The following is a 56,000-nucleotide window of genomic DNA, read 5'->3' as shown; positions in this document are numbered from 1 at the left end:
CAGAAGCTGTACAAGCTGGCGCCGGTACTGGTGGTGGTCACCGTGCTGCTGAGCTTCGTGGTGGTGCCCATCGGCAAAGGCATCAGCTTTGCGGCTGATTTCAACGTCGGTCTGCTGTTTATCCTTGGCCTCAGCTCACTGCACGTTTACGGCATCTTCCTCGGTGGCTGGTCATCCAGCACCAAGTACACCGTGCTCGGCTCGATCCGAACCATCGCCCAGCTGATCAGCTATGAGCTGGCCATGGGCGTGGCGCTGCTGGGCGTGGTGTTGCTGTCCGGTTCGTTCAGCCTCGAAGACATCGTGCTCAAGCAGGATATTGCCTATATTTTCCTGCAGCCGTTTGGCTTCATCGTGTTCTTCATCGCAGGCATCGCCGAAACCAACCGCTTGCCGTTCGACCTGCCTGAGGCAGAGAACGAGCTAGCGGCGGGCTTCAACACCGAGTACGGCGGCATGCCGTTCGCCATGTTCTTCCTCGGTGAATACCTCGGCATCATCTTTATTTCCTGCCTGACCACCACCCTGTATCTGGGTGGCTGGCATGGCCCCTGGGCAGAAAGCTACCCGCTGGTGGGTGTGTTCTGGTTTGCCCTGAAGACCCTGGCGCTGCTGTTCTTCTTCATCTGGATGCGTGCCAGTGTGCCCCGCGTACGCTGGGACCAGCTGATGAGCTTCGGCTGGAAGTACCTGCTGCCGCTGGGTCTGGTCAACATCATCGCCACCGCCCTGATCAGTGCGCTGTGGATGTGATGAGTGGCGGATGTGATGTCAGCTAACGATTTTCAATTTACTGACCGGTCAGGTGTGGCGATGGCCCACCGCCCGCAGCCGCTCTGCCTTCGGGCAGGTGGCAGCGGGTCAGGCTGGTTGAGGAGTTCACGATGAAAAACCTGAAGAACTGGGTCGGTGAAATCACCGGTGCGTTCTCAGCGACGCTGAAACATGCGTTCGCCGAGCGCGACACCGTGTGTTACCCGGCGGAAAAACCCGATCTGCCAGAACGCTGGCGTGGCCGTATCATCCTGACTGTCACCCCGGAAGGTGAAGAGCGCTGTGTGGCCTGCTACCTGTGCTCCTCGGTCTGTCCTTCCAGCGCGATCACCATTCAGGGTGCCGAGCGTGAAGACGACGAGCGCCGCTACGCCGAGAAATTCGAGATCGACTTCACCCGCTGCATTTTCTGCGGTCTGTGTGAAGAAGCCTGTCCGACCCGGGCGATCCAGACCACCAATGACTTTGAGATGGGCGCCTCTTCCCGCGCCGAGCTGGTCTATGACAAGTCACGGTTGCTGGAAAACCACACCGGTAAGTACCCCGACTTTGATTATTTCAAGCGTGCCGGGGTTCCCATTCGTGGCAAGGACGTCGGTGAAGGGGCCAATGAAAAGCCGCCTGTCGACGTCTACACCCTGCTGCCCTGACGGAGGACCGATCCCATGATGCTTTGGCATTTTGTCTTCTGGCTGAGCTGCGCGGTTGCCGTGGTCTGCTCTGCCAGCCTGCTGTTCGTCAGGAAGCCCATGCACGGTGCGGTCTATCTGACCACTGCCATGTGTGCACTGGCACTGGCGTTCTATCTGCTGGGCGCGCCCTTTATCGCCATGATGCAGCTGATTCTCTACGTCGGCGCCATCATGGTGCTGTTCGTGTTCGTCATCATGCTCAGCCCGCTGCAGGAAACCTTTCCGCTGCAGTTGCAGGACCGCAGCCTGTGGCCCGGCCTGATCCTGCTGATCCTCATGCTGCTGGAGCTGGGTGCGCTGCTGTTCGGCGGCCTGCAGGTCGATCCGACCACGCCGCAGATCATCGATTCCAAGGCGGTGGGCGAACTGCTGTTCGGCCATTACAAACTGGCGGTGGAAGCCATTTCCACCCTACTGCTGGCAGCACTGGTGGGGGTCATGTACTTCGCCCGTCATCTGCAGCGTCATCAGGAGCGCAAGCTGCCTGAACAGCAGGAGGCCAAATAATGAACCTTCTCGCCGTACTGTTTGTGTCCTTCCTGCTGTTTGCCATTGGTCTGGCCGTCATTCTGGTGCGCCGTCAGCTGCTGTTCGTGCTGATGGGCATCGAAGTGATGACCAACGGCGCGGTGCTGGCTGCCGTAGCGGCTGGCCAGTACTGGCACAGTGCCGATGGTCAGGTGCTGAGCCTGTTCATGATGCTGGTGGCGGGCAGTGAGCTGGCCATCACCCTGTTGCTGGCGATGCTGAGCTATCGCTATCTGAAAGTCAGCCGGATTGACCAGATGAATCAATTGCAGGACAAGCTGGATAAAGAGGGGCAACTGCTATGACCGATGCCCTGGTAACCTTACCCATGATGCACCACCTGCTGTGGCTGATTCCCTGCGCGCCTCTGCTGGGCGCCCTGCTGATCATCGCGCTGGATGGCCTGCCCACCCGCGCCTATGGCGTGATTGCCAATCTGGCGGTACTGGTGTCCGCCCTTTGCGTCGCTCTGCTGTGGCTGAGTGGCAGCTGGGACATGCCGGTACAAACGGCCTATGAGTGGATGCACATCGATAACTGGCTGCTGGATGTCGGCTTCCGGGTGGATCGCTTCACGCTGGTGATGGCCAGTGTCAGCGCCTGGGTCGGTCTGCTGATTCACCTGTTCTCCACGCAGTACATGCGTCACGACTTCGGTGAGCGGCGCTACTTTGCCTACCTCAACCTGTTCGTTGGCGGCATGCTGCTGTTTATCACGGCCGATAACCTGATCCTGCTGTACGCCGGCTGGGAAATCATGGGCCTGTGCTCCTACGCGCTGGTGTCGCACTACTACACTAAGGACGAGAACGTCTACGCCGGTCGCAAGGCCTTCGTCACCACCCGTATCGGTGATACTGCTCTGGCCATCGGGATTTTCCTCTGCTTCATGCAGTTCCAGAGCCTGAATCTGGAGTCCATCTTCCAGGCTGCGCCGCAGGCGCCTACCGGCATGATCGCCGCGATCTGCATCCTGTTCATGCTGGGTGCCTTTGCCAAGTCAGCACAGTTCCCGCTGCATGTGTGGTTGCCGGACGCCATGGCCGGTCCGTCCACGGTCTCGGCCCTGATCCACGCCGCCACCATGATCACCGCCGGTGTCTACCTGATCGCCCGCACGCATGTGCTGTTTGATCTGGTGCCGGATGTGCGCTGGTGGGTCGCGCTGGTCGGTGCCTTCACCGCTCTGTACGCCTCGGTCAGTGCCATTGGTCAGAACGACATCAAACGTATTCTGGCCTACTCCACCATCAGTCAGATCGGCTATATGTTTGCCGCGCTGGGGGTTGGCGGTTATTCGCTGGCGCTGTTCCATCTGGCCGTGCATGCCTGCTTCAAGGCGCTGATGTTCATGAGCTCCGGGGTGATCATCGAGATCTATCACCACGATCATGACATCCGCAACATGGGCGGTCTGCACAAGCAGCAGAAGTTCCTCAGCTTCGCCTATCTGGCAGGCAGTCTGGCGCTGGCCGCCCTGCCGCTGGTGACCGCCAGCTTCTACAGTAAGGACGCCATCATCGCCGCGACCTACACCGCTGACCACGGCGCCTTCCTTGCCGGTCTCGGCCTGCTGGGTGCGCTGCTGACCGGTGTCTACTCCATGCGCATGTACTTCATGGTGTTTACCGGCAAGGCCCGCAGTGAGATCCATGATTACAAGATGACCTGGGCCATGAAGCTGCCACTGGGCATTCTGGCACTGGGCAGTCTCTGTCTGGGCTTTATCCAGCTGCCTGACAGCTGGTCATTCGGCCCGCACCTGCTGTTGCCCTGGCTGGAGCCGGTGCTGACCAGCGTGGCGCTGCCTGAAGGACATGCCGGTGAAATGCTGGAGCTGCTCGGCGCGGCGGCAGCGGTGATCGGTATCCTGATCGCCTGGCCGCTGACCAAGGCGGAAGTGCGCAGTGGTCGTGGTGTCGGCAATATCGGCTTCCTCAACAAGGCGCTGTATATCGATGACCTCGCCAAAGTGCTGGTGATCCGTCCCTTCCTCGCACTCTGTGCGGTACTGGGCAGTGTCATCGACGGTCTGCTGCTCAATGGCGTGCTGGTGGCCGGTGTGCGTCGCCTGATGCTTAACGCGGCAGAGGTGGTCAGCCGTGGTCAGGGTGCGCTGGTCAGCCGCTACGTGCTGCTGATGGTGCTCGGCCTGATGCTGATCATCGGCTATCTGACCGTGCAGCTGTAGGGAAGGAGTAGAGACAACTATGTTGAATTTAGTGATTTATTTCCCTCTGCTGGCTGCTGCGGCGATCTGGCTTGGCTGTCGCGAGCGCGGCACCCTCGCCCGTTCCCTGACGCTGGCGGTGATCTGTCTTGAGACACTGATCCTGTTCGGACTGGCCATGGGTGGCAACACCCTGAGTCTGGATGCCGAGTGGATTGCCGATTACGGCATCCACTATCACCTGCAGCTGGATGGCCTTGGTCTGGCGTTGTCGGTACTCAGCGGTGGTCTGGCCGTGGTGGCCATGCTGGTGGGCTGGGAGCGTATTGACCGCTGGCAGGCTTTTGGTCCGCTGCTGCTGGCGACCCTGAGTGGCATGGTGGGTCTGTTTGCCGCCTACGATCTGATTCTGTTCTACGTGTTCTGGGAACTGATGCTGATCCCCATGTACTTCATGCTGGCCATGTGGGGTGATCCTGATTCACGCCGCTCCGCCACCCAGTTCATGCTGGTGACCGTGACCGCGTCACTGCTGATGCTGGTCGCCATCATTCTGCTGTTTATCGCTCATGGCGTGCAGACCGGCATCTATACCTTCGATTACGGCATCCTCAAACAGACTCCACTGATCGGCAATACCCTGCTGAGCAAGCTTATTCTGGCAGGTCTGCTGCTGGGCTTTGGCGTCAAGGTACCGGTTTTCCCGCTGCACTTCTGGGCTCCACTGGCCTATCGCAAGGGCGACCCCAGCGTCATCATCATGCTGTCAGGGGCCATGGCTAATGCCGGTGTCTACGGTCTGCTGCGCTTTACCATGCCGCTGATGCCTGAAGTGACGGCGGCCTTCGCCCCCTGGGGCATGGCCATCGGCGCCATCGGCACCCTCTACGGTGCCGCTCAGGCCATTCGTCAGGAAGATCTGCGCGGTGTGATTGCCTGGTCCAGTATCAGCCACATGAACATTGCCATTCTGGCGCTGTTCGCCTGGCAGGCACAGGCTCTGCACGGCATGGCCCTGCAGCTGCTGGCGCACGGCCTGTCCGTTGCCGGTCTGTTCGCCATCGCCGCGCTGCTGCTGGATCGCAAACGTGATGGCGTCTATGCCAACGTTGGCGGTCTCTATGCACAGATGCCGAAGCTGGGCATGTGCTTCCTGTTCTTCGTGGTGGCGACCGTTGGTATGCCTGGTCTGGCCAACTTCGCGGGCGAAGCGCTGATTCTGGCCGGTGCCATCAGCCGCTCCATCCTGTGGGGCAGCGTCGGTGCGGTGACCATCCTGCTGAGCGTGATCTACGGGGTGAAAGTCTATGGCAAGGTCATGCTGGGGCCGGTCAATCCGCGCGTGCCGACCGAACTGTGGGATCTCAACAGCCGTGAAAAGGCCGCGCTGACCGTGCTGATCATCGCCATTCTGGTGATCGGTCTGATGCCACAGCTGATGATTGAAACCGTACACCTGCCCACCGCCGAACTGCTGGCGGTCAATATCGATTCGCTGTTTGGGGGTGTCCATGCCATCGACTGATTTTTACCCCGTCATAGCCCCGGCCCTGACCGGTATCGGTGGCTTGCTGGTACTGCTGATTGGCGTCTGGCCACGGCTGAAAGATGCGGCGCTGGTGGCGTTCTATGCCAGCATCGTGCTGCTGCTGGGAGCCATGGCCGTGTTGCTGGCTCCCCATGAAGCGGCTGGTTTCGAGCGTTTTATCAGCCTTGATCCGGTCAACCGCCACGGCTGGCTGCTGTTTACGGCCGGTGGTCTGGCCACCCTGCTGCTGGCCTGGCGTGACCGTCAGCTGCTGGGCGAAGTGGATGAACAGTTCTGTTCGCTGGTGCTGTTTGCCGTTACCGGAACCTATCTGCTGAGTGCGGCGACCAACCTGCTGGCCGCCTTTATCGGCATGGAACTGACCGCCCTGTCGGTGATGGCCATGATTGCCTGGCAGCCACAACGCAAGGGTGCCATCGAGGCGGCGATCAAATATGCCATTACTGCCACGGTCAGCGGCTCGATCATGCTGTTTGGTATCGTGCTGATGTATGCCGGTAGCGGCAGCCTGTATCTGGATGCCATCCCCGGCAATCTGGGCGGTGAGCGTACCAACGAGACGCTGGTGATCGTCGGTCTGGCCATGGTGCTGGTCGGTATCGCCTTCGAGCTGGCAGTCGCACCGTTCCATTGCTGGCTGGCCGATGTGTTCCAGGGTTCCAGCTCCCCGGTCACCGCCTTTATTGCTTCTGTGGGCAAGATCGCCATGCTGCTGTTCCTGCTCAATCTGGCGGATCAGCTGTCTGGCCTGTGGCCTGCCATCCATGGCGTGATCATCGGCATGGTGGTACTCAGCGTGGTCTGGGGTAACCTGGCGGCGCTGCGGCAGAGCAACCTCAAACGCATGCTGGCCTATTCCTCCGTCGCTCACTTTGGCTATGTGCTGCTGGCGCTGACGGCCATCAGTGGCGATGCCGATGGCAATGCCGATCTGCTGCAGGCCGCGGCTTACTACGGCCTGAGCTATGCGGTGATGAACATGGTCAGCTTCGCCGTGATCGGCTTGCTGTCAGGTATCAACCCCAGTGCTGATCTGGAAGGTTACCGTGGGATGGGTCGTCGTTACCCGCTGCTCGGTGTAGCACTGGCGATTGCTGTGCTGTCACTGGCCGGCATTCCGCCCACCGCCGGTTTCTTTGGCAAACTGTTTGTCTTCACTCAGGCGCTGAATCAGGGCCAGCTCGGTCTGGTGATCATCGCCAGTCTGGCCGCCGCCAGCTCACTGTTCTACTACCTGCGGATTCTGGTGGTGTTCTTCTCGGTGCCGAGCAATGAGGTCAGTGAAGAGGCCGATATCGCCCTGCAGGGCGATGCGGTGGTGATGGGTCCGACACTGGTGATCAGCCTCAGTACCGCAGCAGTGCTGCTGATTGGTCTGTGTGCCGGGACGGTGCTCACGTTTATCTGAGTGCTCTGAGGGTATGACAACAACCCCATCTGTCTCGCGGCAGATGGGGTTTTGTTTTACTGGGCGGCCAGTTCAGGCGGCGTTGGTAAGGATAGCGTGCTAGCGCTGCTGTCATCTGGCTGGGTCTGCTGTTGCGCCTGATGCTGGGCCTGCTGGCGGCGCTGAATGGTACGGATGAGGTACAGCAGTAACAGGGTCAGTGGCAGGCTGAGAAAGGCGTTGATGCCGTACAGCACCGCTAGTTCACGCAGGGCCAGCAGCTGCTCGACACGGTTGGTCAGTAATTCCTCGACCCGGCCAAGCAACAGCACGACCAGCCACAACCCCCACCACAGGCGCATCAGGCCGGGCACCCTGATACGGCTCCAGCCGGAGGCGGTGCTGAGGCTGGTCTGCCACAGCTCTTTCATGGCCTGAAAGGGTTTCCAGAGATTCAGACCGGGGATGAAGTAACTCGCCACGGCCCAGCCGGGTGAAAACTGCAGGCCTTTGCTACCGAGCTGGTGGGCGTTGTAAACGGCGCGATAGGTCCAGAGCAGCACCCCGGTCCCGGCTACGACAGCGGTCGCTAAGCTGAACAGCAGGGCGCCGATCAGACGCAGCTGACTGGACTGCACATCGCTGTCCACCGATTCGGCAGCCAGATACACGCCGTGTTGCAGGTCCGTCAACAGCCGGTAATCCAGTACGGAGCTGATCAGGACCAGCAGCGTGGCCAGCAGATACAGATAAAGCAGATAACTGACCCAGCGGGTCATGGTGTGATAATCACGATAGCCCTGAGGTCGGGTCACGGTGCGATTCCTTGAACCAGGATGTTTCCAATTGCAACACTATGCCTAACCCCCGTGCTTTCGGCCAGATCATCGATGCGTTTAACAAGGGATGAGTGATGAACAATCTTTTGCACTGGCGGCTGATGCTGGCCGTGGCGGAACTGGGGACGTTGTCCAGGGCTGCTGAGCAGTGTGGTATTACCCAGTCAGGTGCCAGTCAGGCCATCGCCCAGATGGAGGCGGGGCTGGGCGTGCCGCTGTTCGTCAGGGAAGTGCGGACGATGACGCTGACCGCTGTGGGTCAACAGGTGCTGGAGAAGGCTCGGCGTATGCTGGCGGAGTGGCAGGATATCCGGCTGCTGGCTCAGCAGGCGGCAGGTATTCAGCCGGCACAATTACTCCTTGCCAGCTTCCCGTCGGTATACAGCGAGAAGCTGCAACATTTTGTCCGTCACTTCCGGCACCAGTATCCGGCCATTGAGGTGGTTAACCTGACGGGCACCGATGTGGAGGCCCGGCAGTGGCTGGAGCAGGGGCAGGTGGACCTGGCGGTGCTGATGAACGCGCCCGTCACGGCGCCCGGCCTGCTGCTGGGAGCAGATCAGTGGGTCGCGGTGTTAGCCAGCCAGCATCCGCTGGCTAACCGCTCCTCGCAGTTGCCGCTGTCGCTGGCTGAGCTGGCGGCCATGCCTTTTATCGTCGCGACCGGCGGCTGTGATCTGCATAGCGAGGCGTTGTTTCAGGCGCTGGGACAGCCGTTGCAGCAGGTGGTCATGCGGGTGCAGGAGTGGCCAACGGCCTATGCATTGCTCAGACAGAACCGGGGTGTCTCCGTCGCACCGGCGTCGACGCTGCCTGCTGATCAGTCGGGCTTGCGGGTATTTCCACTGGCCACCGCCTGCCAGCGTACCTTTGTGCTGCAGTGCAGCCCACGTTCGTCCCAGACCATCGCCACACAGCGCTTTCTCGACAGTCTGCAGGCATGGCTGAGCAACGGCGTATAAGCGTGGGGTCAGACAGGAACGGCGTGGCGATAAGGTCAGCTAATAGCACGTAGCTGAAAACCCTGATGTTCATTCCTTGCGGTGATGGAGAGGATAGCAGAGCTGATCTGAATACCACTGCATCACTCAGGAATGACTGATATGAAGCTATATTTTGCCCCCGGTGCCTGCTCTCTGGCCGTACACATCGTGCTGCGTGAGCTGCAGCTGCCGTTTACCCTGGTCAGGGTCAACAACCAGACCAAACTGACCGAGCAGGGTGAGGACTTCCTGCAGATCAATCCCAAAGGCTATGTGGCTGCCCTGATGCTGGATGACGGTCAGGTACTCACCGAAGGGGTGGTCATTCTGCAGTATCTGGCAGATCTGTCCGCCGATGCCCGGCTGGCGCCCGTCAATGGCAGCTGGTTACGGGTGCGTTTGCAGGAATGGCTGAACTTCATCACCGCGGAGCTGCATGCGGCGTGCAGCCCATTGTTCAGCGAGGCCATGCCCGCAGTGGCGAAGCAGCTGCTGCGTGACAGGTTGGGCCATCGGCTGAGCTATCTGTCGCACACCCTGCAGCAGCAGGACTACCTGATGGAGCAGGGTTACAGTGTGGCGGATGCCTATCTGTTTACGGTGCTGGGCTGGCTGCCGCGTCTGGGGCTGGATCTGGACCGCTGGCCTGCACTGGTGGCCTTCATGGCCCGGCTGGCGGAGCGTCCGGCGGTAGCGGCGGCACTGGCTGCAGAAGCCTGAGGTGCCGGACGGGGAGGGCGCGCTCCTTGATCTGGGAAAAAACGCTGATGAGGATGCTTTTCCTTGATCGCGCAGCAGTGATCTCCGATCATCTACAGCCGTCCGGCCTTCGCCGGCGGCATCCGGGGCGCTGCCCGTTGCGTCCCGACGCTCATCCCGAGTCCAGCATGATTATCCACAATCAGAAACCCAACCTTGCCACCCTGTTGTTCGCCTACAAGGGCACCATCATTGCCATTATCTGGCCCAAGGTACTGTTTACCGTACTGCTCAGTTCGCTGGTGGTGATGACCCACGGCACGCTCTATGACTACAAGCTGGTGCTGACCGCGACGCCTTTTACCCTGTGGGGCCTGACCCTGGCGATCTTTCTGGGGTTCCGCAATACCGTCGCCTATCAGCGCTTCTGGGAGGCACGCACGCTGTGGGGGGAAGTGCTGGTAGTAGCGCGTAATCTGACCCGCCAGACCTTGACACTGTTGCCGGATTTGCCTGCTGCCCAGCAACGCGTACTGAGTTATCGCGTCGCAGCGTTTGCCTATGTGATGCGTGACTGTCAGCGTGGCCAGGCCATTGGTGAGGAAGCCGCAGCCCTGCTGCCAGCGCAGGAGCTGAAGGAGCTGCAGGACAGTGACAATGCGCCGAACATGCTGCTGTTACGGATGAGTCAGGCGTTTGTGGCGGCCTTTCGGCAACAGGGGGTAGACAGTATTCTGCTGGCCGGGGTGGAGCAGCAGGTGAACCGTCTGTCTTATGTGCACGGTGGCTGCGAGCGGATCAAGTCGACGCCGATCCCTTATCCCTACATTCTGATGCTGCACCGCTTCGTACATATCTACTGCTTCCTGCTGCCATTCTGTCTGGTGGACAGTATCGGCTGGCTGACACCGTTCGTGGTCTGCGTGCTGGCTTATACCTTCTTCGGACTGGATGCCCTGGGCGATCAGATTGCCGATCCGTTCGATACCCAGCCCAACGATCTGGCACTGGATGCCATGAGCCGTAATATCGAGATTAATGTGCGTATGCTGCTGGGTGAGCAGGCGCTGCCACAGGGTGTCGAAGCCCGGGACGGGGTATTGCTGTAACAGAAAGCACAATGCCGCCCGAGGGCGGCATTGTTTTTAGAACCAGTTCACCATTGGCATAAGTGCCATCTCAGCAGCAGGCGGATACCTGCTTGACTGCTGATACAGGCTGCGCCGCAGCGGGTTTGCTGGCTGGCGTGGTGGTGACCACCGTGCTGAGGCTGCTTTCGCCACTCAGACTGCGAATGCGTCCACCGTCACGGTAGACGCCGATATCCTTCAGCAGATGATCATCCAGATGCAGCATCTGCTGATAGGTCACTTCGTCATTGGCGGCACGGGTCAGGCGCCGGTGCAGCGCGCGTATCAGTCCTGCCAGAAACATGATGTATTCCTCCGACTTTATATGCAGCTCTGTCGCTTCCGCGTCTCGGGCGGATAACGGCTGGTCAGGCTGCAGGGGTAGCCACAAAGGCCGGTAGCTGTTCGGCATAGTCCGAATAGGCCTGCAGCGCAGGGTGGTCTGCACTGGCCAGCACATCGGGTAACAGCATCTGGTTGAACTGCCAGGCCACGGCGAGGGTAATACCCGCCTGATTCAGGCTGCCGTCGGCTGGCAGGGGATGGCGGCTGACTTCCTGCTCCAGTGCAGTAAAGGCCGCCCGTAGCTGACCTTCGACCCGTTCCAGCCAGGGCGCATGTTGCTTCTCCGCCGGACGCAGGTTGTGTTCGTAGACGATCTGGACGGTCTTTTCACAGCCCGCCAGTGCCAGCCCGATCAGGCGCAACGCCTGAGTGCGTGCCGCTGCTGCCGTGGGCATCAGACTGTGGCCCGGGTGGACGACGTTTTCCAGATAGTCGAGGATCAGCTGGGAATCCATCAGCACGGTGCCGTCGTCGGTGACCAGTGTGGGTGCCTTGACGACCGGATTGATGTGCTGGAACTGGTCAAAGGTGCTGAACACCGACACGGGCCGGTGTTCAAAGGGAATGTCGAGTACCCGCAGAGAGATGGCTACGCGGCGTACATAGGGTGAATCAAGCATGCCAATCAGTTGCATCCTGTCCTCCAGAGCGGTCAGGTTGATGTGGTTGCTGACTCAAACCCTAATCCGACGGGGGCTTGAGTCGCTTCGGCGCCTCAGGCATCGGTTCAGCTGAACGCGATAGCGGTGCGGTGCCATACCTGATCCAGCAGGTGACGCCAGCCGGAAACTTCCTTATAGGTGGCCTGGGCTTTCAGCGTCAGCACGCCTTCACCTTCAATGATCAGTTTGCCGGCAGGCAGGCTGTGCTGGGGTGCGTTGCTGTCCAGGGTGATGTCTTTGCCGTTCAGGCTCAGCCAGTGTTCGCCGGAGATCAGGCGTACTTCAGTGGCTTCGTGCAGTTCCAGTACCAGAGTTTCTTTGGCGTTGAGTTGCAGGTTCAGGGTGCTCATGGTGTTTTCCTCTTTGCTACACATGCTGTGCAGGGTGTTGAAAAAGGAATCGAGCAAAGGCCAAACCTGGCGTTATCTGCCGAAACAGCAAAGATATTCTCTTTACCGTACCCAATAAGCAGAGACCGTTAACGCTGAATGGCCTGGCTATGTGCTTTTCAACTGCCTGCCAGGGCATGAATTGATGGGTGCTACTATAGTCGTAAGCCGGAAAATAGAATATCGACATTAATTTGCGCTGGATGTTAGTTTTACTTACATGAGCACCTTACCCCCATTACCCGCCCTGCGCAGTTTCGAGGCCGTAGCCCGTTTGGGCAGCGTGACGCTGGCTGCAACGGAACTGTTTGTTACACATTCCGCTATCAGCCAGCAATTGCGGTTGCTTGAGGATTTGCTCGGAGTGCCGTTGTTTATTCGTGAGGGCCGCGGCCTGCGTCTGACCGAGGATGGCCGCATGTATGCGCTGCAAGTGCGGCAGGCGCTGCGTGAGATAAGCAACGCTACACAGTTGGTGCGGGCACGTCCGCGTGAGGGGGAACTGGTCATTGCCACCCTGCCATCGTTCTGCAGCCAGTGGCTGTTGCCGCGTTTTCCCCGCTTCCAGCAACGCTATCCGGACTACCGGGTCAGTATTCGCGCCAGTCTGGATATTCAGGACTTGCGTCAGGGTCTGGTGGACATCGGTATCCGTATGGGGCTGGGTGACTGGGAGGGGCTGGAGAAGAAACGGCTGTTTGAAGACAAGATCATCATGGTCGCCGCTCCGCACTACAATCAGGGCAAGTTGCCACGCACTCCGAAGGAAGTGATGGCGGCGCGCCTGATTCGCTCGACCGAGTCCTGGAGCCCCTGGTGCGAAGTGGCGGGGGGGAAGGAGCCGCCGATCAACCGCCCCGGCGGGCTGTGGATCAATGATTCCAACGTCATCATGGAAGCCGTGCGCATGGGGCAGGGTGTAGCGCTGGAACGCCTGAGTGTGGTCAGGCCGTTTCTGGAACGCGGCGAGATTGTGCGTCTTACCGATATTGTTGCGCCCTATCGTTTTCCCTACTGGCTGGTGTGGCCCGAACGCGAGTTGTCGGCAGGCAAGCAGCACGACTTCATCGAGTGGATGATGGAGGAAGCTCAGCGCTATCAGCAGGAGCTGGACAGCTACATGGCCGCCGTATAGCAGGGCGGAACCGGCCCCGGCGCGCAGGCCACCCACAAGGACGCCTGTCCCTGAGGAGCCTGCATCGTGACGTCATCCCTCACTGGCCCCGGTCTTGCCCGCCAACTTTCCCTGCCTGCTGAATCGTCTCCCGCTCATGCTTTGCCTGCTGCCAGTCAGGATGATGTGGCGGTGAGCGCGCATCGTCGTCAGCTCGATGGCCGTGTACACCATCTGCAACGTGCATTGCAGCAGGAGCTGCAACGGCACCGCCGTTATGACCATAGTGTGCGTCAGGACTGGGGAGCAGCGGGCAGCCATGCCGAGCAGCGGCGCTCAGATCTGCGCCAGCTCAGGGGCGCTGAGCATATCGCCGCCCAGTACGGGCTGAGTGCCGCGCGCAGGGAGCAGCCGCGGCGGGATGTCCTGCATCACCTGCGTATTGAGCATGATGTCAGCTCGGACTACCTACGTGATCAGCCTTCCATGGACTTTCGTGAACTGGGGCAGCGGCTGTATCGTCAGCAGTGCGGTGCCCGTGCCATGCCCGCGCTGATCATCAACAGCCGCCATGTCGCCAGCCAGCTGCTGGAGCATTTTCGCGGCACCAAGGATATTCAGGGCTCCCCGGAACAGCATCTCAGGGAACGATTGCAAACGCTGGCGCCGGGGGTACTGGCCCTGCAGTTCAGGGCGCGGGGGAGTGTCACTGCCTGTGAGCCCCTGCTCAATCTGTATGGTGGCCGCCCCTCTGCCCATGCACTGGTTGCCGCCGCAACCGGCGCGCAGTCCCGCATTGCTGACGATCCGCACATCAATAATGTGACCCTGTTAAATCACTTCTACAGCGATGACACCGATGTGTGTGAACGGCTGCGCAGCCTGCCTGCTGAGCGTGCACTGGCGCCGTTAAGCAATACGGCGGCAGCATTGCTGGAGCAGTGGCTGGACGTGGCGGATGACCGCCAGCTGGCCGCGCTGCAGCCGCATAACCCGGTGCTGGCCAACGGCCTGCAGGCACTGCACCGCATAGCCGACACCCTGCCCAGCCTGAGCCATGATAGTCAGCTGTTCGGCAATGGCTATCAGGTCTTGCTGGAGGAGTTGCAGGTCTGTCTCAGCGCCACACGGCCTTTCACTCAGGATGACTTCCGTCTGGCAGCGGCGCAGATGCTGTCCGTCAGTCAGCTGGCGGAGGCGGTGCCGAAACAGGATATCTATCTGGTCAGTTCAGGCATGGCGGCGCTGACGCTGGGCCATGAAGTGGCAGACATGCTGACCGGTGAGCGCAATGTGGCGATGGCCAGTACCGCCCGCCACGGCCAGACGCCGGTGTATTTCGAGGTAGAGACACTGCATCGGGAATGGCTGATCGGGCACGACCACAGTCACGCCCTGTATGCCACCCTTAACCACTCCATGCCGGGTGCGGCTGGCACCGAGCGCTGGGGTGTGGACGCAGTTATCGAGGCCACGGCGCAGCGCCTGCAGCAGGCCGGTGCCGCTGACCCGGCGCTGGTGCTGTTGCTTGATGCCACGCTGGAACACCGCGACGACATGCAGCGGCTGGTGGATCACTTTGCGACGCCGTTGCAGGCAGGCCAGCTGCGTATCGTGGTGTGCAAGAGTTATCAGAAATACGCCGGACTGGGCAGCGCCAAGGTGATGGCCGGGGCCATTGGCCTGATCGGTCGGGAAGACGCCGCCCATGTACGAGCCCGCAACCATCTGCAAAGGGTGGAGCAGGAGCTGGACTGGATGGGCCAGAGCGATGGCCAGCTGCTGGTGCACCTGCTCGGCTGTCGTGAGCAGGAGTTTGCCTTGCTGGAGCGCGCCTGCGACAGCGCCGCCTATGTGGCCCGGCATTTGCTGCCGCCTCCGCCCGGCAAGGAGCAGGAGTATCGCCATGATCCGCAGCTGCCCTTTGTTACGGTCGGCATTCAGGGATCATCGCCGCCACTGACCCTCAATCTGGCCGAAGGCAGCCGCACCCTGAACCTGTTCCGCGACAGCCAGTTCAGTGAATACCTGCTGCCGGTTCGTGACAGCTTTGCCTTTATCCACAGTAACCGTACCCAGATACCGACCAGTGATGGCGGTGCCATGCAGCGGCTGGCGCTGGGGCAGGAAAGCAAGGCCGAGCTGACGGAGCGGCTGTTTATGCCCGGCCTGCTGTTGCAGCAACCGCCAGGAGCGGGCTGGGATTGCGGCAAAGCCTGGCGGCTGGTGCAGCAGCTGGGCGATGAAGGTATACGCAGTGTGCAGGTGCCCGCCCATATCACGCCGAACCTGTATCAGAAGTTATATATCAGCGGCCGACTGGAGCAGGCGCCGGTCAGTGATCAGCAGCGGCTGCAGCGCACGCCGGAACAACTGCGCCAGCACCAGCAGGGCGAGCGTGAGCAACCCATGACACTGAACCGGATCGTTTCGGTGATCAGTCATCTGGGCGAGCAGATCATGCGCTACACCCGACCTGACAGCTGGTGCGCCGGGCCGGACCGGCAACAGCTTGATGCCATGCTGGAAGGGGTCATGCATTCCGGTATGCCGGGCGTCTCCCATTCCGGGCGGCAGCTGGTGATGGAGCTGCAGGCGTTTCTCTGCCGTGCCGATATGCACAGCGACGATACGCTACAACAGCAACGTGGGCTGCGGACGCTGACCGACGGCTGTGCGCGCTTGCCGGGGTTGCCGCGCCAGCCGGATTATCTGCTGGCCATCCCCGAACAGGTCTTCAGCGCAGCCAGTGACACGCAGCGTGACCGCACGCTGGTCGCCCTGTTTGAGCCGCTGGATGCCCGCCGTCGGCTGAGTCTGATCAGCCAGATGCTGGAACAGGGCGATCTTACCAAGGCGGAAGCCTGTATCCGTCGCTTTGAAGTCCTGCTGGACCGGCAGCTGCCGCCACCGGCGGAGTCTCTGCGTCCCGCGCACGGTACAGAACACTGGGAGCAGCACCTTTATGGGCAGCTGCAAAACCAGCGAGCCAGATTGACGCCGGGGCAACTGATCCTCAATGGCCAGACCGCGGAGCGGCAACCATGACTCTGCCTCCGTTGTTACAGCGGCAGACCTCACTGCCTTCTGCACCTGCTGAAACCGTGCGCCTCTCCGCGCCACAGGCGCAGGATGACAACGTCTCATCGCGGCTGCATCTGGATGGCCGGGTCGGGCGTCTGAAGCGGGCGCTGGAGCAGGAAGTGGAGCGTCATGGTCACTATGATCAGGCGCTCAGTCTGGAATGGAGCGAAGGGGCGAGCGTGGCCAAGCGTCGCCGCCTGAACCTCGGCCAGCTGCCGGGCGCGGAGCAGATTGCCGCTCAGTATGGCCTGAGCTTTGCCAGCAGGGAGCCTGCACCAGCGGGCAGCCTGCCACAGCTGACGCTGGATCATGGAGGCAATGCCCAGTATCTGCGCAGTCACCTGCCGGAAGAGTTGAAAGCCCAGTGTCAGCAGGCCTTTCACGCCCGCTATGGGCAACCGGCTCCCACTGCGGTCTATGTCAACGGCCCGCATACGGCCCTGGCGGTGTTGCAGGGCATCGGTGAGTCAAATCTCAAGCAGGCGCCTGTGGCCTATCTCAAACAGCATCTGCTGCCTGTTCATCCCGGCCTGTTTGCCCTGCGTCTGCGCCCCCGCGATGTGGCGGTGGCTGAGCAGCTGCTCGGCACCTACGGTGCTGTGCCCTCAGCCTATGCTGTGGTGGCTGCGGCCAGCGGACCTGCACGTAGCGTGGTGGCCAACCCTCACCTTGATAATCAGCAGCTGCTCAGCCAGCTGCGCGACAGCGGCGTATGCCAGCGGTTACAGCAACTCCCTGCTGGCCACAGTCTGGCGGCGCTGGGTAAGGCGGCCGCGGCACAGATTGAGGCGTTGTGTACGGTGGTCGATGAGCGTCAGTTAGCCGTCGCCCATCGTCACAATCCGGTACTGGCCAACGGGTTACAGCATCTGCAGCGCGCTGCCGACAGTCTGCCCAGCCTCAGCCATGACAGCCAGCTGTTTGGCAATGGTTATGAACTGCTACAGGAAGAGTTGCAGGTCTGCCTCAGTGCCCTGCAACCCTACACCCTGGATGACTTCAAGCAGGCGGCCCGGCCTATGCTTGGCGCCGCCGGGTTGCCCGCTGGCGTAGTGGCCGAAGTGCATCTGCTCAGCTCCGGTATGCAGGCCATCGCAACCAGTCTCCGGCTGGCAGAAAAAATGACCGGTATCAACGCGGTCGAGGAGGCCGTCTCCGAGCAGGCGGGCATCACGCCGGTGTATTTCGAGGTGGAATCACTGCACACCGACATGGATCTTGAATCCAGTGACGGTAACGCCGTGCTGGCGACCCTCAATCACTCCATGCCTCCCGCGGCGGGCGAAAAGCACTGGGGTGTGGACAGCGTGATTGACGCCGTGCGCGGTCGGCTGGCAGCGAATGCGGAGGCCGGTGAGACCGCGCCGCTGATTCTGATTCTGGACAGCACACTGGAACGGCGTGGTGACATGGACAAGCTGGTGGGGCAGATGGCAGATGCCCTGAGCAGCGGCAGCCTGCGGATGCTGGTATGCAAAAGCTTTCAGAAATACGCCAACCTCTGCAGTGGCAAGGCCATGGCCGGTGCCATTGGCCTGATCAGCCGTGATGATGTACTGGGGCACCAGACCCGCGGTTATCTGCGGCAAGTGGAGCAGGGTATGCAGCGCATGGCCAGCAATGACAGCCAGCTGCTGGTCAATATGCTGCACTGTCGTGACAGCGAGTTCGAGTTGCTGGAGCGCGCCACCGGCAACGCCCGTTTTGTGGCGCAGACCCTGCTGCGCCCCAGACGTGGGCAGAACGGCCTGCTCCAGCACGATGCCAGCCTGCCGTTTGTGGTGGTGTCCAGTGACCGGCCTGCACTGACCCTGCAGTTGGGCACGGCCGCCACAGCGGAAATCAGATTGCCCTGTAAGGATTATTTCAGCCCGGAACTGTTACCGCAGCGCTCCAGTTTTGCCTTCAGTCACACCAGCATGGGTGTCATTCCCGGTGACGATGAAGCCGGTGAGGCGGATCGTTACCGTTTCTCCCTTGGCCAGGAAAGCCATGCCGAGCTGGCGGAGCGATTTTTTATGCCGGGGTTATTGTTACAGAAAGCCTGCACCAGCTGGAGCTATCTGCATACCCATCAGCTGGTGCAGCAACTGACCGATATGGCTGTCAGTCTGGCCAGCGGGCGACCGGCAGCCGCCGGGCGTCAACCCGCTATGGCCATGCCGTTGCTGCAGAAGCTGCAGCTGTGCGCGCGACTGGAACGGCCGCCGGTGGAAGATCGGGCCCGGCTGCAGGACGAGCCCGGTGCCTTGCGCCAACAGCAGCAACAGGACCGGCCCCGGCCGTTCTTTCTCAACAAGATTGTTTCTGCCGTCAACTTCATGGGCGAGGCCATGTTGCACCACAGCCGGCCGGAAGACTGGCAGCAGCCCGGGCCTGCCCGGCAGGCAGTCGACCATCTGTTAGCCAGCTTGCTGCAGTCGGGCATGCCCGGTGTATCTCGCGCTGGACGGGCTAAAGTGATCGAACAGCAGGCTTTCCTCTGTCAGGCTGATATGGGCAGCCCTGATACCGAACAGCAACAGCGAGGTTTACGCACCCTGGCCGCCAGCTGCGCCCGCATCCCGGCATTGCCCAGCCGTAGTCGCTATCTGCTGAGTATTCCCGATACGGTTTTCGCCCAGGCCAGCCGCACTGATCAGAGGCGGGTGCTGGAAGCACTGCTGACTCCGCTGGATACCGCCAGTCAGCTGGCGGCGATCGACAAACTGCTGCAAGGTCAGCAGTGGCAGCTGGCCACCGCCTGTCTGGAGCAGCTTGAGCGACAACCGTCGGCACCGACCGGCAAGGCAGCCACGCCGGACGGCAGCAGCACACCGGCGATGCAGGCCACCACGCTGCGCTCGCGCCTGCAGGAGCAACTGTTGCAGCAGCGCCTGCAGGCGCCAGCCGCCATTGATGCCGAGCGTGCGGCACCCGCCGCACAGAATACGGCCGAACCCCGTCAGGCGGTCACGGCAGAGCACAACGAAAGCCGCTGACACCGTTCAGCACTCACTGGCACAGGCTGGTAGACTGGGCGGCACGGTGAGCCGCAGACCAGGCTCACGCTGAGGAAGGATCCCATGGATGTCTGCTATTCGCTTACTCGCCCTGTCCGGCAGCCTGCGCCGCCCGTCGTACAATACCGCCGTTCTCACCGCCCTGGCTGAGCTGGCTCCGGCCAGTGTTCGGGTCGAACTCGTCGGTCTTGGGCAGCTGCCCCTGTTCAATCCTGATGAAGAAGGTCTGCACCCTCAGGTTGCGGCACTGGAGGCGCAGATGGCGGCGGCCGACGGTCTGCTGATCGCCAGCCCGGAATATGCCCATGGTATCAGCGGTGTGCTGAAAAATGCTCTCGACTGGCTGGTCGGCGGCTACGGTTTTGTCGATAAACCCATCGCCCTGTTCAACACCTCTCCCCGTGCCAGCCATGCGCAGGCGGCGCTGCGCGAAGTGCTGACCACCATGTCCGGGCAGATCATCGACAGTGCCTGCGTCACCCTGCCACTGCTCGGCACTCAGGCCGACTCCGCCGTTATCTGTGCTCAGCCGGACTGGGCTGAGGCATTGCGCCGCTCGCTGGATGACATGGTATCGGTGATTGAGCGGCGTAAGCAGATAGCTGCCAGTATGCTCTGAAAACGTGCTCACGATCTGCTGTGCAAAGATCTTCTGCAGGCCAACTGAACGGTATTTTCGCAGTTCTGTTCGCCTTGACGGGCTCTCGCTCACGAGATCGTGATGACGTCTGAACAAGGATGACCTTAATGCGAATTCTGATTCTTGGCAGTTACGGTAACTTTGGTAAACGTATCGCAGAGCAGCTGCAGGATCTGCCCCGAGTCACGCTACTGCTGGCGGGGCGTAACCTGATGCGGGCGCAGCAACAGGTCGCCCAGCTGCAAGGTACGGCCAGCGCCGCCTTGCAGGCCGTGGCCATGGATATTCTGGCCGCGGACTTCAGCGATCAGCTGCAACGCTGGGCACCGGATGTGGTGATTCACACCAGTGGGCCGTTTCAGCAGCAAAGTTACCGGGTGGCGGCGGCCTGTGTGGCGCAGGGCTGTCACTATATCGATCTGGCGGATGACAGCCGCTTTGTATGTGGCATTCAGGCGCTTGATCAGGCCGCCAGAGACGCCGGTGTGCTGCTGGTCAGTGGCGCCAGCTCGGTCCCGGGATTGTCGGCAGCCGTGGTGGATCAGTGCTGGCAGCGCTTCGCTGTTATCGACCTTATTGATATTGCCATTGCCCCGGGTAACCGGGCCGAACGCGGTGAGGCGACGGTGCGCGGCATTCTGTCCTATACCGGCCATGGCTTCCCGGCGTTTCGTCAGGGGCAGTACGGGCAGGCCTATGGCTGGATGGAGCCGCGTCGGCTGGATTTCGGTCACCCCCTCGGCAAACGCTGGCTGGCCAATGTCGATGTTGCTGATGTGCAGCTGTTTCCCGCGCGTTATCAGGTGCAGCAGCAGGTGCGCTTTCAGGCCGGGCTGGAGCTGCCCTGGCTGCATCTGGGGATGGTGGCCATGGCCTGGCTCAGCCGCTGTGGCATCGTGCGCGACTGGGCACGCTTCACCCGGCCGATCATGGCGGCCAGCGGCTGGTTTGCCCGCTGGGGGAGTGATGCCGGGGGCATGCGTGTGGAGGTCAGCGGTCAGGACCGGCAGGGACAGGCGTTGCGGTATTGCTGGCGTTTGACCGCAGAGCACGGAGTCGGGCCTTATATTCCCACGCTGTCGGCGATTCTGGTCGCCCGCAAGCTGGTGGCCGCACAGCTGCCACAAACCGGAGCGCGGCCTTGCCTCGATCTGTTCACACTGGCGGAGTTTGAGCCCTGGTTCCGGCGTTGGGGTATCGTCGCCAGCAGCCAGTGGCATCAGGACAATCATGAAGGACACCGCAATGGTCAATAGCTATCTGTTGCTTAAACTGATCCATATCCTGTCGGCAACGGTGATTGCTGGGACAGGCACCGGGATCGCCTTCTTTATGCTGATGGCCTACCGTTCACGCGATATACATGCCATCCGTGTGACGGCGCGTCTGGTGGTGCTGGCCGACTGGCTGTTTACTACGCCTGCGGTGATGACCCAACTGCTGACCGGGCTGGCGCTGATGGAGGTCATGGGGATTCGTTACACCTCACCCTGGTTTTATGGAGTGGCGGCGCTGTTTGTCTTTATCGGGCTGTGCTGGCTGCCGGTGGTCGCCATTCAGTACCGGCTACGTCAGCTGTCCAGCGACGCTGAGGTACTGCCGGACGGCTTTCACCGGCTGATGCGCTGGTGGATGGCGTTGGGCATTCCGGCGTTTGCCGCACTGCTGGTGCTGTTCTGGCTGATGGTGTTCAAACCTCTGCCGCTGGCCTGATGTCTGACGAGAATAGGAAATGTCACTGTCACTCTTGTTAAGTCTGGGCCGTGCGAGCCTGATTCTGCTTTGGCTGTTTACCGGCGTCACTTCCACCTGGCTGGCACCGCAGCTGGGAATGGCCGTGTTGCAGCAGGCCGGACTGAATGACCAGCAATCGCTGCACCTGATCTGGCTGGGCAGCGGGGTCGATGTACTGATGGGCCTGTGGCTGATGTCTGGCTGGCAGCGCCGCTGGTGTTATTACCTGCAACTGGTATTGATCTGCGTTTATACCCTGTTGCTCAGCCTGCTGGCCCCGGTCTACTGGCTCGATCCCTTTGGCCCGGTCAGCAAGAACCTGCCGCTGCTGGCACTGATCCTGCTGTTGAACTGGGCTGACCAGCATGTCACGACCCGCTAAAGAGGAGCACTCATCATGCAGATTCAACGCTTAGGCCCGCAGTGGGCCGAGGTATACCGCAGCCTGATGCTGCACGCCTATGGTGCTCACCCTGATGCCTTCACATCGACCGTCGCCGAACGCAGTCGCCTGCCGTTGTCCTGGTGGCAGTTACGGCTGGATGACCGTGCTGATGCGCAGGATCAGGTCTGGGGTGCGGTGGATGGCAGTGAGCTGCTGGGCGTGGCGGGGGTGAGTTTCAATCCGCGCCAGAAGGTGGCGCACAAGGCGCACCTGTTCGGCATGTATGTGGACCCGCACCGACGTAAGCAGGGAGCGGGCAAGCTGCTGGTCGAGGCCATTCTGGCGGCGGCACGCCAGCACCCGGGGGTACTGCTGGTGCAGCTGACGGTCACCGAGGGCAATCATGCGGCAGAAAAGCTCTATCAGCGCTGCGGCTTCAAGGCTTTCGGCGTGGAGCCCTTCGCCGTATCAAATGGCAACGGCTTTGTCAGCAAGGTGCATATGTGGTGTGAGGTGGGATGAGCTGAGTAAGAGAGGCGACAGCAGCGACAGCCATCATGGAATTTCAAGTTACTATGGAAGGATGACCAGTAATGGATAAACAGATAACGGCAATATCGAAATACTTCAGCTATGTGCTGCGGCACCAGCCTGATGCCATCGGACTGCGGCTGGACGAGCAGGGTTGGGCCGTAATCGACGAGCTGATAGCTAAAACAAAAGAGTATCCACTCACGGCAGAAATCGTCAGGCTGGTGGTGGAGACCAATGACAAACAGCGCTTTGGCCTCAGTGCTGATGGTATGCGGATTCGGGCGAATCAGGGGCATTCGATCGAGGTAGACCTTGCCCTGCCTGTGCTCACGCCTCCAGCGGTTCTCTATCACGGCACTGCTGAACGATTTCTTCCGTCCATTCTGGCTACGGGGTTACACAAGCAGCAGCGCCATCATGTTCATCTGACGGAGTCGGTCATCGTTGCGAAAGCAGTCGGAGGGCGCTATGGCAAACCGGTGGTGTTGCAGGTGAATAGCGCAGCCATGGATGCCGCGGGTATCCCGTTCTATTGCTCTGCCAATAAGGTCTGGCTGGTAGAGCAGGTTGCAACTGAATATCTGCATCTGGACGCTACACCAGCGCCACCCCTTTGATCTGGGCGAACACCTGCTGGCCCGGTTGCAGCGCCAGTTGCCAGGCGGACAGCTGGGTAATGCGTGCCAGCAGCTGCTGGCTGCCCAGATTGAGACGTACCAGCGCGTAAGTCTGGCCGTTGTTGTGCAGGGCATCGATCTGACAGGGCAGGATGTTGAGTATGCTGCTGTCGCGCGGGCGTTCCAGCGTCAGGCTGACATCACGGGCGAGAATCTGCACCCGCACCGGGCTGCCGTTGCGATGCTGCAACTGTGGCAGGAACAGGTCGATATCATCACAGCGCACCCGGCTCAGGCCAAATCCGGCTTGCTGCTCGGCGACGACCCCCTGCAGCAGGGATTCGGCATCGTGACGCTGGCTCAGCGGCAGGTCGAGACGGGTCAGCAACTGAGCGGGAACGCCACTGGCGAGCACCCTGCCTTGTTGTAGCAGGAGCAGGTGGCTGGCCAGTCTGGCGACTTCATGGGGGGCATGGGTGACGTACAGGCAGGGCAGCCGGAACTCATCGACCACCTGCTGCAGATAGCCCATCAGTTGCTCCTTGGCCTGATGGTCCAGTGCCGCCAGCGGCTCATCGCAGAGCAGCATTCGCGGGCTGGTCAGCAGGGCCCGCGCCAGTGCGACGCGCTGCCGTTCACCGCCAGACAGATGGGCTGGCCGGCGTGCTAACAGGTGGCCGATGCCCGTCGCTTCGACCGCCTCCTCCAGCGTTATGCGCCGCTCTTCAACAGCAATACGCCGATAGCCATAGCGCAGATTGCCCGCCACGCTGAGATGGGGGAATAACCCCGCTTCCTGAAACACGTAGCCAATCGGCCGCTGCCAGCTCGGCATACACTGGTTCTGATCCTGCCAGCACTGGCCGCCCAGACTGAACTGGCCGTAATCTGCCTGCTGCAGCCCGGCGATGCAACGCAGCAGGGTCGTCTTGCCGCAACCGGACGGGCCGAACAGGGCGGTAATCCCGGTCGCAGGCAGTTCAAAACAGGCATCCAGCTGGAACTCGCCCAGACGATGCTGATAGTGGCCGCTGATCATGACGGATGCCGTTCGTTGTCGGGGTTGAGCTGACGGTTAAGCCGGTACAGCAGCCACAGCACCACAAAGGAAAACAGCAGCATCAGCGCCGAAATCAGGTGCGCCGAGGCGTAATCCAGACTTTCCACGTAGTCGTAAATGGCGACCGACACCACCTTGGTCTGGCCGGGAATATTGCCGCCAATCATCAGCACCACGCCGAACTCGCCCAGCGTGTGGGCAAAGCCCAGCACCGCCGCCGTGATCAGTCCCGGTCGTGCCAGTGGCAGGGCGACGGTAAAGAAGGCGTCCAGCGGCGAGGCGCGCAGGCTGTAGGCCACTTCCATGGGCCGCGGCCCCATGGCGGTAAAGGCGTTCTGAATGGGCTGTACGACAAAAGGCATGGAGTAGAGGGTGGAGGCGACCACCAGTCCGGCGAAACTGAACGGCAGCAGCCCCAGCCCGAGGGCCTGTGTCAGCTGACCGACCGGGCCGTGCGGGCCGAGCAGCAGCAACAGATAGAATCCCAGCACTGTGGGTGGCAGCACCAGTGGCAGTGCCACCAGTGCCTCGATCACCGCTTTGATGCGCCAGCGGGTGCGCGACAGCCACCATGCCAGCGGCGTGCCGATCAGCAACAGCAGCAGGGTGGTGAGGGCGGCCAGTTCCAGCGTCAGCCAGATCGGTTGCCAGTTCAGGGATGCCAGCATGGGTCAGGGATTCCGCACAGGGTTCAGTTCAGCTCGTAACCGGCCTCGCGGATGATGGCTTTGGCCTCATCACTCTTCAGGTAGTCGATAAAGTCTTTGGCCGCCTGATTGCTGGCGCCGTGGCTGAGCAGCACTGCGTCCTGCAGAATCGGCTGATAGTCACTGCCGGGAATGGCAATAAAGTGCCCGGCCTGCTTGCCATCCTTGACCTGTGACAGCGCCACGAAGCCCATTTCGGCATTGCCGGTGGCGATAAACTGATAGGTCTGGCTGATGTTGTCACCCTGCACCAGTCGTGGCTGCAGGCTGTCCCACAGGTGCAGGTGTTGCAGGGTCTGCTGGGCGGCCAGTCCATAGGGAGCGGTTTTGGGGTTGCCGATGGCCAGATGGGCATAGTCGGCCTGCAGCGCGGTGGCCAGATCATCACCGCTGAAAGGTTGCAGGCTCCACAAGGCCAGCTGCCCCTGGGCATAGGTGAACTGGCTGCCCTTGACTGCCAGCCCGTCCTGCTCGGCTTTGGCCGGGCGCTCATTATCAGCCGCAAGGAAGACGTCGAACGGCGCACCATTGCTGATCTGGGTGTAGAGCTTGCCGGTGGAGCCGTAGCTCACTTCCAGCTGGTGCTGGCCGCGGGCCTCAAACTTCTGTTCCAGTGTCTGCATGACGCCAGTGAAGTTGGCAGCCACAGCGATATTGGCCTGATCGGCATGGGCTGCGGCGGCAAAGGTGGTCAGGGTCAGCAGCAGGGCGGAGGCGGGGCAGTTCATGGCAGAGAGCTTCCTTGAAAAGAGGCAGGGAACATTGATGCAGGGAACATTACAGGCCGATGGCCAGCAGAATATGGGATGGGTTGATCCAGGCCTGTACTCTGCTGCCCGGTGCCAGTTCCAGCTGGGTCACGGCGGGCAGCGGGACGATGGCGGTCAGGCTGCGGCCACCGTCGAGGTGCAGGCTGACTTCGGCATTGACAGCGCCGGGCAGCAGCTGGCTGACCTCGCCGCGCAGGCAGTTTTGTGCACTGCTGCGAATGTTGTCATCCCCGGCCACCAGCGTTACCCAACTGGCCTTGATCAGTGCGACGACTTCACTGCCTGCTGCCAGAGCCATGGTTTCGGCACTGGCGCGGGTGATCTGCACATAGAGGCGATCTGCGCCACCGATATCGAGCAGCAGATCAGAGTTGACGGCGCCGTGCTGAATTGACACGACGGTGCCCAGCAGCTGGTTACGGGCACTGGTGCGCATGGTCATCATCCTCAGGCTGTGGCGGAGTTGTTCAGGGTTGCCGAGCAGGCCGCTGGTATCCGCCAGTAGCTGGTCGTAGGCCCGCTGCAGGCGCTCAAGGCTGTGCAGCATCTGTCTGCCGTGTTCGGTCAGGCGGGTGCCGCCACCCTGTTTGCCGCCGGTACTGCGCAGCACCAGCGGTTGCGGTGACAGGTTGTTGATGGTTTCGACCCAGTCCCAGGCGGTCTTGTAGCTGATGCCGACGGCCTTGGCGGCCGCATTGATCGAGCCGCACTGGTCAATGGCGTGCAACAGCTGCAGGCGCTGGGCTTCGACTATGCCTTGCTGGCCATCATGCAGTTGCAGCCGGGCCTGCACCTGCAGGGAGGAGTCGGACATCGTTATTACCTTGTCTATATAACGGTGTCGTTTTTACCATGAGGTGCTCCATTCAACAAGTCATGCCCTGACTGTGCGAGCCGATGTGGCAGGGCGGCGGATTCTGACGGGCAGGCCTGGGCAGCAGGTGGAGCGTGCAGCGGATTAGGTATTTCTGTGTCAGGTCAAGAAGTCGTCAATGTATACGAAAGTTAACCATTTAGCCGCGGAAAGCCCCTTGAAACAGTAGGGCTGCCCCCCTTTAATGGATGAGGTCTGTTTAAGAGAGATGTCTGAATGGCCTTGTGGGGATTGAGGGGGAAGTCATTGCTTGCCCTCGGTGCATCCTGTCTGTTGGCGCTGGTGCTGGCGGTCGTGATTGGCTGGCAGCTGTTACAGCAGGCGCAGGCCTATTTCGGTCAGGCTTATGCGCGCAATTTCACCGAACTCAATGCTCAGCGCATTCTGACCCCGGTTACCCGTGAGCTGGCGCTGTCGCAGCGTTTTGCCGAATCCATCGTCACCCGCGAGTGGCTGGAAGATGAGCAGGATGCCAGCAAGAAAGCCCGCTTTATGCAAGAGGCCGAAGGCTACCGCCATGCCTTTATCGACCGCTCCTACTTTCTGATCTCCAGCCTCAGTCATCACTATTATTTTGATGACGATCAATCGTCCTACAGTGATCAGCCCCGTTATACCCTGTCAGCCACCGCCCCCGATGACAGCTGGTTCTTTAACTCCATGGCCAATACCGACCAGTTCAACATCAACGTCAACTACGATGCCAAGCTGAATACCACCAAGGTCTGGTTCAACGTGGTGGTGAAAGACAACGGCCAGCGGCTGGGTCTGGCGGGGACGGGTTTTGAGCTTAGCCAGTTCCTCAAGGACTTTGTCCAGCAGCAGGAAAGCGGCGTGGTGCCGATGATTATCAACGAGCAGGGTGCTATTCAGGCGCACCCTGACGCCAGCCTGATTGCGCTGGATTCGGTGTCGGCCAAAGACAGTGAGGGCAAGACCCTGTTTGCGCTGCTGGCAGATGACGCCTCGCGGCAAACGGCACGGGCCATCATGACCAGAGCACGTCAGCATGAAGGCGAGGTGCAGCTGGACTGGGTGGCGATGGGCAAGCACAAGCAACTGCTGGCGATGACCTATTCGCCATTGTTGCAGTGGTACATCGTGACCGCGGTCGACATCAGTCAGGCCCGTATTATCGACACCTCCTGGCTGGTGCCGGCGGTAGTGGCGATGGTTCTGTTACTGGCGTTGTTGCTGGTGGTGTTCGGTTTTGCGGTGGAGCGTCTGGTGCTGTCCCCCCTGCGTCGTCTGCAGATGTCGGCAAAGGCCATTGCCAATGGTTCCTATGAGGTCAACCTGCCGCTCGACAGCAAGGATGAGATTGGCGACCTCAGCCGTACCTTCGGGGTGATGGCTGACAAGGTCCGCAGCCATACGGCTGAGCTGGAGTCCAAGGTGCAGGAGCGCACGGCTGCGCTGGAGCAGGCCAACCGCGAGATGGCCGAGATCAACCGCAAGATCGGCGCGTCCATCGATTATGCCAGCCTGATTCAGCGGGCTATCCTGCCGGACCGTCAGCTGGTGCAGTCGCTGGGTGACCGGCATACCGTGCTGTGGCGGCCACGGGATGTGGTCGGCGGTGATTTCTATGTGTTCTATGCCGATGGTGATAACTGTTTGCTGGGCGTCATCGACTGTGCTGGCCACGGTGTCCCTGGGGCGCTGATGACCATGCTGATGCGCGCTGCGGTCGACTATGCCATCAATGAAGTTGGTCTGGCGGACCCGGCAGGAGTGCTGACCCGCACCGATGCAGCCATCCGCTCGATGCTGGCCGGTGCGGACTTTACCGACGCCATCGCCACTAATGCCGATGTCGGTCTGGTCTACATCGACCGGGCGGCAGACCGGGTACGTTTTGCCGGGGCGAAGATCTCGCTGTATGCCAGCAATGGCGAGGACGTGCAGGAAATTCGTGGCGCCCGTCGGGCGCTGGGTGACAAGCGGGTGGGCGAGTACAGCAATACCGATTTGCCACTGGCAGGCTGGACCTTCTACATGACCACCGACGGCTTCCTCGATCAGGCCGGTGGCGACAAGCATTATGGCTTTGGCAACAAGCGCTTCACCGCCATGCTGCAGGCGCATGCCAGTTTGCCGCTGGGCCAGCAGGGTGAGGCGTTTATACAGGCACTGGAATCGTACCAGGGTGACCTGCCGCAGCGGGATGACATCACTGTGCTGTCATTCCGCTTTGACTGACCGCTAACACAGGAGGCATCGATGCTTGCTCCGGACCTCTATGGGCTGCGTGAACGGTTCGACCGTGAACGTATCATGCTCTGTTTCAACGGCCCGATTTCGCGCAGCCTGATTGAAGAAATTGGTAATGCGCTGAAGAACTATCTGGCGGCTGAACAGGTCAAACCGGCAGCGGCTATGGACGTATTTGCCGTCTATATTGAGCTGACGCAAAATATCCGCCACTACGCCGTGCACAATGGATCTCCTGATTCCGATACCGCGACGGTGGTCATCAGCCGGGTGGATGCGGCGACCGACGATGCCGTTACGGACGGCCACTATGTGGTGTCCGCAGGCAACATGGTGCGGCTGACCGATGGCGAGGCGCTGATCGGGCGGATTGATACGCTGGCGGCGATGGACAAGGTGGCACTGAAGGCGGCCTACAAAGAGCAGCTACGCAAGCCACGCGACATGCAGGCCACCACCGGCGCCGGGCTGGGCCTGATTGATATGGCACGCAAATCATCGGCGCCGATGTCAGCCAGCCTCAAGCCGCTTGCTGATGGCTGGGCCTTTTTCAGTATCCGGGTGCAGATTTGACGGTATTCGCCGATAGCGGCAGCCACACCCGGAAGTGATCCCCCTTTGATACCGTCACCGAGTGACAGGGGATCGACACACGAATGACGTATGAGTAAGTAACGATGAGCGATCTGACTATACCTGGTAGTCAATCCACACCGAGCATCCATGCCAGCTGGAATGATGGGGTGCTGGCGATGCAGGGCGATTCCTATCCCGAGAACTCCTTCGAGATGTTCGGTCAGGTCATCACCTGGGTGGAACAGTACCTGACCGACACTGACCGTCCGCTGCGGCTGGAGCTGGAGCTGCTGTATCTCAATACCAGCAGCATCAAGGCCATGATGGACATCTTTGACCTGCTGGAAGACGCCCATGGCCGTGGCCGTGACGTCGTCACCCGCTGGTATTATGACGAAGACAATGAACGGGTCGCGGAACTGGCCGAAGAATTCAAGGAAGATTGCACCTTTCCCTTTGAAATCGTAGGCCGTTAATGAAAGTCGATCCAGGTGCCCTGGAAAAACGCATCCAGATGCTGCTGGATGACAAGCAGTATCAGGGTCACCCCCTGCGTGAAGCACTGGCGCAATTATGGCGCCTGAATGAGGAACAGTGGGCGCGGGTGGAGCGTATCACCCAGCTGTCTGACTCCTATCAGGCGATGATGATGCGGCGCGAGCACAGTCTCAGCGCCCGTTTCGACAAGCAGCTGCGCCAGCTGGAAAAGATCACCCGTATTTCCGACCGCTATCAGCGCATGCTGCGCGATATGAACCTGGCCCTCGAAGAGGCTTCCTTCCTTGATCCTCTCACCGATCTGCCCAATCGCCGTATGCTGATGCGTCGTCTGGAAGACGAAGTCGAGAACAGCAACAAGAGCCAGCATGGTTTTGCAGTGACGATGCTCGACGTCGATTACTTCAAACAGGTCAACGACAGCTATGGCCATCAGGTCGGCGACGAAGTGCTGATGCGGCTCGGGCAGATGATGCAGCAGCAGGTCGATGAGCTGGGCATCTGTGGCCGCTGGGGCGGCGAAGAGTTTCTGCTGCTGGTGGCCAATCAGGACGACACCCGCTGCCTGCAGCTGTTTGACCAGCTGCAGCGTCATATCAGCGGTGCCAGTATTGATATTGCCGGTATCAGCCTGTCTGTCACCGTCAGCCTCGGCGTCAGTTTCTTCCGGCCGGGTGAACCACTGGATGCGGTGCTCAATCGCGCCGATAACGCCCTCTACGAAGCCAAACAGACCGGCCGCAACCGCATGCTGCGGGCCTGATTCGCCGTTGCCGGAACGCTGAACTACACTCATTGGGCTTGGCTTGATCAGTCTGAATGATGGTGTTCATGGGGATGCGGCAATGGGCAATACCCTGAGTTTGCAGGATTATCTCGGCACTTCGCTGCCGGGCGTGGTAGCGGCGTATCTCGACCCCAGTGGCGGCGATGCCATCACCGAACCCTGGATAGCCCTGTGCGGTGTGGAGCTGCACAGCGACAACAGCCTGACGCTGGTCTTCAGCGAAGCCCATGCGTTACAGGTGGATCAGCGTCTGACGGTGCATCTGGATGATCGCACCGGGGTGGCAGAATACGATGCAGATCTGGGCGTGCACCGTACGTCCTACAAGGGGCTGGTGGAGCATGTCGGCAAGCGGCGGGTGATCGTCACCCCCATTGACTATGAGCTGTGGTACAGCGGCAGGATTGTCAGCAGCTACCGTGCCCTTGGCTATGAGCATCCGCACGATGCCAGAGCGGAGCAGGTGTTACCCCTGACTCCTCTGACCTCTGTGCCCTTTCCCGATGTGCGTGAAACCGATAACAAGATCGGCGTGATGATCACCCGGGCGCTGTCACAGCCCCACACTACCGTGATGGCGTTCCTGTCCTGCGAAGATGATCATCTGTTCTGCGTGACCTACCCCCACAGTTTCAAGGCACAGTTGCTGCGCCGTGATCATCACTGTCAGTTCGTCATTGATCGTCGTCACCGGCTGCAGGATCTGGCTGCCATCAGTGCCGAGGCCCAGCTGTGCTCGTTGCTGGCCCATCAGGTGCCGCACGATCATCCGCTGTTTGCGCCGCTGCGCGATGCCTTTATTGCCAAGAGTCCGTGGGAGGAGAGCTTCTTTCGCCATCCACAGGTGGAGCTGTATCACCTGCTGGCAGTGACCTGACATTACCGGGTAGTGTCCCGGCAATGTCAGGTCGGCTCAGCACTGTCAGACGGGGAGTGCCTGCGGTTCAATGGCCTGCAGGCGGCCCTCGGCCAGTTGCCATTCCTGCTGGTGGAATGCACGCAGCGTAGTGCGGTGAGCAATGCTGACCAGGGTGGTGTCGGGCAGTTGCTGGCGCAGCACCTGATACAGCTGCTGCTCGCTGCCTATATCCAGTGCTGACGTCGCCTCATCAAGGAATAGCCACTGCGGTTTTTTCAGCAGGGCACGGGCAATAGCCACCCGTTGCTGTTCGCCCGGTGACATGGACTGGGCCCAGTGACGGCTCTCATCCAGCATCCCGATAAACGGCTCCAGCTTGCACAGCTGCAGCACCTGTTGATAACGCTGATCATCAAAGTCTTCCGCGGCCTGTGGATAGGCCAGCGCCTGCCTCAGGGTATCGATGGGCAGATAGGGCAGTTGCGGCAGGAACATGACGTTCTCCGGGCGCTGAACCTGACCCGTCCACCACGGCCAGATGCCAGCCAGCATACGGAGCAGCACGCTTTTGCCGCTGCCTGAGGGGGCGTTGATCAGAGTGTGCTGGCCCGGTTCCAGGGTCAGGCTGGCAATGTTCAGCAGTACCTTCTCATTGGGCAGACGCAGTTGGGTATCTCGAATACTGATGCCTCCTCCCTGCTGCAGCTGGGTACGATTCGAGTGCTGATGCAGGGCATCGATACTGTCCAGACGGTCATTGAAGGTGGTCAGTCGATCTACTACCGAGCGCCATCTTGCCAGTGCACTGTAAGAATCCACCAGCCAGCTGAGTGCGCCCTGAACCTGCCCAAAGGCACTGCTGATCTGCATTAACCCGCCGAGCTGGATGGCGCCGCCAAAATAGCGTGGTGCGGCGACCACCAGCGGGAAAATAATAGCGATCTGGCCATAGGCAGAGGTGAAGGCGGTCAGATTCTTCTGTACCCGCATGATGGACCAGAAGTTACTCCAGACCGCATGGAAGCGTTGCCTGAGGTTGCGCTGTTCCTGCTCTTCGCCCTGATACAGTGCGATACGTTCACTGTTCTCGCGGGCACGGACCATGGCGAAACGCATATTGGCTTCGTAGCGCTGCTGGTCAAAATTCAGCTTGATCAGTTTGCGGCCAACACGATGGGTCAGCCAGCTACCGGCGATGGCATACAGCAAGGCGACCCACACCATATAACCGGGAATGCTGACGGCGTGACCCGCCACGGTGAAGGACAGAGGGCCGGACAGGCCCCAGAGAATAAAGACAAAGCTGAACAGGCTGACAAGGTTACTCAGCAGACCCAGGCTGATGCTCAGGGTACTGGTGGTAAAGCTGTCGATATCCTCGGCGATACGCTGGTCGGGGTTATCGGTATCATCGCGGCTGACTTCCAGCAGGTAATAGGCACGGCCCTTCAGCCAGCGCTCAAAATAGACATCGGTCAGCCAGCGTCGCCAGCGAATCTGCAACATGCTGGACAGGTAGTAGTTCGCCACCGCCACCACAATGTAGATGAGGGCAACCGGACAGAATCTGCTGATCTGCAGCCAGAAGCCCGGCGCATCCTTGTTTTGCAGAGTGTTGTAGAAATCGTTGTACCACTGGTTGAACCAGACCGAGAGGTAGACGCCCCCCAGCGACAGGGCAATGATCACCAGCAGCAGGCCCCAGGCCTGCCACTTTTCTTCCGATTGCCAGTAAGGCTTGGTCAGGGCCCAGGTTTTTCCAAGAAAACTGCGATAGTGACCGGTACGTAACGGGTCGTTGGCTGCTCCGGCAGCAGGGGAAGTGGCGGTCATAGACATCCTGTGAGTAATGATGACGGCGGTCTGCCAGCGGCTGACACCTGGTGCGCTGGCTGGCAGAAGCAGCACAGCGAGCCACGGCCCGCCAGTGTGCTGATGTTCTCTGTTGGAGAGGCGACTGGCAACAGAGTTCCTGACGGCGCCGCTGCAAATTGCCTCGAAAAGTTTCAGTGCGGCAGGTCAGAGACAGAAATAAGCCGTCGATTGTGGCCTTAGAACGCGCTAACGATCTTAGTTGCCCTGAGACAGAAACTGTTCCGGCCAGTCACGGCGAGTCATGACCTGTCCTTCACTGCGTACCTTGCGCAGTGCCTCCAGATCCAGATCAACCAGCAGCCATTCACTGTTGGGTGGATTGAGCTGGCTGCTGAGCGCCAGCACACCGTCGGCAGGCAGGCCGTAATCGGGCGGCACAAACAATCCGGCACGGCCCCGGTTTTCGTCCACCGCCGGTGACCAGTCGGCAAAGCCCACGGTCGGCGATTGCAGCACCGCGATCTGGTTTTCCAGTGCCCGGGCCTGACAGCCAATGCGCACCCGATGATAGCCTGCTTCGGTATCGGTGCAGCTGGGCGCCAGGATCAGATCGGCACCCTGTTCCGCCAGACCGCGCGCCAGCATGGGGAATTCATTGTCGTAACAGATCAGAATGCCAATGCGGCCAAGGCCGGTTTCAAATACCTGCAGACCACCGCTACCGGCGTCAATGTGCCATTGCTCCCGCTCGAAGCGGGTCATGATCAGCTTGTCCTGAGTGCCGACCAGACCTTCCGGGCCGAACAGCCAGCTGCGGTTGCGATAGCAGCCATCGGCATCGCGCACCGGTGCTGAACCGGGCACCAGATACACACCATGCTGACGTGCCAGTGATTTGCACAGGCTCAGCCAGCGTGGAATCAGCGTCTGCATGGCGGCGATGGATGCATGCAGGTCACTGCGCACGGCGGCAGGCAACTGGCCGGTCAGTACCATGCCCGCGTACTCCGGTAACAGCAGCAGCTGTGCACCCTGATCGACCGCCTCTTCCACCAGCTGCTGCAGATGCTCGGCGTAGTCGTCCCACTGTTCATAAAGTTCAATGTCGTATTGGCAGGCGGCCAGACGGATCATCGCTGTAACTCCTTGAGCCAGAAGGACATGGGTTTGGGGGATTCATGCGCCTCATCGATATCACGCCAGATGTATTCGGTGGTCAGGGTCGGATAGGCGCGGTAGCCACGATGCTGCCAGAAAGCATCCAGTGGCTGATAGTCTGGTGGGCGGCGCGGATGGTCAGCGGCGCGCTGCACGGCGCAGAACGCACACCAGCGGAAGCGACCGAGACGACGGGCATAGGCTTCGCGCTCTGCAAAGAAGCGTACGCCCAGCCCCTGACCGCGGAAAGCGGGCAGCAGTACCGATTCACCGAAATAGAAGATCTGCTCCGATGGCCAGCCCTGCTGGTCAAAGGGGCGGCGAAACTCGACGGTCTCATCACTCATGGGCAGCCCGGTAGCGACCCCCACTACCTGCGGCTGGCCCTGCTGATCGCGGTGTATGGCCAGGACGAACAGGCTGTCAGCACTGTTGGCATAGGTGGCGATATAGTCGGCCTCGTAGGCCAGATCGCCATCGTAGAGGTAGGGAAAGGCGCGGAACACCTCGATACGCAGACGCGCCAGATCATTAATATAAGGCTGAATGGCGTGGCCGTTGAGGCTGATAATCTCCACGCCGACAGGGGCTGGCGGGAGGTGGGGGGAGCTGAAGGAAGCAGGTCCGGCAGCGTCCTGAGACATGGTTGGGTCCTCACTGGCCGGCTCCGAACTGACGTCAGAGATCAACGGCGCGTCGCTTACAGGGTGTCTTGATCAGGGGAAAACTAGCAGAATGTCTGCCAGAGTGCGATGCCCGGGGCGAACTGCAGTGCGATCAGAACGGCATCGGGCGCTATCCTTCCCTTCTTCAACAGGAGTTTCTCCATGACCGCAGTGGAACTGATCCAGTCTTACTACGCCGCTTTCAATGCTGCCGATATGGAGGCCTTTCTGGCGCTGCTGGATGATGAGGTGGTGCACGACATCAATCAGGGCCAGCGACAGGTCGGCAAGGCGGCCTTTGCCGACTTCATGGTGCATATGAACCGCTGTTACCGCGAACAGCTGACAGACATCGTGGTGATGGCCTCTGCTGATGGTCAGCGTGCTGCCGCTGAGTTTGTGGTGCATGGCGAGTATCTGGCCAGTGATGAAGGCCTGCCTGCCGCCAGTGGCCAGCGCTATGTGCTGCCTGCCGGAGCCTTCTTTGAGATTCGCGCTAATAAGGTGGCAAGAGTGACAAACTACTATAATCTCAACGACTGGACGGCTCAGGTCGGCGGCTGAGAGCGTGCACACGATCTCACCAGCGAAGGCGAAAGTGCTGAGAATGTGCACATGTTCTGAAGCAACGGCGGTGATGGGGCCACGAGTGAGCGAGCCTCAGGTATCCCGCAGCGTTTTTCTGCGCCAGGCAGCCGTCCCCTTGTTGCTTTTGCTACCCCAGGCTGAGGAGGCCATCCATGCTCTATCTTTACGTGGATTCAGACCGTGAAATCTGGCAGGAAAGTTTGCAGCTCAAACTTCCGCTCGACGTCGTGGCCTGGCCTCACAGTGTCGACGCAGAGCAGGTCGAATACGTCGCTGCCTGGAATCCGCCGGACGGCTTTTTTGCTCCCTTCACTCATCTGAAAGGCATCTTTGCGCTGGGAGCCGGGCTGGACCGTTTTCACAAACGCGATGATATCGCGCCCGGTACGCCGCTGATCCGCCTGACCGATGCCGGCATGGCGCAGCAGATGCTCGAATATGTCCTGCACGGCATTCTGCATTTTCAGCGTGATTTTGATCGCTACCTGCAGCAGCAGGAGCAGAATATCTGGCAATCCTGGCCTTATCGCAGTGCCCGTGAGCTGAGAGTGTCGGTGCTGGGGCTGGGTGAGCTGGGTGGCCATGTGGCCCAGGTGCTGGCGCAGCTGGGCTATCAGGTGCAGGGCTGGAGCCGCACGCCCAAGCATCTGGAAGGTATCACCACCTGCCATGGCATGGCGGCCTTGCCCAACCTGTTGCAGCACACTGATGTGCTGGTCAGCATCCTGCCTTCTACCCCGGAAACGCGCGGCCTGCTGAATGCCGATACGCTGATTCTGCTACCCAGAGGCGCGGTGGTGATCAATGCCGGACGTGGCGATCTGATCGAGCTGCGGGCGCTGATTGATCAGCTTGATAGCGGCCATCTGCGCGGCGCTCAGCTGGACGTGTTCCCGCAGGAACCCCTGACCGCCGAAAACCCTATCTGGCAACACCCGAAACTGATCATTACTCCTCATGTCGCGGCGGCCACGCTGGTCGAAGAAGCCACCAGTCAGATCGCCAGCAAGCTGGCCCAGTGGCAACAGGGTCAGGCGGTGGCGGGGCTGGTCACCAAGGCGGCAATGTAGCGCCTGAAAACAGGTACTGGAGCCACCTGGCTGACAGGCAGGGTGGACAACGCTGCAGAAAAGATGTGGATAAGCTTGTGGGTAGCTGTGGACAGTCAGGTATAAACCATCCACAGCGGTTGTGACGCAGGTAGATTTAACCCGCCTTGCAGACTTTCAGCAGGGTATTGATGGCATTGGTGGAACCCGCGGACAGATAGCCGTGGATGATCTCCTTGCCATCTTTCTTATAGCCGATGGCGAAATAGGGGTCGGCGCGCTTGAGATCGGCCAGCATCGGGCTGGTGGTGGGAATCACCGCGTGCAGGTTGCGATCTTTGTCAGAGAACTTGCGAAGTGGCAGGGTACCCTGTCGTTCTTCCTTGCCGAACTGCACCTTGAACAGCACATTGGTCTCGGTCAGCATCTCCTTGCTTTCCACCAGCACCAGCAACTGGTCAGGCTTGCTGTGAATACACACCAGACTGAAGAAGGTAGAACCCTTGCCCGGGTCGTTGGCCTGCGGGGTGGTGGCAAAGTACTGCTTTTCCGAACCGGCGAACTGCCGCTCGCCCACCAGCCAGGCTTTACTGCGGGTAATTTCCTTGTAGGTGGGTTTGGGATCGGCTGTCGTTTCTGCCCAGCTGCCGGAGATGCACAGTGCCATGATCATCCCTAATCCCAGTTTGCCCCAAAGTGGCTTCTTCATACGTCCCTCCATCAGATAAACAGGGTTGCCGGCTGTGGATAACCCTGTGAATGGTTGTGCATAACCGTTTAAATAGATGTGATCAGCTGTTAAAGCATGGTGATCTTGCCGGTCGGTGGTTGCCAGGCTTCCACTGCGGCGGTGAGGCCCAGTGAGTCGATCAGGGCTCGCGCCGGTGAGCTGAGGAAACGCTCCGGCCACCAGACCAGCGACAATGATCTGCTAAGATCCAGCTCTGGCCAGGCCAGATCCACCAGACGGCCGTTCTGCAGATCTTCCTGTACCGCCAGTTCCGACAGGCAACCCACACCGAGTCCGGCCAGTACCGCTTGTTTTATGGCCTCGTGGTGAGCCAATTCCAACCGCACATGCAGGCGGTTGCGGTCGTTACCCAGTACCTGCTCCAGCACTGCGCGGGTACCGGAGCCGGATTCACGCAGAATCCACGGCGCCTGCAGCAGGCGTTCCGGCTTGCCGGCGAATTCGGCCCACGGGCTGTCGCTGGCTGCCACCAGAAACAGCCGGTCCTGCCGCCAGGGCACATAGGCCAGTCGTGGCTCACGGCACAAACCCTCGATCAGGCCGATGTCGGCATCCAGATTCAGCAGCGAACCGAGTACATCAGAGCTGTTACGCAGACGCAGCTTCAGGTCAACCTTGGGATAGAGCGCAAGGAAGTCCAGTGCCATGCGTGGCAGCAGATAACTACCGATGGTCATACTGGCGGAGATGGTGAACGGCCCTGCCACTTCCCGCTTGCCACCCTGCTCGAAGTTTTCCACCTGACCGAGAATGGTCTCCGCCAGTGACAGCTGGGTTTCACCCAGTGGACTCAGACGCAGACGACGTCCCTGACGATCAAACAAGGGTGCTCCCAGATGGCCTTCCAGCTCGGCCAGCGCCATGCTGGCGGCGGACTGGGTCAGACCGATCTGGTCGGCGGCGGCACTGACACTGCCTTTGCGGGCAATGGCGGCGAATACCTGAAGTTGGCGCAGGGTAATGCGCATATCGCTGTCCCCCCGAACAAGCACGACAACAAGAATGCGCTACGCTTCGACGCAGTGCCTTCTTGAATAAGAAGAGTTGATAAGTGTTATTGGCTTTATAAAGTTTTACTTATTATCAATGGGCACCGGCAGGGTGCAAGGGGGAGCGCCGGGATTTGCTTATTTTTTAACCGAATGGCGGGTAATAACGCACTGCGTTGCAGAGCGTAACGCCACCGCTCAGGGCAGCAACAGCGGTCGCAGCAGTGACCAGCACAGGCTCAGCATCAGCGCACCGATCAGCCCGTCCAGCACTTTCCAGGTCCAGGCACGGGCAAACCAGGGTGCCAGCCAGCGGCCAAGCAGGCTCAGAGCACAGAACCACAGGCAGGACAGGGTCATGGCGCCGAGAGCAAAGCCGCCGCGGCTGTGTGCCTGCAGCTGGCTGGCCAGCCCACCGAGCAGCACCAGCGTATCCAGCCAGGCGTGTGGATTCAGCCAGGTGACGATAAAGGTGGTGCCCAGAGCTGCCCAGCGACTCTGGCTGAGCTGGCCGTTGCTGTCGATATGCAGTTCTTCCTGTTGCAGCAGGGCGCGCCGCCAGCTTTGCAGGCCGTAGATCAGCAGAAAGGCGGCGCCCAGCCAGGCCGCCGCCTGAGACAGTACGGGGGAACGTGCCAGTGTCTGGCCGACGCCGAACACGCCCATGGCGATCAGCAGCCAGTCGCTGACAATGCAGAACAGGGTCGTCTGCACGACATGCTGACCGCGAATACTCTGCCCCAGCACCCAGGCATTCTGAGCACCGATAGCCACAATCAGCACGGCACTGACGGTTATTCCCTGCCAGTAAGCGATGATATCCATGGGTTGAACTCCCCGTAACAGACCCGCCAGCCCCTGCTGGCAGCTTGAGGATGGCAAGGGTAAGGGCTAGACTCTCAATCAGTTAAGCTAATATTTCTATGTATTTATAAGAGAATTTAATAATGCTGGACTACAAACTGCTGGAAGCCCTGGCGGCGGTGATCCAACAGCAGAGTTTTGAGCGGGCGGCAGACGTGTTGTGTCTGACCCAGTCGGCGGTTTCACAGCGCATCCGGCTGCTGGAGGAGCGGCTGGGACAGCCGGTGCTGGTGCGCTCGACGCCGATCCGGCCGACGGAGCTGGGGCAGAAGCTGTTTCACCATGTGCAGCAGGTACAGGTACTGGAGCAGTCTCTGTCCACTGATATTCGCCCGACCACCGACAGCTACACCCGCCTGCGTCTGGCGGTGAATGCCGACAGTCTGGCGATCTGGCTGATGCCGGTGTTTGCCGACCTGTTTCATGAGCACAAGGTGCTGATGGAGCTGATGGTGGAGGATCAGGACTGCACTCTGGCCCGCCTGAAAAGTGGTGAGGTGATCGGTTGTGTCAGCGCTCAGGACACGCTGGTGCCGGGCTGTAACCGCCTGCATCTGGGCGTCATGGACTATATCTGGGTCTGCACGCCCGCCTTTGCCCAGCGCTTCTTCTCCAGCGGCGTCAATGCTGACAGCCTGCGGCAGGCACCGGCGGTCGCCTTTGACCGTGATGACCAGCTGCATGTGCGTTTTGTCCGCCAGCACTTCAACCTCACCGCGGGGGACATCGACTTCCATATGATTCCAACGGTGGAAGGTTTTATCGATGCTATCCGTTACGGCATGGCGTATGGCTTTGTGCCGCGGTCACAGATACGGCAGGAGCTGGCCAGCGGCAAGCTGATCAACCCGACGCCGGAGCTGAAGATGCCGGTGCCGCTGTACTGGCACCACTGGCGTTTGCAGACGCCGATGCTGGCCCGCCTCGGCAGTCTGCTGGAGAAGGCGGCGCGGCAGCATCTGCAGTAATGGCATCCTCGCACAGGTACTCAATTGCAAAGGTACTCAATTGCAAAGGTACTAAATTACACAGGTGCCCAATGCAGACGGAGCCCTTCCGGCTCCGTCTGCATGATCTGTTTTCCGATGGAGAGCACCGGCTCAGTGATCACCGCCCCCACCGCCATGCTTGGCGCCGAAAGGTGGTTTGGCCAGCCAGATGATCAGGAACAGCCCCATGAACACCCAGGCCATCATGGCGAAGTAATCCACGGTGGACATCATGTAGGCCTGCCCTTCGATCAGATGATCAATCTGAGCGTAATGGCTCTGGCTGCTGCCGCCTAACTGCTGCAGATAGTGCTGGGTGGCCGGGTTGAAGGCATTGATGTTTTCGGTCAGCTGGGCGTGGTGGAACACCTCGCGACGGTGCCAGATCCAGGTGGTCAGCGAGGAGGCAAAGCTGCCTCCCAGCACTCGCAGGAAGGTGGCCAGACCGGAGCCTTCAGCAATCTCCCGGTGATGCAGACTGGACAGCAGAATGGTGGTGGTCGGCATGAAGAACAGTGCCACCCCCAGCCCCATCAGCACCTGCACCAGCGCGATGTGGGTATAGTCAACCTCGGTGGTGAAGCTGGCACGCAGGAAGCAGGTGGTGCCGATCACCAGAAATGAGCCCCCGGCCAGCAGGCGCATATCCACCTTGTGCCCCAGACGCCCAATCACCGGCGACAGGAACACCGGCAGGATACCAATCGGTGCGGCCGCCAGACCGGCCCAGATGGCGGTGTAACCCAGCTGAGTCTGCAGCCACTGTGGCAGCAGCAGGTTGATACCGAAGAAGCCCGCATAACCCAGCACCAGCCCCAGCGTACCGAAGCTGAAGTTGCGGTATTTGAACAGGCGCAGATTGATGATCGGGTGATCGTCGGTCAGCTCCCAGATCACCAGTGCAATCAGGCAGACCACTGCTATCGCCGTGCCGGTCACAATCTCCCGCGACTCAAACCAGTCCAGATCATTGCCTTTATCCAGCACCACCTGCAGCAGCCCGACCCCCAGCACCAGCAGAATCAGGCCGACATAGTCGATAGGTTGCTGCACCGTCTGCTCCGGCTTCTTGCCGAGCTGGGCGATGACGATGGAAATGGCGATGGCGCCGATGGGCAGGTTGATAAAGAAGATCCACGGCCAGGAATAGTTGTCCGTCAGCCAGCCACCGGCGATGGGGCCGATGATTGGCGCCACGACCGCCACCATGGCCAGCAGCGACAGCGCCATCCCGCGCTTCATCGGCGGATAGATGGCCAGCAGCAGCGTCTGCGCCATGGGGTAGAGCGGGCCAGCCACCAGCCCCTGCAGGGCACGGAACAGCACCAGCTCGGTCATCGACTGGGCGATGCCGCAGAGGAACGAGGTGATGACGAACAGGATCACCGCCGCCAGAAACAGTTTCACCTCACCCATGCGCCGCGCCAGCCAGCCGGTCAGCGGCAGGGAGATGGCGTTGCACACCGCAAAGGAGGTGATGACCCAGGTGCCCTGTTCCGAGCTGACCCCGAGGTTACCGGCGATGGTAGGCAGGGCAACGTTGGCGATGGTGGTGTCGAGCACCTGCATAAAGGTCGCCAGCGACAGCCCCACCGTGGCGAGCACCAGGCTCGCCGGGCGGAAAGTGTTATCGCTCATGAGAGTCTCCGACCTCAGTGGGCCATGCCAACCTGCTCGGCTACCGGGCCGTTGTCATGGATCAGCTGGGCAATCAGGGCATCGGCTTCGCTCAGCTGATGCTGGTAGACATCGGTGGCGTAGCGTGGCTTGGTCTGGGCTTTCTCGGCCAGCACCGGGCCGTCCTGATCATGCAGGTCGACACTGACGGTGGTCGACAGACCGATACGCAGCGGATGCTTGTCGAGATTGTCGCTTTGCAGGCGGATGCGTACCGGCAGGCGCTGGACGATCTTGATCCAGTTGCCGCTGGCATTCTGCGCAGGCAGCAGCGAGAAGGCGCTGCCAGTGCCGACGCCGAGGCTTTCCACGGTGCCGCGATAGCGCACATCACTGCCGTAGAGATCGGCATGGATTTCTACCGGCTGGCCGATGCGCATGTCTTTCAGCTGGGTTTCCTTGAAGTTGGCATCGATCCAGACATCATCCAGCGGCACCACGGCCAGCAGCGGTGCTCCGGCCTGTACCCGGCTGCCCACCTGCACGGTGCGCTGGGCGACATAGCCACTGACCGGTGCGACCAGCGTGCTGCGGGCATGGTTGAGATACGCCTGACGCAGGCTGGCGGCGGCGGCCATGACCTCGGGGTGGGAGGCAATATGGGTGTCATCGACCAGTGCCAGAGCGCTGTCCAGCTTCTGTTTGGCAGAGGTGACGGCACGTTCGGCAGCACTCAGGGCATCCCGGGCGTGGGCCAGTTCTTCCTGTGAAATGGCGCCGCCCTTGGCCAGTTTCTGCCGGCGCTGGTAGTCCGCCTGTGCCTGCTGGACATCCACCTTGCGGGCTTCCAGCTGGGCTTTGTAGTTATCCACATCGCTGTACAGACCGCGTACCTGACGCACCGCCTTGGCCAGATTGGCCTCGGCGCTCTGCAGCGCGACTTCGGTATCGGCCGGATCGAATTCCACCAGGGTCTGGCCCTGCTCGACAAAGTCACCGTTGTCAGCGGTGATGCTGATTACCGTACCGGCGGTCTGTGGGGTCAGCTGGATCAGGTTGCCATCGACATAGGCGTCATCGGTTTCCTCATAAAAGCGACCGTAGCTCTCATGATAGAAGTAGGCACCGGCACTGCCGACGGCGACGGCGGCGACCAGCAGGCTCAGCATCAGCTTGCGTTTGCCATTGCGCTTGGCGGGTTGTGCCGCCTGGGCTGAGGCATTGGGAGTCGTTGTAGTGTTGTCAGCCATGATTCACATCTCATCGAACAGTGGGCGCCGCCGCGGCTGCGACGGGCACGGATTGAGGTTGGAAGCCACCACCGAGTGACTGCATCAGCAGAATGGCGGTGTCGACACGTTCGGCCTGCAGGCTGGCCAGCTGGCGGTCGGCTTGCAGCAACTGCTGCTCGACGCTGAGGGCGTCCAGATAGTTGCCGACACCGGCGCGATAGCGCTGCATGGCGATGTCATAGGAGCGGCGGGCAATGTCACGGGCACGTTGCTGCTGCTCGATCTGCTGCTCCAGCGAGCGGAAGCGGGTCAGCTCGTCACCGATGTCACCCAGGGCATTGACCAGCGTCTGGTTGTACTGCGCCACGACCAGATCGTAGTCAGCATCGCGGCTGGCCAGACTGGCGCGCAGGCGGCCACCGTCGAAGACCGGCAGTGACAGCGCCGGGCCAATGCTGAAGAACTGGCTGGCAGTGCCAAACAACGCATCACCGAGCAGTGACTTGGTACCGACTGCCGCATTGAGGTTGAGATTGGGGTAGAAGGTGGTCTTGGTGGCGGTAATATCCTTGGCGGCCGCCTCCACACGCCAGCGTGCGGCTACCAGATCAGGGCGACGACCCAGCAGTTCAGCCGGCAGGTTGTCGGGCACGGCTACCTGAGCAGGCGCAATCAGGGTGGGTTTGGGCAGGTCGTTACCGCGGTCGGGGCCTTTGCCCAGCAGCACGGCCAGACGAATCTGGGCACTGCGGACATCCTGCTGGGTGGCTGTCAGGGCGGCTTCGGCAGCGGCTTCCAGACTCTGGGTCTGCTGCAGCTGGAACTCGCTGTCGAGACCGGCATCCAGACGCTGTTTCGACAGTTTCAGCATGTCGCGGGTACGGGCCAGATCCTGCTCGGCGATATCCTGCTCAGAATAGGCCTGCCCCAGCTGGTTGTAGGCGCGGGCCACATCGGCGGCCAGCGTCAGGCGGGCCGCCTGCTGATCCACTTCGCTGGCGCGGGCGCGGCCCAGAGCCGCTTCCCAGGCAGCGCGCTCACCGCCCCACAGGTCGAAACGGTAGCTGCCGTCCAGAGAGGCGCTGCGCAGGGTACCGAACAGCGCGCCCTGACCGGTGGGGTCATCCACCCGGGCAGCGCGTGAACGGGTGATACCGGCATTGGCGTCCAGCGTGGGTTGCCGTGAGGCATCGGCCGCCGCCACCGCCGCACTGGCCTGACGGGCTCGGGCATCGGCAATCTGCAGACTGGGGCTGGAGGTCAGGGCTTCGGCAATCAGGGCATCCAGCTGTTGGTCGCCGAGGCTGTTCCACCAATCACTGCCGGGCCAGCTGGCATCGCTCAGGGACTGGCCGTTGGCCAGGGTGTTGCTGGCCTGCAGGCTGTTGGCATCGAGCAGCTTGCCGCTGGTGTGCAGGCCGTCGAAAGAAGCACAACCACTGAGTAGCAGGGCCAGTGACAGGGCGCTCAGAGAAAATCGTAAGGTCATGAATCAGTCCTCGCTCACCGTCGCTGACAGTGGGGTATGCACGGTCAGCATCTTGTTCAGCAGCACATGCAGGGTGTCGATCTCGCTGTGCTCCAGTGCCTGAGTTAGGTCGTTGAGGGCATCAGCGGCAATCTTGGGAATCTCCTCGGCGAACTGCCTGCCCTCGGGCGTCAGTGCCAGCAGTACCTGACGACGGTCAGTGGTGCTGCGGGAGCGGATCAGCAGTTCCTTGTTTTCCAGCCGGTCGAGCATGCGGGTCATGGCGCCGCTGTCGATGGACAGGGTGCGGACCAGATCGGCTGTGCTCTGGATGTTGCCCCGGGCAATCAGCAGCAGCACCTTGAACTGGGCAGTGGTGATGTCGTAGGGCTGCAGGTGTCTTTCCAGGCAGCGATCCTTGGCCTGATTGAGCAGATGAATCAGGTGGCCGAAGGTCTGGTTGCTGCAGACGAAATCATCGCGGTTGAAATATGTCATAGCAGTCTCTGCCTAGGCAGTGATTTGGCCTGCACTATAGGGGTGGAATATTGATTTCGTAAGAAGTCAGTTCAGATATAACTGTTGCATATATCTGACCAATGGTTGCTTACCGCGGCCTGACTGGGCTGGCGTAAATTGCGCAGAAAATGTGCAGATCAAAACAGGTGGGAACAACAGAAATGACTGTTGCAGGATCAACGCTGAAAAGGACGTTTTTGCTGCTGTCAGCCCTGTTGGTTCAGCCGCAGCAGAGCGGCATCCCGTATGACAGACTGCCCGATACGGGAGCGTGAGAGGACGGTGAAACAGGCTGCACCAAGCAGACAGGTACAGCGCTGTGCCTGGCATCAGCCGTCAGTTGGCTGGTAACGAATGTCCTGCTGATCCACGGCGTCGTAGATCAGCGGCGGGATCGGACAGCCGCACAGCAGGGCAATGATACGCAGTGCCTGAGCTTCCTGCTGGTTGACCCGGCCATCGAACTCAATGCACTGGCAGCAGGCCTGCAGCAGCTTCTGCTTGGCCAGTGGCAGCAAACGGCCACAGTGGCGGATGGCGCCCTGCAATTGTTCCAGACTGGCGCGAGCGGGGAGGGGCTGCGGCGGCAGACGCATCAGCTGTAGCGCTTGGTTGTAGGCTGCCTGCTGATCATCACTGTGCATGGCGGAGAAGTGGCAGAGCGTGGCCAGCAGGGTGTGAATGTCGTCACGGGTCTGGCTGATCTGCCGGTGGCTGCTGCTGATGGTGCGGCGCTTGTCGAGCTGATCGACCTGATGCTGCACCATCAGCGTCAGTGCCCATTCAAACAGGCTGACTTTGCCATCGGCCATCACCAGCGTATGCACCTGCGTGAGCAAATGCTGGCGCAGATTGGGCGTACTGTCGCGCAGGGTCGGCAGGGCAATTTCTGCCAGTGCCAGCCGGTCGCTGTCGGCCAGCCGCACCAGTCCGGCATGCAGCTGCTGCAGATCGTTGCGGTCACCGAGGGGAATGGCCAGCTGGCCGATCAGACGCTGGCTTTCCGTCTCGTCAGCAGGCAGCAGCATGGCCAGCAGCAACAGCGGTGCCTGCTGACTGGCATGGGCGGCCTGATAGAGGGGGGCGGGCAGGCGTTGCAGCCAGGTACGGGCGAAGTTGTGCTGCGCTGCGGTGGGATTACCCATGGTGGCCATGGTGTCGCTGGTCTTGCGCTGCTGTTCGGCGACCAGTGGCTGTGCCAGATCGCGGCTGGCCAGCATCGCAGCCGTGGCCGCGAGGGAGGCATGCAGCGATGAGCCGGCCTGCGGGCGAGCACGGCTCTGCATCTGCTCGGTCATGCGCTCAAGCTGGGTGCGCTCCGGCAGATAGCCGCCTTTCCAGCCCGGTTCTAGGCGTTTGATGCGCTCATCCAGGGTGGGGTGGGAGGAAAACAGATCCAGCATGGAGAACAGGCTGCCAGCGCCAAACAGCATATGGCTGACTTCGGCAGCGCGGGGGTTGATCAGGTGGGAGCTCAGCTCATAGCCGCCAATCCGTTTGAGCGCATTGGCGATGCCTTCGGTATTGCGGGTGTACTGCACCGCGGAGGCATCGGCCAGATATTCGCGGGTACGGCTGATGGCAGCCCGAATGGCGCTGGCCAGCAGGCCGCCGATAAAACCCACCAGCATCAGCCCGAGACCAAACAGGGCAAAGGGGGCCGCATCTTTCTTGTTGCGATCCAGATTGTGGCGGGCACCGTTGCCAAACTGCAGCAGTATCCGCCCCAGCTGGGCCAGCATGGTGATGCCGAACACCACTCCCATCAGCCGGATATTGAGACGCATGTCGCCGTGGACGATATGGCTGAACTCATGGGCGATCACCCCTTCCAGCTCATCTCGGCCCAGTTGTTCCAGTGTGCCGCGGGTAACGGCGATTACCGCATCATCCAGATCATGGCCGGCGGCGAAGGCATTGATGCCATGTTCGTTGTCGAGTACGAAGACGCCCGGCACGCTGCAGCCTGACGCCAGTGCCATTTCCTCGACCACATTGAGCAGACGACGCTCGTAGAAATCATCGGTATCTGCCCGTACCGCGCGTCCACCGAGGGATTCGGCGATGCGATAGCCACCTTCCGACAGGCTGGCGATGCGATAGGCACTGCCGACCCCCACCACCAGAGCGACACCCATGAAGACTCTGGCGAATTGCTCCGGCGTGAAGTGGGTCAGCAGCAGGCTGGGGCTGATCAGCAGGGCATCGATACCCTGATGGCGCTGCAACTCCTCAAACAGCGCCAGCATCAGCACAGTCAGGGCGCTGAGAAAGATCACCGCCAGCACCATCAGCACCAGCAGCAGACGGGTTTTGCGACGGGCGGCTTCCTGCCAGTTAAAAAACAGCATCTATCTGACCGCCGCTCAGAACGTGACCCTGGGTGCCTGTTGAATCTGGGCGCTGTCTTCAAACTGCAGCAAGGGGGCATTGGCACGGTGGCCGAAGGTGGCGGCAAACAGCACGGGCGGGAAAGACTGGCGGTAGATGTTGTAATCGGTGACGACGTCGTTATAGAACTGCCGGGAACGGGCCACCTTGTTCTCGGTGCTGGTCAGCTCTTCGCTCAGCTGCATCATCGAGCTGTTGGCCTTGAGGTCGGGATAGTTTTCCATGGTCACCCGGAACTGACCGAGGGCGCTGCTGAGCTTGCCTTCCAGCCCGGCCAGCGCACTGGCATCGCCTTCACTGTGGCTGTGCGCCAGACGTCCCAGCGCGGTCGCGGCGGCATCGCGGGCTTCAATCACCTGCTGCAGGGTGCCGCGCTCATGCTGCATATAGCCCTTGGCGGTTTCCACCAGATTGGGGATCAGGTCATAACGGCGTTTGAGTTGCACTTCGATCTGCGCGAAGGCGTTATCGACCTGGCTCTTCTTGGTGACCAGAGCGTTGTAGATGCTGACCACCCAGAAGACGATAACCACGATAATCGCCAGAGTGATAAGAGTGGAAATGCCCATGTGCAGTGTCCTTCTGTCAGTGGGAGGTACAACCGTTGGTGCCGGTCACCCCGGCACCTGTCCGAGGCAGTGTAGGTCATGTCGCTGCCGGTGACACTAGCAGGCTGTTGAAAATCTGTCTGTGTCGCCGAATATGGCGTGAAAAGCAGGCTTAATGTGTTCATTTGGCCTGTTTGACGCCGTATTTGTCTGTTTTCTTTGCTCTGCAGACCGGCAGTCCCGATAACGCTTTTCAGGGTCTGCGGCTATCCCGCACAATAGGCGGTCAGGTGGGGCAGTGTGGCCAGCATCGTCACTGTGCTACTGAGATAGCTTTGAACCGCTCCGCCACTCTGCCTCAACCATGCTTGTTTATCTTTGATTGATATGAGGTTTTTATGAACGACCAGCAACGTACTGAACTGGAAGCCGCTGCCTTTCGCCGCCTGTTGCAGCATCTGGATGAACACAAGGAAGTGCAGAATATCGAGCTGATGCTGGTAGCGGATTTCTGCCGTAACTGCCTGAGCAAGTGGCTGGGTGAGGAAGCCGGCAAGCGTGACCTCAGCCTCAGCGATGACGATGCCCGTGAGTGGGTATATGGCATGCCCTACAGCCGCTGGAAGAGTGAGTTCCAGCAGCCTGCCACCGCTGAACAGTTGGCGGCGTTTGAGGCCAAGCAGAAAGCCAAGCAAGGTCAGTAATTGCTATTGCCAGTCATAGTGGAGGTGATCACTTCCATCATGACTGGTCGGGGTATCAATAAATACTGCTGCAGCACCATCAGCCGACAACGTGGGTGACCATGTCAGGCGCTGGTTGAGGCCACCATCCCGACCGTGCTGAAGTTACTGACACCACATGTTTTGCCAATCTGGGCAATGATCAATGCCTGACTGTTGTAACTCTCTATCGCGCACTCTCGTTCAGGATGTACAGATTCAACGTTGAAGAGGAATCACAGCATGAACATCGCCTTTATCGGCCTTGGTAGCATGGGCAAACCCATGGCCAGTAACCTGCTGGCTGCCGGGCAGTCGCTGCAGGTATGGAATCGCAATCCGCTGCCCGCAGAAGAACTTGCCGCACTGGGCGCCAGGGTGTGCACGACTCCGCGTCAGGCGGCGGCCGGGGCGGATGTCGTTATCACCATGCTGGTCGATGACAACGCCACTCGCGCTGTGCTGTTTGACGCTGGGGTGCTTGAGGCGATGACGCCGGGCAGTGTGCACGTCAACATGGCCACCATTTCGGTGGCGCTGGCGGATGAGCTGACTGGCGTGCATCAGGCGCGCGGCCTAGGTTATGTGGCGGCGCCGGTACTGGGGCGGGTGGATGTGGCCGCCGCTGGCAAGCTCAATATTCTGGCAGCGGGTGCCGCTGAGCGGGTGGCCCGCATCCAGCCCCTGCTGGATATCATGGGGCAGAAAACCTGGTACTACGGTGAGCAACCCTCGCAGGCCAATGCGGTCAAACTGGCAGTGAACTTCTGTATTGGCAGTGCCATCGAGACCATGGCCGAAGGGGCGGCACTCAGTCGTGCGCACGGCGTGGCGGCGGCCGACTTTATCGAGCTGATCACTACCACGCTGTTTGCTGCCCCCGCCTACGTGGGCTACGGCAAGCTGATCGCTGAGGAGAAGTATGAGTTTTCCGGCTTCAAGCTGGCCCTTGGCCTGAAGGATATCCGTCTGGCGCTGGCCGCCGGTGAAAGCAAGAATGTGCCACTGCCTTTTGCCAGCAGCATGCGTGACAGCCTGCTGGAGGCGGTCGCCCATGGCGATGGTGACAAGGAATGGGCGGCGCTGGCCAGGGTGGCGGCCCGCCGCGCCGGGCTGGAATAGGCCTGTCGGCGAGCGTCAACCGGTTCAGGGGGCGGGCTGGGCCACCATGGTCTGATTACGGCCCGCATGCTTGGCGGCATACAGGGCCAGATCGACCTGTTTCAGCAGCGGTATCACGGCCGTTGCGGTTTCCGGGAACTGCGCCAGCCCCAGTGACAGGGTAACCGGCTGGCCTGTCGGGCTGTTCTGCCCGGCGACCTGCAGGCGTAACCGCTCGGCCACTGCCAGCGCCTGCTCGGCGCTGACATCCGGCAGCAGCATCATGAATTCCTCTCCGCCGCAGCGGCAACAGATGTCTTCTTGTCGCGAATGCTGACGCAGCTGGTCGGCGATATAGCACAGCACCAGATCACCCACATCATGGCCAAAGGCATCGTTGACCCGCTTGAAGTGGTCGATATCGAGCATGATCAGAGTGAAGCGCTGCTGGTTCTGACTCCACTGCGCCAGTACCTGCTCCAGTCCGCGACGATTAACCAGCCCGGTCAGCGGATCGGTCAGGCTCTCCTGACTAAGTCGGTCAATCTTGTGCTGCATTACCCGGAGACCAGCCTGCATGGCACGTTTCAGCTGCCCGGCCTCGGCATACCAGTCGCGGACGTTGTTGGTATGGTGCAGCGCCTGCTGATCATCCAGATGATGGGCGATCTGTGCCAGTTGATGCAGTGGCCGGGTAATCAGGCGGGTCAGCCAGCCGATCAGCAGCAGCGCCACCAGCAGTAGCGGCAGGGCGTTGCGAACGGTAATGAACATCAGGTGATTCAGTTCGCTGGTGACGGATGCCATTGGCCGCTGGGCGACGATACCCCAACGGGTGGTCGGGACCGTGGCAAAACCGGCCAGCATGCTGGTGCCCTGCGTATTGGTCACCTGCTGGCTGCCTGAGTGCCCCTGCATCAGTGCAGAGACCACCGGGTTCCTTTCCACGTATTCACCCACGCGCTGACTCTGGCTGTGATAGATCAGCCGGCCCTGTTCATCAACGACATAGAGATTGGAGCCGTCCTTGTAGGGGTGCTCGCCGAGCAGGGTATCCAGCGCATTGTGTTCCTGCAGATAGATAGTTCCGGCCACATAGCCCTGATACTGGCCGTCTGCGGCGATGATGGGCTGGGCGATAAAGATGATCAGGCGACCACTGGGCGCGGTAAACGGTTCGCTGATATACAGCGCTCTTTGTCTGAGCGCCGCCAGCGACTCGGGGGAGGCCACATGCTGGCCTGCGGGGTACACCTTCTGCGGTGAGTAGGCAAGGATTTCACCGTCCGCCGCCACGATGATGGTGGAGTTGAAGCGGTTGCTGTCGAGACGGATACGATCCACCGCATCCTGCAACTGGCTGGCATTATGCAGCTGTCCCGACAGGCGATGGGCACTGTAGGACAAACGGTCAATCGCCGAGGTCATAAACAGGTTGGTGCTTTCTGCCAGTTTCGAGGCATAAACCCGGTTGGCTTCCAGCGTGGTCTGGATCAGCAGCTGGCGCTGTACCGTGTAGCTGGCATAGAGGCTGATTGCCAGCGTCAGCAGGACCGTCAGCAGACACAGCGACAGAATCAGGGTACGCAGATTCAGGCGACGGGCGGCTCTGCGGCTGAATGGGGTGACGTTGACCGTGCTCATAACACCTTGTCGGCAGCGGCTGAATGAGGAACCTCCGGGCATACCGCCCGGAGGAATACAGGTAACGCTTACTCTGTCAGCATTTTCCAGCGCAGGGTCTCACCGGCACGTAGCGGCACGATCACATCATGGCCGAAGGCCATTTCTGCCGGTACCTGCCAGTTTTCCCTGACCAGGGTAATGGTGTCGGTATTGCGCGGCAGAGCGTAGAAGTCCGGGCCGAAATGGCTGGCAAAGGCTTCGAGCTTGTCCAGTGCGCCCAGGTCTTCAAAGATCTCCGCATACAGCTCAATCGCCGCGTAGGCAGTGAAGCAGCCTGCACAACCACAGGCCGATTCCTTGGCGCCCTTGGCATGCGGCGCAGAGTCGGTACCGAGGAAGAATTTGGCACTGCCGCTGATCGCGGCGGCCTGCAGTGCCTGCTGATGCACATTACGCTTGAGGATGGGCAGGCAGAACAGATGCGGGCGAATACCGCCGACCAGCATGTGGTTACGGTTGTAGGCCAGATGCTGCACGGTAATGGTGGCGCCGACATTGGCTCCCTGACTGTTGACGAAGGCGACCGCATCGGCGGTGGTGATGTGCTCGACCACCAGCTTCAGTGACGGATGGCGGCTGACCAGTGGCACCAGAATATCGTCGAGGAACTGCTTTTCACGGTCGAAAATATCGACGTGGTTGTGGGTCACTTCACCGTGTACCAGCAGTGGCATACCGCATTCGGCCAGTGCGGCACAGATGTCATCAAGCTTGCCGAGGTCGGTCACACCGGAGTCGGAGTTGGTGGTGGCGCCCGCAGGATAGAGCTTGACCGCGGCGACCTTGCCGGTGGCTTTGGCGGCACGGATCATCTCGGCGGTGGTGTTGTCAGTGAGGTACAGCACCATCAGTGGTTCAAAGCGGGAGCCTGCCGGCACCTGCGCCATGATGCGCTCACGATAGGCCAGCGCCTGCTCAGCGTTCATCACCGGGGGGCGGAGGTTGGGCATGATGATGGCACGGCCCATCTGCCGGGCGGTGGCGGGCACCGTATGCGGCAGTACGTCGAGATCACGCAGGTGCAGGTGCCAGTCGTCGGGGCGGGTAAGAGTTAAACGCTCAGTCATGCCGGGGTCCACGCAGTCAGATCAGGGATAAGAAAGGGTGGCCCATTATAGACAAATGCAGGGGGCAGTGGGCATTGAGGATATACAGCAAATTGATTGAGATCGTATAGCGTACCTGAGTGATGGACCTTGGCTCAGGTGAGCTTGTGGCCGCATGAGGATATTGCTATGTTCCGCGCTCCCTTGATTGCGATGGGGACGGGCAGAAGGACGTTGTCGCCCGTGGGTTTGACCTTTCATGGAGATGAAGTAGTGAGTACATCTGCTTATCAGCAATGGATGCATCTTACCGATGCAGAGAAAAAGTATCTGACCAGCCATCCGCACCATGCCTTTGCGATTCGGGCTGCGAAGGATAAGGCGTTTGCGGAGACGGTAACGCGTTTCTCGAGAAACGGGCGTAATGACAAGAGTGACGCATTTCGCCATTGCTACTGGACGGCCCTTCTGGCCAGAGATATTGGTCATGCCAATGCTCAGCGTTTCACGACAGCTCACGAAAGTGACCCCAACAATCCAGCCAACGAGAAAAGCATGGACCTGCATAACAATGCGGTAGGTTTGTCGATTGGGTTATCCATGGCAGACGATGCCAAGTTGTCACAGCAATGTATGAATGCGCTATTGGCGGGTCGTCTGCAGGTCATCACGCCATGAACAAGTACACATGTATGGCAGGTCTTGTGGCTATGTTGGGGATGACAGCCTGTTCAGCGCAGACAGACTTCAGCCAATACGGCAACGCCCACTTTGCTGCCAGTTCATGGCAGACATCTATCCCCGCACGGGCCAGCATGCTGGCAGACCTGGTAACGCAGCAGCATGTCATGGGTAAGAGTCAGGCGGAAGTCATCGCTCTGCTTGGGCCTGCTGATGGTTACTACGAGTATGATGAATTCCCGGCCTATCGGCTGCGTGAAGATAAGGAATGTGTCGTCGGTTTCAGCCTTGATCGCAAAACTGCCAAGGTCGATGCGGTGGTCATTTTTCCTGAAGGTTGTCTTGACCAGTAAGTAGTGTTGCTAGAAAAACGGGCCGCAAAGTGCGGCCTGCTGCTTCCCCATTCGTTTTGGTTACTGCATTTCGTGTTTGAGCTGATCAACAAATCGCTTTGCCCAAGGTGACATTGTGATTACTTTTTCTGGGTTGATTAGCCCTAGTAGCTTGAAGGAGTGGCTACCTTTACCGTACTCGCCTTTCTGTGTGTTGCGTGTCGCTTGTTTTAGAGCGTTGTAAATTGCTGTCTTTTGCCGTGTTTCAACGGATGGAGGTATGACAGGTAGCGCGTTTGTCTGAAATTGTTGTCCAAAGAAATCCTGTAGAACATCCTGATCGGCTATCAGCCAGGCCTCCATGCACTCCACCATAAGATGGCAGTGTACATCCTGTGCCCCCGCTGGCTTGCCCCACTGGTCGCGTTGGTGTAAATGAGTCCAGGGCGTCCAAGTTGCAGGTTCACCTTGCACACAGCTCGCATCAACTGCCGTTTCGCTGTCCACCAACAGCATGGCGGGTTCACCATTCTTCACCGCTGTACAGTAGTCGTTATAAGCGTTGTTGCGGCTACCACAGGCCACTATCCTTGGCCGTTTTCGTATACCTGCTTTAGTAATGAAATTAGTAAAGCCCTCGCGGCACTCTGTTTTCAGCTGAGTACTGTCGCCACCACCCTCTACAAACAGTTTTAGCGATGGTTTATCGCGTTTACTCACCAGCGAGTCCCTCCCAGATCACCTCGTGTCCATAACTGGCCAAGGCGATATTTTTCCAGCCAAGGAGCAAGTTCGGCTTTGCTCAGACGCCTTAGCTGAGTCCCTGTTTCATCCTTCTCTGCGACGATCACTGACTCGGGTTGGTCGCTCATGGCATCGACCAACACATCGGAATGCGTAGTTACTATCAGTTGCGTACGCTCTGCCGCTTCTTTTAACAAGTCTGCCAAGGCAGGCAGCACATCTGGATGCAAGCCCAGCTCTGGCTCTTCGATACAGATTAATGGTGGTGGCGCTGGATGGCAGAGAATAGCCAGCAGGCACAAATAGCGTAATGTGCCATCTGACAGACGTGTTGCCGGGATGGACCTGTCGCCCTCATGAAGAAATACCTGCACCGTACCGCCTTCAATTTGCACATGGTAGTCATCGATACCCTCGTAAAGTGCTTGTAGTGCACTAACTACGCGCTTTTTGGCGCTGGGAGTACTTGCAAGGCGGTTAAGGACCAATCCCAGATTACGGCAGTCAGGTTCTAGATAGTCATTAGGCATGTCAGCTTTTTGCGGCATTCGTGGTGGGGTATAGCGGCCAAAGCTCCATTCCCGGTAAAGCCGAATCTTGTCAAATACTGACCCAAGATAGGTCAATTCGGGGTACTGGTCAGGGTCTTTACGCTGAGACAATATAGAAGCGCTGACATCAATTTCTTCGTGTTTTAGTTGGCGCATCTTCGTTTTTACATTTAGAACTCCATGACCATTTTCAAACTTGTAGTAGAAATAAGGCTGCATGTGGCCACTATCGGGCTTTTCGTTTTCGACACGCTCATCGGTGATCTCGAAGTGTTGCATCACTTCGGTAAAACTAAGTACATAGCGAAGATTTGATTGCGTCGAATTAGGACTACTTAGAACAGCATTTATAGTCGCAACAGCTATTCCCTTTTCTCCTTTCCACAACCAATCACGTATACCCCCACCATCACGAATAGGTCTTAAAAGATCTTTCGGTGTGGCACGCAACAGGTCAACGGCTTCAATCAAGTTAGACTTACCTGAGCCGTTCGGACCGATAATCAGATTCAGAGGACGTAGTTCAAGCGGTTCTGAGTCACTGCCATAGCTAAGAAAATTCTTTAAATGGACAGATTGAATCAGCATCGTTATCTCCACTTGAATGCATAGACGTTGAGGGGATCAGGTTCAGGGTATGTGTAGATGCCCTGAACCTAACAGAGTGCGTTTTAACAGGTCGTTGAAAATCTATCTGCGTTGCCGAATACCGCGTCAAAAACAGGCTCAAAATGCTCATTTAGCTCACTAAACTCCGCTTTTTCGCCTGTTTTTTCCTTGTCTCGGCGGCCTCGATAACGTTTTTCAACAGCCTGTTAAGCAGAGATTTCCTGCGCACCCATCTGGCTGCTCACCAGGCTACCGTTGGCACACCGGTGGGCCAACAGTCAGG

At 60.0% G+C, this 56,000-nt stretch carries 55 protein-coding genes (1 of these 55 running past the window's edge); 31 read left to right on the top strand and 24 right to left on the bottom strand.

The features are described from left to right. The 7 genes from nuoH to WH50_RS09850 form a co-directional block, all read left to right on the top strand. Positions 1-753 carry the 3' portion of an NADH-quinone oxidoreductase subunit NuoH gene (gene nuoH / locus WH50_RS09880; protein ID WP_104154745.1) on the top strand. It extends 225 nt beyond the left edge of the window, so only the last 753 of its 978 coding nucleotides appear in the window; its start codon lies beyond the left edge, outside the window; its stop codon occupies positions 751-753. A 131-nt stretch (positions 754-884) separates the two neighbouring features. Continuing rightward, complete coding sequence (gene nuoI, locus WH50_RS09875) at positions 885-1,424, top strand: NADH-quinone oxidoreductase subunit NuoI (protein WP_104154746.1); 540 nt, start codon at positions 885-887, stop codon at positions 1,422-1,424. Between the two features lie 15 nt (positions 1,425-1,439). Beyond that, positions 1,440-1,973 (top strand): NADH-quinone oxidoreductase subunit J family protein, encoded by a 534-nt coding sequence (locus WH50_RS09870; RefSeq protein ID WP_104154747.1) that lies wholly within the window; start codon positions 1,440-1,442, stop codon positions 1,971-1,973. Next, complete coding sequence (gene nuoK, locus WH50_RS09865; RefSeq protein ID WP_104154748.1) at positions 1,973-2,299, top strand: NADH-quinone oxidoreductase subunit NuoK; 327 nt, start codon at positions 1,973-1,975, stop codon at positions 2,297-2,299. Before WH50_RS09870 ends, nuoK begins: the two co-directional genes overlap by 1 nt. Further along, positions 2,296-4,185 (top strand): NADH-quinone oxidoreductase subunit L, encoded by a 1,890-nt coding sequence (gene nuoL, locus WH50_RS09860; RefSeq protein WP_207780243.1) that lies wholly within the window; start codon positions 2,296-2,298, stop codon positions 4,183-4,185. The genes nuoK and nuoL overlap by 4 nt, the downstream gene beginning before the upstream one ends. A gap of 19 nt (positions 4,186-4,204) precedes the next feature. Further along, positions 4,205-5,689, top strand: a complete 1,485-nt coding sequence (locus WH50_RS09855; RefSeq protein ID WP_110187147.1) for a complex I subunit 4 family protein — start codon at positions 4,205-4,207, stop codon at positions 5,687-5,689. After that, on the top strand, positions 5,676-7,121 hold the full coding sequence (locus WH50_RS09850) for an NADH-quinone oxidoreductase subunit N (RefSeq protein ID WP_110187146.1): 1,446 nt from the start codon (positions 5,676-5,678) through the stop codon (positions 7,119-7,121). The genes WH50_RS09855 and WH50_RS09850 overlap by 14 nt, the downstream gene beginning before the upstream one ends. Positions 7,122-7,177: 56 nt before the next feature. Here the strand turns inward: WH50_RS09850 and WH50_RS09845 are convergent, their stop codons facing one another. Continuing rightward, positions 7,178-7,915: a DUF4328 domain-containing protein gene (locus tag WH50_RS09845; protein ID WP_110187145.1), complete on the bottom strand. Its 738-nt coding sequence runs from the start codon at positions 7,913-7,915 to the stop codon at positions 7,178-7,180. A 98-nt stretch (positions 7,916-8,013) separates the two neighbouring features. On the opposite strand from WH50_RS09845, the gene WH50_RS09840 reads away from it, so the two are divergent. The 3 genes from WH50_RS09840 (at position 8,014) to WH50_RS09830 (ending at position 10,730) form a co-directional block, all read left to right on the top strand. Continuing rightward, positions 8,014-8,901 (top strand): LysR family transcriptional regulator, encoded by an 888-nt coding sequence (locus WH50_RS09840; protein WP_110187144.1) that lies wholly within the window; start codon positions 8,014-8,016, stop codon positions 8,899-8,901. 141 nt (positions 8,902-9,042) lie between these two features. Further along, on the top strand, positions 9,043-9,642 hold the full coding sequence (gene gstA, locus WH50_RS09835) for a glutathione transferase GstA (protein ID WP_110187143.1): 600 nt from the start codon (positions 9,043-9,045) through the stop codon (positions 9,640-9,642). A gap of 167 nt (positions 9,643-9,809) precedes the next feature. Further along, complete coding sequence (locus WH50_RS09830; protein ID WP_110187142.1) at positions 9,810-10,730, top strand: bestrophin family protein; 921 nt, start codon at positions 9,810-9,812, stop codon at positions 10,728-10,730. 70 nt (positions 10,731-10,800) lie between these two features. On the opposite strand, the gene WH50_RS26320 is transcribed toward WH50_RS09830, so the two are convergent. The 3 genes from WH50_RS26320 to WH50_RS09815 all read right to left on the bottom strand — a co-directional run bounded on the left by WH50_RS26320 (position 10,801) and on the right by WH50_RS09815 (position 12,108). After that, complete coding sequence (locus WH50_RS26320) at positions 10,801-11,055, bottom strand: DUF1127 domain-containing protein (RefSeq protein WP_165838373.1); 255 nt, start codon at positions 11,053-11,055, stop codon at positions 10,801-10,803. 64 nt (positions 11,056-11,119) lie between these two features. Then, the gene (locus WH50_RS09820; RefSeq protein WP_110187140.1) at positions 11,120-11,731 is read right to left on the bottom strand and encodes a glutathione S-transferase; all 612 of its coding nucleotides are present in this window, start codon (positions 11,729-11,731) and stop codon (positions 11,120-11,122) included. A gap of 92 nt (positions 11,732-11,823) precedes the next feature. Continuing rightward, positions 11,824-12,108 (bottom strand): hypothetical protein, encoded by a 285-nt coding sequence (locus tag WH50_RS09815; protein ID WP_110187139.1) that lies wholly within the window; start codon positions 12,106-12,108, stop codon positions 11,824-11,826. A gap of 259 nt (positions 12,109-12,367) precedes the next feature. Here WH50_RS09815 and WH50_RS09810 point away from each other — a divergent pair, with 259 nt between their 5' ends. The 9 genes from WH50_RS09810 to WH50_RS09770 all read left to right on the top strand — a co-directional run bounded on the left by WH50_RS09810 (position 12,368) and on the right by WH50_RS09770 (position 23,257). Next, complete coding sequence (locus WH50_RS09810) at positions 12,368-13,282, top strand: LysR substrate-binding domain-containing protein (protein WP_110187138.1); 915 nt, start codon at positions 12,368-12,370, stop codon at positions 13,280-13,282. Between the two features lie 66 nt (positions 13,283-13,348). Continuing rightward, positions 13,349-16,309: a hypothetical protein gene (locus tag WH50_RS09805; protein ID WP_133251291.1), complete on the top strand. Its 2,961-nt coding sequence runs from the start codon at positions 13,349-13,351 to the stop codon at positions 16,307-16,309. Then, positions 16,306-19,326 carry a hypothetical protein gene (locus tag WH50_RS09800; protein ID WP_110187136.1) on the top strand — a complete coding sequence of 1,007 codons (3,021 nt, stop codon included), beginning with the start codon at positions 16,306-16,308 and terminating at the stop codon, positions 19,324-19,326. Before WH50_RS09805 ends, WH50_RS09800 begins: the two co-directional genes overlap by 4 nt. 88 nt (positions 19,327-19,414) lie before the next feature. After that, the gene (locus tag WH50_RS09795) at positions 19,415-19,966 is read left to right on the top strand and encodes an NADPH-dependent FMN reductase (RefSeq protein ID WP_110187135.1); all 552 of its coding nucleotides are present in this window, start codon (positions 19,415-19,417) and stop codon (positions 19,964-19,966) included. 128 nt (positions 19,967-20,094) lie between these two features. Continuing rightward, positions 20,095-21,243 (top strand): saccharopine dehydrogenase family protein, encoded by a 1,149-nt coding sequence (locus tag WH50_RS09790; RefSeq protein ID WP_243410058.1) that lies wholly within the window; start codon positions 20,095-20,097, stop codon positions 21,241-21,243. Further along, positions 21,218-21,700, top strand: coding sequence for a DUF2269 family protein (locus WH50_RS09785; protein ID WP_243410057.1), 483 nt, complete (start codon positions 21,218-21,220; stop codon positions 21,698-21,700). Before WH50_RS09790 ends, WH50_RS09785 begins: the two co-directional genes overlap by 26 nt. Positions 21,701-21,719: 19 nt before the next feature. After that, complete coding sequence (locus WH50_RS09780; protein ID WP_110187132.1) at positions 21,720-22,103, top strand: DoxX-like family protein; 384 nt, start codon at positions 21,720-21,722, stop codon at positions 22,101-22,103. Between the two features lie 15 nt (positions 22,104-22,118). Next, a complete protein-coding gene (locus WH50_RS09775; protein ID WP_110187131.1) occupies positions 22,119-22,628 on the top strand; it encodes a GNAT family N-acetyltransferase in 510 nt (169 codons plus the stop codon). A gap of 71 nt (positions 22,629-22,699) precedes the next feature. Then, positions 22,700-23,257, top strand: a complete 558-nt coding sequence (locus tag WH50_RS09770; protein ID WP_110187130.1) for an RNA 2'-phosphotransferase — start codon at positions 22,700-22,702, stop codon at positions 23,255-23,257. On the opposite strand, the gene modC is transcribed toward WH50_RS09770, so the two are convergent. Genes modC through WH50_RS09750 form a run of 4 tightly spaced genes read right to left on the bottom strand, consistent with a single transcriptional unit; the run spans position 23,235 to position 26,608 of the window. Continuing rightward, on the bottom strand, positions 23,235-24,296 hold the full coding sequence (gene modC, locus WH50_RS09765) for a molybdenum ABC transporter ATP-binding protein (protein WP_110187129.1): 1,062 nt from the start codon (positions 24,294-24,296) through the stop codon (positions 23,235-23,237). The genes WH50_RS09770 and modC overlap by 23 nt on opposite strands. Next, positions 24,293-24,985, bottom strand: a complete 693-nt coding sequence (modB, locus tag WH50_RS09760) for a molybdate ABC transporter permease subunit (RefSeq protein ID WP_110187128.1) — start codon at positions 24,983-24,985, stop codon at positions 24,293-24,295. Before modB ends, modC begins: the two co-directional genes overlap by 4 nt. Before the next feature lie 23 nt (positions 24,986-25,008). After that, positions 25,009-25,752, bottom strand: a complete 744-nt coding sequence (gene modA, locus WH50_RS09755; protein ID WP_110187127.1) for a molybdate ABC transporter substrate-binding protein — start codon at positions 25,750-25,752, stop codon at positions 25,009-25,011. A gap of 49 nt (positions 25,753-25,801) precedes the next feature. Continuing rightward, positions 25,802-26,608 (bottom strand): TOBE domain-containing protein, encoded by an 807-nt coding sequence (locus WH50_RS09750; RefSeq protein ID WP_110187126.1) that lies wholly within the window; start codon positions 26,606-26,608, stop codon positions 25,802-25,804. 276 nt (positions 26,609-26,884) lie between these two features. Between WH50_RS09750 and siaA the strand changes: the two genes are divergently transcribed. From siaA to WH50_RS09725, 5 genes are all read left to right on the top strand, one after another. Then, entirely contained in the window at positions 26,885-28,870 is a 1,986-nt protein-coding gene (gene siaA / locus WH50_RS09745) for a biofilm regulation protein phosphatase SiaA (RefSeq protein WP_110187125.1), read from the top strand. A 21-nt stretch (positions 28,871-28,891) separates the two neighbouring features. After that, positions 28,892-29,455: a biofilm regulation protein kinase SiaB gene (gene siaB, locus WH50_RS09740; RefSeq protein WP_110187124.1), complete on the top strand. Its 564-nt coding sequence runs from the start codon at positions 28,892-28,894 to the stop codon at positions 29,453-29,455. A 104-nt stretch (positions 29,456-29,559) separates the two neighbouring features. Further along, complete coding sequence (gene siaC / locus WH50_RS09735; RefSeq protein WP_104152773.1) at positions 29,560-29,934, top strand: biofilm regulation phosphoprotein SiaC; 375 nt, start codon at positions 29,560-29,562, stop codon at positions 29,932-29,934. After that, positions 29,934-30,719, top strand: coding sequence for a biofilm regulation diguanylate cyclase SiaD (siaD, locus tag WH50_RS09730; protein WP_110187123.1), 786 nt, complete (start codon positions 29,934-29,936; stop codon positions 30,717-30,719). Before siaC ends, siaD begins: the two co-directional genes overlap by 1 nt. A gap of 82 nt (positions 30,720-30,801) precedes the next feature. Beyond that, complete coding sequence (locus WH50_RS09725; RefSeq protein WP_104152771.1) at positions 30,802-31,620, top strand: hypothetical protein; 819 nt, start codon at positions 30,802-30,804, stop codon at positions 31,618-31,620. Positions 31,621-31,665: 45 nt separating this feature from the next. Here the strand turns inward: WH50_RS09725 and WH50_RS09720 are convergent, their stop codons facing one another. The 3 genes from WH50_RS09720 to WH50_RS09710 form a co-directional block, all read right to left on the bottom strand. Further along, on the bottom strand, positions 31,666-33,435 hold the full coding sequence (locus WH50_RS09720) for an ABC transporter ATP-binding protein/permease (protein ID WP_110187163.1): 1,770 nt from the start codon (positions 33,433-33,435) through the stop codon (positions 31,666-31,668). Positions 33,436-33,672: 237 nt separating this feature from the next. Continuing rightward, positions 33,673-34,551, bottom strand: a complete 879-nt coding sequence (locus WH50_RS09715) for a carbon-nitrogen hydrolase family protein (RefSeq protein WP_104152770.1) — start codon at positions 34,549-34,551, stop codon at positions 33,673-33,675. Further along, positions 34,548-35,219 carry a GNAT family N-acetyltransferase gene (locus WH50_RS09710; protein ID WP_243410056.1) on the bottom strand — a complete coding sequence of 224 codons (672 nt, stop codon included), beginning with the start codon at positions 35,217-35,219 and terminating at the stop codon, positions 34,548-34,550. The genes WH50_RS09715 and WH50_RS09710 overlap by 4 nt, the downstream gene beginning before the upstream one ends. A 183-nt stretch (positions 35,220-35,402) precedes the next feature. Between WH50_RS09710 and WH50_RS09705 the strand changes: the two genes are divergently transcribed. Then, positions 35,403-35,804, top strand: a complete 402-nt coding sequence (locus tag WH50_RS09705) for a ketosteroid isomerase-related protein (RefSeq protein WP_110187122.1) — start codon at positions 35,403-35,405, stop codon at positions 35,802-35,804. Positions 35,805-35,980: 176 nt separating this feature from the next. Then, entirely contained in the window at positions 35,981-36,898 is a 918-nt protein-coding gene (locus WH50_RS09700) for a 2-hydroxyacid dehydrogenase (protein ID WP_104152768.1), read from the top strand. 136 nt (positions 36,899-37,034) lie between these two features. Here WH50_RS09700 and WH50_RS09695 read toward each other — a convergent pair whose 3' ends face one another. The 3 genes from WH50_RS09695 to WH50_RS09685 all read right to left on the bottom strand — a co-directional run bounded on the left by WH50_RS09695 (position 37,035) and on the right by WH50_RS09685 (position 39,442). Next, positions 37,035-37,586: a hypothetical protein gene (locus WH50_RS09695; protein ID WP_133251290.1), complete on the bottom strand. Its 552-nt coding sequence runs from the start codon at positions 37,584-37,586 to the stop codon at positions 37,035-37,037. Between the two features lie 89 nt (positions 37,587-37,675). Further along, the gene (locus WH50_RS09690; protein WP_104152766.1) at positions 37,676-38,596 is read right to left on the bottom strand and encodes a LysR substrate-binding domain-containing protein; all 921 of its coding nucleotides are present in this window, start codon (positions 38,594-38,596) and stop codon (positions 37,676-37,678) included. Positions 38,597-38,815: 219 nt separating this feature from the next. Then, complete coding sequence (locus WH50_RS09685) at positions 38,816-39,442, bottom strand: LysE/ArgO family amino acid transporter (RefSeq protein ID WP_104152765.1); 627 nt, start codon at positions 39,440-39,442, stop codon at positions 38,816-38,818. A gap of 122 nt (positions 39,443-39,564) precedes the next feature. On the opposite strand from WH50_RS09685, the gene WH50_RS09680 reads away from it, so the two are divergent. Then, positions 39,565-40,449: a LysR family transcriptional regulator ArgP gene (locus WH50_RS09680; protein WP_110187121.1), complete on the top strand. Its 885-nt coding sequence runs from the start codon at positions 39,565-39,567 to the stop codon at positions 40,447-40,449. Between the two features lie 132 nt (positions 40,450-40,581). On the opposite strand, the gene WH50_RS09675 is transcribed toward WH50_RS09680, so the two are convergent. The 6 genes from WH50_RS09675 to WH50_RS09650 form a co-directional block, all read right to left on the bottom strand. Next, positions 40,582-42,108: a DHA2 family efflux MFS transporter permease subunit gene (locus WH50_RS09675; RefSeq protein WP_110187120.1), complete on the bottom strand. Its 1,527-nt coding sequence runs from the start codon at positions 42,106-42,108 to the stop codon at positions 40,582-40,584. A gap of 14 nt (positions 42,109-42,122) precedes the next feature. Then, positions 42,123-43,337, bottom strand: coding sequence for an HlyD/EmrA/EmrK family protein (locus tag WH50_RS09670; protein WP_110187119.1), 1,215 nt, complete (start codon positions 43,335-43,337; stop codon positions 42,123-42,125). A 10-nt stretch (positions 43,338-43,347) separates the two neighbouring features. Further along, a complete protein-coding gene (locus WH50_RS09665) occupies positions 43,348-44,808 on the bottom strand; it encodes an efflux transporter outer membrane subunit (RefSeq protein ID WP_110187118.1) in 1,461 nt (486 codons plus the stop codon). A gap of 3 nt (positions 44,809-44,811) precedes the next feature. Further along, complete coding sequence (locus tag WH50_RS09660) at positions 44,812-45,285, bottom strand: MarR family winged helix-turn-helix transcriptional regulator (RefSeq protein ID WP_110187117.1); 474 nt, start codon at positions 45,283-45,285, stop codon at positions 44,812-44,814. Between the two features lie 350 nt (positions 45,286-45,635). After that, on the bottom strand, positions 45,636-47,657 hold the full coding sequence (locus WH50_RS09655) for a M48 family metallopeptidase (protein ID WP_110187116.1): 2,022 nt from the start codon (positions 47,655-47,657) through the stop codon (positions 45,636-45,638). A 15-nt stretch (positions 47,658-47,672) separates the two neighbouring features. Then, on the bottom strand, positions 47,673-48,266 hold the full coding sequence (locus WH50_RS09650; protein ID WP_110187115.1) for a LemA family protein: 594 nt from the start codon (positions 48,264-48,266) through the stop codon (positions 47,673-47,675). A 377-nt stretch (positions 48,267-48,643) separates the two neighbouring features. Here WH50_RS09650 and WH50_RS09645 point away from each other — a divergent pair, with 377 nt between their 5' ends. Beyond that, a complete protein-coding gene (locus WH50_RS09645; protein WP_104152757.1) occupies positions 48,644-48,949 on the top strand; it encodes a DUF1244 domain-containing protein in 306 nt (101 codons plus the stop codon). A gap of 243 nt (positions 48,950-49,192) precedes the next feature. Further along, entirely contained in the window at positions 49,193-50,089 is an 897-nt protein-coding gene (locus WH50_RS09640; RefSeq protein WP_279305918.1) for an NAD(P)-dependent oxidoreductase, read from the top strand. Between the two features lie 24 nt (positions 50,090-50,113). Here WH50_RS09640 and WH50_RS09635 read toward each other — a convergent pair whose 3' ends face one another. Together WH50_RS09635 and pyrC are read right to left on the bottom strand one after the other, a co-directional pair. Then, positions 50,114-51,712 carry a sensor domain-containing diguanylate cyclase gene (locus WH50_RS09635; protein WP_165838372.1) on the bottom strand — a complete coding sequence of 533 codons (1,599 nt, stop codon included), beginning with the start codon at positions 51,710-51,712 and terminating at the stop codon, positions 50,114-50,116. 68 nt (positions 51,713-51,780) lie between these two features. After that, the gene (gene pyrC / locus WH50_RS09630; RefSeq protein WP_110187112.1) at positions 51,781-52,821 is read right to left on the bottom strand and encodes a dihydroorotase; all 1,041 of its coding nucleotides are present in this window, start codon (positions 52,819-52,821) and stop codon (positions 51,781-51,783) included. A gap of 252 nt (positions 52,822-53,073) precedes the next feature. Between pyrC and WH50_RS09625 the strand changes: the two genes are divergently transcribed. Together WH50_RS09625 and WH50_RS09620 are read left to right on the top strand one after the other, a co-directional pair. Beyond that, positions 53,074-53,478, top strand: coding sequence for a DUF6973 domain-containing protein (locus tag WH50_RS09625; RefSeq protein WP_207780242.1), 405 nt, complete (start codon positions 53,074-53,076; stop codon positions 53,476-53,478). Beyond that, positions 53,475-53,834 carry a hypothetical protein gene (locus WH50_RS09620; RefSeq protein WP_110187111.1) on the top strand — a complete coding sequence of 120 codons (360 nt, stop codon included), beginning with the start codon at positions 53,475-53,477 and terminating at the stop codon, positions 53,832-53,834. The genes WH50_RS09625 and WH50_RS09620 overlap by 4 nt, the downstream gene beginning before the upstream one ends. Before the next feature lie 60 nt (positions 53,835-53,894). Here the strand turns inward: WH50_RS09620 and WH50_RS09615 are convergent, their stop codons facing one another. Both WH50_RS09615 and WH50_RS09610 read right to left on the bottom strand, forming a co-directional pair. Beyond that, a complete protein-coding gene (locus WH50_RS09615; protein WP_110187110.1) occupies positions 53,895-54,533 on the bottom strand; it encodes a DUF4276 family protein in 639 nt (212 codons plus the stop codon). Further along, positions 54,530-55,696: an AAA family ATPase gene (locus tag WH50_RS09610; RefSeq protein ID WP_110187109.1), complete on the bottom strand. Its 1,167-nt coding sequence runs from the start codon at positions 55,694-55,696 to the stop codon at positions 54,530-54,532. Before WH50_RS09610 ends, WH50_RS09615 begins: the two co-directional genes overlap by 4 nt. Positions 55,697-56,000 lie beyond the last annotated feature (304 nt).

It is taken from the genome of Pokkaliibacter plantistimulans, assembly GCF_003194385.1.
Lineage (GTDB): Bacteria > Pseudomonadota > Gammaproteobacteria > Pseudomonadales > Balneatricaceae > Pokkaliibacter > Pokkaliibacter plantistimulans.
Note: the sequence above shows the minus strand (reverse complement) of the source record. Positions and strands in the feature narration are given on the sequence as shown.

Coding starts and splice junctions, on each gene's coding strand:
- WH50_RS09790 (WP_243410058.1), top strand. CDS start 20,095: ATGCGAATTCTGATTCTTGGCAGTTACGGTAACTTTGGTAAACGTATC.
- WH50_RS09660 (WP_110187117.1), bottom strand. CDS start 45,285: ATGACATATTTCAACCGCGATGATTTCGTCTGCAGCAACCAGACCTTC.
- pyrC (WP_110187112.1), bottom strand. CDS start 52,821: ATGACTGAGCGTTTAACTCTTACCCGCCCCGACGACTGGCACCTGCAC.
- WH50_RS09840 (WP_110187144.1), top strand. CDS start 8,014: ATGAACAATCTTTTGCACTGGCGGCTGATGCTGGCCGTGGCGGAACTG.
- WH50_RS09655 (WP_110187116.1), bottom strand. CDS start 47,657: ATGCTGTTTTTTAACTGGCAGGAAGCCGCCCGTCGCAAAACCCGTCTG.
- WH50_RS09750 (WP_110187126.1), bottom strand. CDS start 26,608: ATGTCCGACTCCTCCCTGCAGGTGCAGGCCCGGCTGCAACTGCATGAT.
- nuoI (WP_104154746.1), top strand. CDS start 885: ATGAAAAACCTGAAGAACTGGGTCGGTGAAATCACCGGTGCGTTCTCA.
- WH50_RS09775 (WP_110187131.1), top strand. CDS start 22,119: ATGCAGATTCAACGCTTAGGCCCGCAGTGGGCCGAGGTATACCGCAGC.
- WH50_RS09715 (WP_104152770.1), bottom strand. CDS start 34,551: ATGATCCGTCTGGCCGCCTGCCAATACGACATTGAACTTTATGAACAG.
- WH50_RS09705 (WP_110187122.1), top strand. CDS start 35,403: ATGACCGCAGTGGAACTGATCCAGTCTTACTACGCCGCTTTCAATGCT.
- WH50_RS09680 (WP_110187121.1), top strand. CDS start 39,565: ATGCTGGACTACAAACTGCTGGAAGCCCTGGCGGCGGTGATCCAACAG.
- WH50_RS09695 (WP_133251290.1), bottom strand. CDS start 37,586: ATGAAGAAGCCACTTTGGGGCAAACTGGGATTAGGGATGATCATGGCA.
- WH50_RS09685 (WP_104152765.1), bottom strand. CDS start 39,442: ATGGATATCATCGCTTACTGGCAGGGAATAACCGTCAGTGCCGTGCTG.
- WH50_RS09820 (WP_110187140.1), bottom strand. CDS start 11,731: ATGCAACTGATTGGCATGCTTGATTCACCCTATGTACGCCGCGTAGCC.
- gstA (WP_110187143.1), top strand. CDS start 9,043: ATGAAGCTATATTTTGCCCCCGGTGCCTGCTCTCTGGCCGTACACATC.
- modB (WP_110187128.1), bottom strand. CDS start 24,985: ATGCTGGCATCCCTGAACTGGCAACCGATCTGGCTGACGCTGGAACTG.
- WH50_RS09645 (WP_104152757.1), top strand. CDS start 48,644: ATGAACGACCAGCAACGTACTGAACTGGAAGCCGCTGCCTTTCGCCGC.
- WH50_RS09855 (WP_110187147.1), top strand. CDS start 4,205: ATGTTGAATTTAGTGATTTATTTCCCTCTGCTGGCTGCTGCGGCGATC.
- siaA (WP_110187125.1), top strand. CDS start 26,885: ATGGCCTTGTGGGGATTGAGGGGGAAGTCATTGCTTGCCCTCGGTGCA.
- WH50_RS09810 (WP_110187138.1), top strand. CDS start 12,368: ATGAGCACCTTACCCCCATTACCCGCCCTGCGCAGTTTCGAGGCCGTA.
- nuoK (WP_104154748.1), top strand. CDS start 1,973: ATGAACCTTCTCGCCGTACTGTTTGTGTCCTTCCTGCTGTTTGCCATT.
- WH50_RS09770 (WP_110187130.1), top strand. CDS start 22,700: ATGGATAAACAGATAACGGCAATATCGAAATACTTCAGCTATGTGCTG.
- WH50_RS09780 (WP_110187132.1), top strand. CDS start 21,720: ATGTCACTGTCACTCTTGTTAAGTCTGGGCCGTGCGAGCCTGATTCTG.
- WH50_RS09850 (WP_110187146.1), top strand. CDS start 5,676: ATGCCATCGACTGATTTTTACCCCGTCATAGCCCCGGCCCTGACCGGT.
- WH50_RS09690 (WP_104152766.1), bottom strand. CDS start 38,596: ATGCGCATTACCCTGCGCCAACTTCAGGTATTCGCCGCCATTGCCCGC.
- WH50_RS09725 (WP_104152771.1), top strand. CDS start 30,802: ATGGGCAATACCCTGAGTTTGCAGGATTATCTCGGCACTTCGCTGCCG.
- WH50_RS09815 (WP_110187139.1), bottom strand. CDS start 12,108: ATGAGCACCCTGAACCTGCAACTCAACGCCAAAGAAACTCTGGTACTG.
- siaB (WP_110187124.1), top strand. CDS start 28,892: ATGCTTGCTCCGGACCTCTATGGGCTGCGTGAACGGTTCGACCGTGAA.
- modA (WP_110187127.1), bottom strand. CDS start 25,752: ATGAACTGCCCCGCCTCCGCCCTGCTGCTGACCCTGACCACCTTTGCC.
- WH50_RS09700 (WP_104152768.1), top strand. CDS start 35,981: ATGCTCTATCTTTACGTGGATTCAGACCGTGAAATCTGGCAGGAAAGT.
- WH50_RS09670 (WP_110187119.1), bottom strand. CDS start 43,337: ATGGCTGACAACACTACAACGACTCCCAATGCCTCAGCCCAGGCGGCA.
- siaD (WP_110187123.1), top strand. CDS start 29,934: ATGAAAGTCGATCCAGGTGCCCTGGAAAAACGCATCCAGATGCTGCTG.
- WH50_RS09720 (WP_110187163.1), bottom strand. CDS start 33,435: ATGACCGCCACTTCCCCTGCTGCCGGAGCAGCCAACGACCCGTTACGT.
- WH50_RS09665 (WP_110187118.1), bottom strand. CDS start 44,808: ATGACCTTACGATTTTCTCTGAGCGCCCTGTCACTGGCCCTGCTACTC.
- WH50_RS09830 (WP_110187142.1), top strand. CDS start 9,810: ATGATTATCCACAATCAGAAACCCAACCTTGCCACCCTGTTGTTCGCC.
- WH50_RS26320 (WP_165838373.1), bottom strand. CDS start 11,055: ATGTTTCTGGCAGGACTGATACGCGCGCTGCACCGGCGCCTGACCCGT.
- WH50_RS09650 (WP_110187115.1), bottom strand. CDS start 48,266: ATGGGCATTTCCACTCTTATCACTCTGGCGATTATCGTGGTTATCGTC.
- WH50_RS09785 (WP_243410057.1), top strand. CDS start 21,218: ATGAAGGACACCGCAATGGTCAATAGCTATCTGTTGCTTAAACTGATC.
- WH50_RS09795 (WP_110187135.1), top strand. CDS start 19,415: ATGTCTGCTATTCGCTTACTCGCCCTGTCCGGCAGCCTGCGCCGCCCG.
- siaC (WP_104152773.1), top strand. CDS start 29,560: ATGAGCGATCTGACTATACCTGGTAGTCAATCCACACCGAGCATCCAT.
- WH50_RS09800 (WP_110187136.1), top strand. CDS start 16,306: ATGACTCTGCCTCCGTTGTTACAGCGGCAGACCTCACTGCCTTCTGCA.
- WH50_RS09635 (WP_165838372.1), bottom strand. CDS start 51,712: ATGAGCACGGTCAACGTCACCCCATTCAGCCGCAGAGCCGCCCGTCGC.
- WH50_RS09870 (WP_104154747.1), top strand. CDS start 1,440: ATGATGCTTTGGCATTTTGTCTTCTGGCTGAGCTGCGCGGTTGCCGTG.
- WH50_RS09620 (WP_110187111.1), top strand. CDS start 53,475: ATGAACAAGTACACATGTATGGCAGGTCTTGTGGCTATGTTGGGGATG.
- WH50_RS09610 (WP_110187109.1), bottom strand. CDS start 55,696: ATGCTGATTCAATCTGTCCATTTAAAGAATTTTCTTAGCTATGGCAGT.
- WH50_RS09710 (WP_243410056.1), bottom strand. CDS start 35,219: ATGTCTCAGGACGCTGCCGGACCTGCTTCCTTCAGCTCCCCCCACCTC.
- nuoL (WP_207780243.1), top strand. CDS start 2,296: ATGACCGATGCCCTGGTAACCTTACCCATGATGCACCACCTGCTGTGG.
- modC (WP_110187129.1), bottom strand. CDS start 24,296: ATGATCAGCGGCCACTATCAGCATCGTCTGGGCGAGTTCCAGCTGGAT.
- WH50_RS09675 (WP_110187120.1), bottom strand. CDS start 42,108: ATGAGCGATAACACTTTCCGCCCGGCGAGCCTGGTGCTCGCCACGGTG.